The sequence below is a fragment of the Flavobacterium amniphilum genome (genome assembly GCF_023634845.1).
Classification (GTDB): Bacteria; Bacteroidota; Bacteroidia; order Flavobacteriales; family Flavobacteriaceae; genus Flavobacterium; species Flavobacterium amniphilum.
The window spans coordinates 115,343-173,013 of the sequence record NZ_JAMLJL010000009.1 but is presented as its reverse complement, the minus strand read 5'-3'; the positions used below and the strand labels follow the sequence as shown (position 1 = coordinate 173,013).

Below are 57,671 nucleotides of genomic sequence, written 5' to 3'. Positions count from 1 at the left end.
TAAGTGTAGTATTTTAGAATGATTTGTGATGCAAAAATAATTTTTTATTTGTAATGAATCCAAATAAAGATAGATTATTTTTAATGGTAGTGCAAATGCATTTCACCAATACGGGCACGTAGTTTCTTAAAGTAATCAAAGGCTTTAACCAATCGTGTTCCGTACCATGAAAACATTTCACCATCAACAAAAACAGTTTTGGCATGATGGGTATGCCTGCCTAATTCAAAAGCATGCTCGTCCTTAAACGGAAATGGCTCCGAAGAAAGAAAAATAATATCCGGATCACCCTGAATACGCATTTTCTGCACCACTACTTCCGGATATCTGCCTTCATACTTCTCATTATTGGCATAAATATTTTCAAATTTATTTAATTCCAAAAGTTCATTGATAAAGGTATTACCTCCGGCTACCATATAAGGATTTGCCCAAATAAAATAAGCTACTTTCTGTGATTCGAAATTTTTGATGAAATTCAAGAAATCTTTGTGGGCAAAGTTAATTTTATCAAGCCACTTCATCGCTTCTGTCCGCTTATTGAACAACTGTCCGAAATCAAATATCATCTGGTTATTATCCTCAACAGTATAGATATCAGTAACCCAAACCGGACAAACACCTTGCAGGGAATCGACAATCTCCTTTGTATTTTCTTCTTTATTACAAATAATGATATCAGGCTCTAAAGCTTTGATTTTATCAATATGTATTTTTTTAGTACCGCCAACAATCTTTTTTGTTGATTTAAAATGAAAAGGATGTACACAGAATTTAGTAATACCGACAATACTTTCCTCCAACCCTAAATCATACAACAATTCTGTTTGTGAAGGTACTAATGAAACAATTCTTTTAGGAGCGGTTTCAAAAACATGTTGGTTTCCCAACTGATCTTTAAAAATAGTTTCTGCCAAAATTTATAATTATTTTTTCAAAATGAGTTCCATTTCCTGTTGGAGTTTCAGTGCTTCTTCTCTTGCTTTATCAGCAAAATCCAAACCACTTGAAGCATAAATAACAGCACGGGAAGAATTAATCAGTAATCCTACATTTTCATTCATTCCATATTGGCACACTTCTGACAAACTTCCGCCTTGTGCTCCAACTCCCGGAACCAACAAAAAACTGTCCGGAACAATTTTACGTATTTCCGTGAAATATTCTGCTTTAGTTGCACCAACCACATACATTAGGTTTTGTGCATTTTTCCACTTTTTGGAAGTTTCCAAAACCACTTTATACAATTCCTTCCCTTCAACATTTTGCGTCTGGAAATCAAAAGCACCTTCGTTTGAGGTTAATGCCAGCATAATGGTATGTTTATTTTCAAAAGCCAGAAACGGTTCAACCGAATCTTTCCCCATATAAGGTGCTACAGTAACCGAGTCAAATTCTAAATCTTCAAAAAAAGCTTTCGCATACATGGAAGATGTATTCCCGATATCACCTCTTTTAGCATCGGCAATTGTAAAAATATCAGGATGGTTTTGATTAATATACTGAATGGTTTTCTGCAATGATTGCCATCCTTTCAATCCATATGCTTCATAAAAAGCAATATTTGGCTTATAGGAAACACATAAATTATGTGTCGCATCAATGATAGCCTTATTGAATTCAAAGATTGGATCTTCAGTTTCTAATAAATGCTTTGGAATCTTTTTTAAATCGACATCCAGACCAATACATAAAAATGATTTTTTAGCCTGAATTTGTGAGTGAAGTTGTTGTGTTGTCATTTTTTTAAGTTGTGTTGCAAAAGTACGAAGTTGTCACCCAATTCTCAAAATTATATAACAATACAGAAAAATCCTGTAACAAAAAGCTTAAGGACTAATCAGAACTTTGTAAGGTAAACACAACAAATTAGAAACATTAAAATAATCATATTATGGAAACGACTTTAAAAAAACTGATACTTGGGTTGAGTTTATTAAGTGTTGGATTTGTTTATGCACAGCATGAAGACATGACCAATATGTTTAAAATTGGTGCAAATGCAGGAGTTGCACTTCCTTCATCAAATGCATCCATGTCCGCAGGTGTCGACTTTGCCTACCAGAATTTAATTACTCCGGGATTCGGTTTAGGTCTAGCCACCGGATACAAACAATATTTTGGCAAAGACAATGACGGATTGGAAAACAATGATTTTGGGGTAATCCCTGTTGCAGGTATGATCAGGATTTACTCAAAAGAAGCGGGATTATTCTTCGGAAGTGACGTTGGGTACGGATTTATTACCGGATTGGAAAAAGTAGCCGATAATTCAGACGTGGAAAGACCGGATGGAGGACTTTACATTAAACCCGAAATAGGCTGGCACAACTGGCATTGGAACATTTCGTTGCAATACACCAAAGTATTTACCGGAAGTAAAGGTGAGATAGGTTCACAAAATTATGACACCGGCAGTTTAGGACTTGGAGTCACCTACAATTTCCCGCTCGGAAAATAAGTTCTTCCAATAAAAAAATTTCAAGCCCTGAATTATCAGGGCTTTTAAAATAAAAATCATATGCAGAAGAATCGTGTTTCAATTAAATTTTTAAATTTACGTATGAAATTACCTGCATCAAATCCTACAGCCCAGTTAGCATACAATCTTATATCGTTAATTGCCATCATCTCGATCCTTTATATCATGAAGCCTTTTTTGGTACCATTATTAATATCGGTTATATTGAGTGTGATGGTTTTTCCAATTGTCAATTTCCTTGAGCAAAAATTACGTTTCAATCGCATTTTTTCAGCATTGACAGTTTTATTGATACTTGGTTTTATAATCGGTACTTTGATTTGGCTGATCAGTGCACAGATTTCAAATTTTGTAGGGAAAAGTGATTTATATACGACTAAATTAACCGAATTATACAACGAAACACTGACTTATTTCGAAAACAATTTCGGCTTAAACAAAAGCAGGTTAGTAGACCAGAATGAAATCAAGTTTGAAACACTGATCCGTAATAATTTTTCAAAAATCGGGGACTTTTTAAGTTCTTCAACGGGTATTTTGAGTGATTTATTCTTAATCCCGATTTACATTTTCTTTCTCTTATTATACCGAAAATTTTTCGTTGAATTTATCCATAAAGCTTTCCCGGAGAAAAATAACAAATTCCTGAATATCATCCTGGATAAGATTTATGATGTACAAAAAAGTTATCTTCTGGGATTATTTACAGTAATGCTTATTGTGGGAGTTTTAAACAGTGTGGGATTGCTTTTACTTGGAATTGAAAATGCAATTTTCTTCGGGTTTCTGGCAGCACTTTTATTGTTGATTCCCTACATAGGAATTATCATCGGGTCGCTTTTACCGGCACTGGTTGCTTTGGCTACTAAAGATTCGGCTTGGTATTCACTTGGTGTGATTGGTATATTTGGATTTGTACAGTTTTTGGAAGGAAACTTCATCACCCCGAAAATAACCGGTTCAAAAGTAAGTGTCAATGCTTTTATATCGATAGTTTCCTTAGTATTGTTCTCAATGCTTTGGGGAACAGCCGGAATGATTCTGGCGTTACCGATTACAGCCTCTTTGAAAATTATTTTTGACCACACACCAAACCTAAGACCTTACGGTTTCCTTATAGGCGAACCCTCAGAAGAACATTTAAAAAGCAAAGCCAAAATAAGGCTCGAGCATTGGGAAGAAATCAGGGAACAAAAAGAATCAGAAGAAACAACATAAATCAAAATGACAAGTATTTTACTGGAATATAAAACCCTTAATCAGACGCTGGAAGAAATCCAACATTTCTTTATAGCCAAATTCCCGTTGATCATCATAGCAATCATACTGCTGGTTATTGGGTATTTTGCCATAAAAAAATTAAAGAAAATTGCTTTTGATTACATCGATAAAAAATCGGAAGATTCATTAGCCAGCGACTTTCTGGTAAACCTGATTGCATTTATCCTTACGGTTATCCTGGTGATTATCTGCTTAAGTATATTGGGTTGGGGTCATGTGACCGACAGAATATTGGCAGGAGCCGGAATTACTACTTTCATCATTGGTTTTGCACTTAAAGACATAGGTGAAAATTTTCTGGCCGGAATTTTAATGGCCTTCCGCAGACCGTTCAAAGTAGGTGATTTAATCGAAATTGAAAGTGTAAGAGGCCGTGTAACCGAAATGTCACTTCGGGAAACCATCATTAAAACATCTGACGGAAAAGAAGTCTTTATTCCGAATGCCATGTTGGTTAAAAATTTATTGGTTAACCATACGTACGATAATTTGCTGCGTTCCGAATTTTCCATCAGCATCGAAAATAACGAGGACACCGAAAAGGCAATTAAAGTTATCGAAGATATCCTGAAGGGTTTTGAGAAGGTCGAAAAAAGTCCGTCACCAAGGGTTGTCATTGATGAAATCAATTCAGGTTCAATTATTGTCAGGGCACAGTTTTGGTTCAAAACCGAAAATGTAAATGCATCAGCTTCCCGCTTGCGCAGTGATATCATGCTGAGAGTTTTTAAAACATTATTACAAAAAGGTCATAATATTGCCTCTGAGTCGATACAGTTAAAATCAATTAACGAACAAAACCAATAGCTATGAAAGCATTCTTAAAGTTTGACTTCAATATTTTGACCAGGAAAATTCTGGAGGAAAAACTGTCAGAATTGGACATAAAATTCAACATCACAGGTTTTGGTGAAGTCGAATTTCTTACTGCTGTTTCTGATGAAAAACTGGAAGAAATCTCTTCAATTTTCAGTGAATTTGGTATCGAAATCATCGAAAACCAGAAAACGGTTTTGGTACAAAAAATTAAAGATGCTATTATCGAAATGGTTTTCAGTGAAAATGCACCATCAGTAAAAGCTTCAGCCTATCTGGCAGACAAATTGAATCACAGTTACGGATATTTATCCAATTTATTCAGCGAAGTAACGTATACTTCCATTGAGAATTATATAATCATCCAAAAAACTGAATACGCCAAGCAGCTCATTGTAAACGACAAACTGACTCTCACCGAAATTGCCTATAAACTCAATTATTCCAGTGTCGCACATTTGAGTACACAATTCAAAAACACAACAGGAATCACACCTTCACAATTTCAGCGTATTATTGCCAAAAGAAGGGAAATAGCCAATACCAAATAGCACAATATGGAAAAAGAATATATCCACATTATCCTTGCCGATGATGATGAAGACGACAGATTATTTTTCACCGATGCTTTTTCGGAATTGAAAATAAGCACTAAAGTACAAACTTTTAATGACGGTGTCGAATTAATGGATTATCTGAACCAGGAAGATGCTATTCTTCCGGAAGTTCTTTTTTTGGACTTAAACATGCCCCGCAAAAACGGTCTGGAGGCTTTACATGAAATTAAGTCCAATCCAAAATTTGACAATATAGCCATCGCTATCTATTCAACCTCTTCATCAGAAGAACATATCGAAGAAACGTTTGTTAGCGGTGCTAATATTTACATTAAGAAACCTTCCGATTTCAACACCTTAAAAAAGGTACTTTCTGATGTGGTAACAATCAATTGGCAATACCATACTTCGGGTTTAAACAAGGATAATTTCTTATTGCGGATGTAATCATGGACTTTATAAAAATCTATAGACCCCCGTTATTTCTGAAGGTGATATTCGTTATCTCCATCGCCATTATTTTTTTCATAGCGGGTATCAGCCTCAAGCATATTCATTCGCTTTCAAATTCAGCGAAATGGGTCAATCATACCTATAGAACTGCCATCGAATTAGAGCACTTATATGCCGACATTAAAGATATAGAAGTCGCCAAAAGAGATTATCTGTTAACCAAAGACCAAACGATAAAATTTGCCATCAATATCTACAAAAAAGACGTTCAAAAATCACTTGATAAAGTAAAAAAACTCACTGAAGAAAATCCGGAACAGCGAAAAAACACCGAAATACTTGAAAAACTGGTCATCGCCAAATATGAGAATGTAAACCATGCTTTCAAAATTGTGGAATCCGGCACTCATACCGATAACTTTTCCGATGAATTGCTTTCCGGTAAAAAAGCAATTTATGACATCAAGGTGCAGGTAAACAAAATGGTAAAACTTGAAGAAAAGCTACTCGACATCAGAAAAGCCAACTATGAAGACAACCAAAACATAACACCAGTCATCATTTATCTTTTATTGTTATTTATTCTTGGATTATTATCACTGGCTTATTTCAAGATGAATGCTGATCTGAACAACATCAAACAGAATAACGACGAATTAATCGTTGCAAACGAATCATCCAATCTGGCTGAAATAGTGGGGAATTATGGAACCTGGTTTTTAAATCTGGAAACTTATGAATATATTTTTTCAGACAACGAATACCGTTTATTTGGCTATGAACCTAAAAGCTTCAAAGCCACGCGGGAAGATTTCCTTAAACATGTTCATCCTGAAGACATTAATGGTGTAAAAGAAACTTCATACAAAATGATCCATCAGGAGATATTAGCTCCTTTCATGTACCGTGTCATAAGAAAAGACGGAACTTTACGTCACTTCAAGGCAATAGGCAGAGTCGTTGAAAACAAATCCGGCGAGCACATTTTAATTGGCACCACAACTGATATTACCGATGAAATTACTGCCGGTCAGGAGTTAGAAGAAAGAAACCGAATTCTGGAAGCAAACAACAAGGAATTACAAGCGTTCAATTATGTGGCAAGTCATGATTTACAGGAACCGCTGCGTAAAATAGAAACATTTATTTCAAGACTAATTGAGAAAGAATACGGAGCAATTTCGGAAGCCGGGCAGCAATATTTAAACCGTATTAAAGTTTCAGCTGGAAGAATGCGCGTACTTATTGATGATTTATTACAATTTTCAAGAACAACAAGAGCCGAAAGTGTATTTGAAAAAACAGACTTGAATACACTTCTTGAAAATTCAAAAACTGAATTAAACCAATTCATTGAAGATACCAAAGCAACAATTAAGTATGACAAACTTCCGGTTTTAAATGCAATTCCGTTCCAAATGCAACAACTGTTCACTAATTTAATTCATAATTCATTAAAATACAGTAAGGAAAATGTTGCTCCGTTTATCGAAATCAGACAAACTGAAATTATTGCCGAAAATGAAGCCATCTTGAACCTTTCAGTCAAGGACAAATATCATAAAATCACTTTTGAAGATAACGGCATCGGTTTTGACCAGCAATATGCCGAAAAAATATTTGCCTTATTCAGCCGTCTTCACGGAAAAACAGAATATGACGGAACCGGAATCGGATTGGCCATCTGTAAAAAAATTGTCGAAAACCACAAAGGCTACATCTTTGCCGAAGGAAATCCGGACAAAGGGGCTATTTTCAGCATTTACCTTCCGAAAGAATCTTAAAATCAACAACATACAATCCCGATACAATCGGGATTTTTTTTACTTAAATCACACCGTGTGAAAATTCTGTAACAGAGCGTAAAAATTCTGTAACACATACCTAAGCAATTCAAAGCATCTTTGTAATACAAACAGCAAAGATTATTCTTGACACAAATCATGAGGAAATTAAAATTGTGTAACATGTTCAAAAAATCCTGTAACATATTACTTCCGAATTCGTAGCAACTTTGTTGTATAAGTTCATAGAAATAAATCTTTCATATAGTTGCCGTAAGCAAAAAAAACAAGAACGAATTGGGGCTAAAAGCCATGATTCATTTGTACACTTTTCAATAATCATGGCTTAGTTCTTGTTTACTGTATTACTAAAATTATAAAAACAATAAATTTCAAATACCATGAAAAACGTAAACAAATGTATCGCTATCACAGCAGTTATGATCTTATCTTTATTGAATCAGGCAAATGCACAGGTTTCAACAGAACCGAGTGTAGGCTTGAAAGGTGGTGTCAATTTTTCCAATATGTATGTAAAAGATGTAGACGACAAAAATATGTTGGTGGGTCTCAACATCGGTCTTTATGGAAATATGCCTCTTAGCAGCGGTGTTTCATTCCAGCCCGAGTTTAATTTTACAACCAAAGGTTCAGAAGTAACATACAATAACATTTTTGACAGCGGAACCCGTAAATTCACTTTAAGCTATCTGGAAGTTCCGATGCTGATTAAAGCGAATATCACACCAAATTTCAATTTACATTTTGGTCCATACCTTGCTTTTTTGGTGGACTCCAAAATAAAAAACGTATCATCAGACGGTTCAGCTACTTTTACTGATTTGGATGAAGATGATTTCAACAGGTTTGATGCCGGTTTATCTGGTGGAGTCGGATTTGACTTCAAAGACATCGGTATCGGATTACGATATAACTACGGACTAACGACCGTTGGAAAAGAACAACAAATAGGCGGAACAGCATATAATGCATTGGATGCTAAAAACAGTAACGCCAACTTATATATTGCATTCAAATTTTAAAATTAAAACAAAACAGTCATGCAAAACTTATTATATATGGCAGCGGTGGTATTGGTAATACTATGGGCCTTAGGATTTTTTGTATATAGCGCAGGTAGTTTAATACACCTCTTATTAATCATTGCAGTTATTGCTATTTTACTGAGACTGATTAAAGGAAAAACAATTTAAAGTATAACCCATAAATTTAAAAATCATGAAAACAAGTCACATCGTTTTAGGACTACTGGGTGCAGCGGCTGCCGGTGCTGCTTTAGGAATTTTATTAGCTCCCGATAAAGGAAGTGAAACCCGAAAAAAAATTGCTTCCAAGGGAAATGAATTAAAAAACAACCTAAAAAGTTCTTTGGAAAACTTAGCCAATAAAGCCTCTGAACAGGTATCTAAGTTTACCAATCAGGCAGAAGAAGTAATTGATGAAGCAAAAGTCAATCTGAGCAACATCAAGGACATTAATAAAACAATCATTTAAAATGCATTAAGATGAACACAATGGCAACAAACAAGAAATTACTGATTAGTAAAACTGAAAACTTTACTAAAACAAGTATTGATTTATTGAAATTGAATATGGTAGAAAAAACTGCCGATATTGTTTCTTCAGTAACATCAAAATTGGTAATCCTTTTGATTGTTGCCATGTTCATCTTTTTTCTGAACATTGGCCTAAGTTTATGGATCAGTGAAATTTTACAATCTTCGTATTTAGGATTTCTGATTGTTTCCGGGTTTTATCTAATTATTTCTGTTGCTGTTTATTTGTATCAATGGCAATGGCTGAAAAATCCGATAAGCGACAGAATCGTAACGAAACTTCTCAAAAATGTCAATCTTGATGAAGAATTAAATCCTGAACACTATGAATAACTTATCATCCACAGAAAAACTGAACAACCTTATTGCTGTATTGGAAGTGAAGCAACGGATGGAATACGCTGAACTTAAGGATCAGTTTGAAGTAACCATTGAAAGCATGAAACCCGAAAGCATTGTAAGTAATGTTTTGTCTGCCTTCATGTCTCCGTCTCCATCAGTAAAAACAGGGTTAGCCGGTACTTTGTTAGGTTTAACAACAGAACTGATATCAAATAAACTTATCAATGGGAAATCCAATAATCTTTTTAAGAAACTCGCCGGATTCGGCATTCAATATATAGCCAATAAATTTTCAGTAAAAAAATAAGCCTCTAAATTGAGGCTTATTTTTTTATTATTTCCAAACGGTTTATTTTACCAGCTTTACTTCAACTCTTCTGTTAAGTGCTTTACCCACTTTTGTTTTATTTGTGGAAATCGGTTTAGCTTCTCCATATCCTTTAGAAGACAATCGGGATGCATCGATCCCTTTTTCAACCAAATAACTCATTACGGCAACTGCCCTGCTCTCTGAAAGTTTTAGATTTATATCTGCAGCACCATCACTGTCAGTATGTCCTTCTATCGAGAATTTTGCAGCCGGATATTCTTTCAGAATGACTACCATGGCTTGTAAAACAGGATATGTTCTTTGCTGGAATGTTGATTTGTTCACATCAAACAAAATAGTTTTAGCGTAATCATTCAGCTTTCTCACTACATCTTCTCCAATTTCAGGACAACCAAAATTAGAAATGGTACCTTTCACTGTTGGACATCTGTCATCTTTATCAAAAACTCCGTCTCCGTCACTATCCTTATACGGACAGCCTTCGTTATCTTTTGCACCGGGAACGGCCGGGCATTTATCCAGATTATCCAGAACGCCGTCATTATCAGAATCACCCCAAGGACAACCGTTATTTTCCCTTGCACCGGCCTGGTTTGGACATTTATCAACAGAATCCATTAATCCGTCTTTATCAGAATCCTTATCAGCTACTTTAGGAGTCACAGGTGTCACTGGTACTTCTTTCGGTTTATCAATTTTTCCGGCACCTTTGTAAATTGGAATTTTCAATCCGGCATGAATATCAAATCCTTTTGATTCGTCTGAAATTAAATTGGTTATCACCGAACCGGAACCTACAAAAAGAGGACCTGCCCTAAAACCGACCCCGGCTTGAAAACCACGGTAATCCATATAATTCAATGGTAAGTAAAACCCGAAAAATTTAGTTTCGTATCTTGGTGTAACCGAAACCGTATTAGCAAAAGCTGAGGCATTCAATTTTTTCTTATCAATCAAATTGAGATCTCCATTGACATTCACATAAAACTTACGGTACAAATTCCAGTCAAGATTAGCATGGAGTGCCGTCGGAAGGGTTACTTTTTTTGAATCTTTAGCTTCTGTTACAGTATAATTATTATCCAGAAACTCTCCCATAGAATCCGCACCTTCGTATTGGGCTTCGGTTACGGTTTGATTTAAATCATATGTTTTTTGGACGTTATCATCATACATGATTGAACCTATATCGGTTACCGATAATCCCAAACGCAATTTATATTCATTGGCCGTAAAATTTTTAAAATCGGGGCGGTATTCGTACACAAATCCAATATCACCTCCTATTCCACTTGATTTTGAATCGAAATCCAATTCATTGAAACTTTTTGAGAAATCTGAATTCCCTCCATAAATTAAAGTTCCTGTTGTTGCAATCGTATTCAGCGGAGGAACACCATTATAATCATAATTCACCGTCACATTATTTCCCTGTGAATACGTATTGGCAATTCCCTGGAGGTATTTCAACGTAAAACCTCCTTTCAGAAAATGTTTTCCTTTATTCATAAAAACTCCGGCATAGGACAATCCAAATTCTCCCCATGAATTTCCGGTCATATTGAAGTTACCGGCATCTAAGTTAAAATCCTGATTTGAATTGAAATCATCTGTTAACTGATTAAACACTTCACCATTGATATCATGAATATTTACAACAGCTCTTGCTCTGGTAACCAAAGCCAATGAATGTTTCGGTTTAATATTGAACATGACGGAAGGCCCCATTAAATCGGCATTCAGAATAAAATTATTGGAATCAGAGCGGAATTGTTTGGCCTGGGTTTCTAAATTATAGTTGCTTTTAAACAGATCGAAGACATTTATGCCGTAATAATCATTGGTTCCGGTAATACTGGCAGAAAACAAATTGATATCTGCCCTGAAATTAGAATCGGCTATAGATGCAGGATTAAACAATACAGATTGTACACCCGCATAATTATCATGATAATACCCTAAATAAGATTGTGCACTTATGTCTAGAGAACACAACAAAACTAAAATTCCTGTGAGCAGCTTTTTCATCGTTCGGTTCATTGATTGCTAAATTTGCATTAAAAATATTCCGTCCTTATTAACGTGAATTTAACAAAATTAGTATGACCAACCATAAAAAAAGCCCTGAAAAATCAGGGCTTTACTTTTAATATACTTCGCTTTCCTTAAGCTTCTCCGTGTTTGCTACCAATTGAAGTTCATCAATGAATTTCTGGATCTTTCCAGCCATCACACCGTCCATATCAAAGATATCCATCCCAATTCTATGGTCGGTTATACGACCTTGCGGATAGTTGTACGTTCTGATTTTTGCAGAACGATCACCACTGCTTACCTGTGAATTACGCTTTTTAGCATCTTCTTCCTGTTTAATGGCCAACTCTTTTTCGTATAAACGCGAACGTAATACCGTTAATGCTTTGTCTTTATTCTTATGCTGCGATTTTTCGTCCTGACACTGCGCTACCAAACCTGTAGGGATATGCGTCATACGAACAGCTGATTTTGTAGTATTTACCGATTGTCCACCCGGTCCTGAAGAACAGAAAAAATCAATACGCACATCATTCATATCAATCTGCACATCGAATTCTTCAGCTTCCGGCAACACCATAACTGTCGCTGCAGAAGTATGCACACGTCCTTGCGTTTCGGTTTGCGGTACACGTTGCACACGGTGAACACCAGCTTCAAACTTCAAAGTACCGTAAACATCTTCTCCGGTTACTTCAAAAATAATTTCTTTGAATCCGCCAGAAGTTCCTTCGTTTAAATCCACAACAGTAGTTCTCCAACCCTTGGTTTCACAGTATTTGGTATACATACGGTACAAATCCCCTGCAAAAATCGAAGCCTCATCACCACCGGTACCGGCACGGATTTCCACCATAACATTTTTAGCGTCTTCAGGATCTTTAGGAATCAACATGAATTTGATTTCTTCTTCTAATTGTGGTAGGCGCTCCTGCGCTTCATCCAACTGCATTTTGGCCATTTCCACCATCTCTGCATCTGAACCGTCAGCAATAATTTCTTTTGCTTCTTTAATATTTCCATCAAGATTGATATACTCTTCTCTTTTATCAACAAGAGCTTTCAAATCTTTATATTCTTTATTCAACTGTACATAACGCTTCTGATCGGCAATAACATCCGGCTGGATAATCAAATCCGAAACTTCATCAAAACGTTGTTTTACATATTGCAGTCTGTCTAACATAATGCTATTCTTCTATTTTGGAGTGCAAAAATACAATTTTTGTTCCAGCTTTCAAGTCTTCAGTTTCAAGTTTTTAAAACTTTTGGCTTTCAGACTGTTAAAAATTTATTTAGATTAAGTCTAAATAAATTTTGTTTTTACTTTTATTCCAACTTATATTTGCATCGTTATTTTAATTTAATCCAAATAAGATGAATAAAAAATTCTTAACATCTTCTCTTGTCTTGTTGCTTGGACTGTCCCTACAAGCACAGGAAAAAAACCAAGCGAAGAAAGATTCAATTAAGGGCCTAAATGAAGTTTCAGTGAATGGTAGTACCAATAAATTCTCAACAGTAAAAACTTCAAGTTCTTTAAGACTAAAGACAGAGATTGCAAAAATCCCACAAAACATACAGGTTGTAACCGGTGAAGCTCTAAAAAATCAGGGTATCAACAATATGATGGAAAATGTAACCCGAAATGTAAGTGGTGCACAAATGATTGAGCATTGGGGCCATTTTGCCAGAATCAACATGAGAGGATTCAAACTACCCGCTTTCCGCAACGGTATGAATGTAGAAATGCCATGGGGTCCACTTTCAGAAGACTTATCAATGGTTGAAAGTATTGAGTTTGTTAAAGGTCCGTCTGGATTTATGATGTCTGCCGGCGAGCCTGGAGGGTTTTATAATGTTGTCACTAAAAAACCAACAAAAAAATCAATTAATGAAATTTCGTTTACAGGCGGTAACTTCAATGCTTTAAGAGGATCTCTCGATTCAGGAGGAGCATTAACACCGGATGGAAAATTACAATACAGAATCAACGGTATGTATCAAACTGCCGAAACAAACCGCGAGTTTGAAAAAAACAGCAGATACAGCATTGTTCCCTCAATCAGATATGAATTTTCAGACAACACTTCATTAACTACTGAATTCACATATCAGCAAGCCAAACAGATGATTGGTGCTGCTTATGTTTTTGCACCTGCTTCAAGTGGTTTTGGAAGTTTATCCAGAAATTTTACAAATATCGACCAGGGATTCCCTACAACAGATATTGAGGAATTAAGTTTGTTAACAAACTTCAGCCATAAATTCAGTGATAAATGGTCTATTGAAGCACAATATATGTATATGCGTCTTGATCAGGTAGGTGCCAGTACATGGGTAAACACTTTGGCAGATAACGGAGATATGACTCGCTATGTAAACATTTGGGATGCCTTGAACAGAAACGAATTGGCTCAGATTTATACTAACGGTGAATTCACAACAGGCTCATTGACACATAAAATCATGGGAGGTTTTGATACCAGAAACTTAAGCTATTATGCTGATTGGGGTCAAGCTGCTTTAATTGATAACCCAATGACTCCCTTTAATATTTTTAACCCAGTATACGGAAATGCTGTTTTCCCTACATTTGACCGATCAAAGTCAGTTAAAGAAAGAGGAGCTGCAAATCACCAAGGTGTTAACTATTATTCATTTTACGCACAGGATGAAATCTGGGCATTGGACAATAAGTTGAGAGTAACTCTTGCCAGCCGTTTTTCTGAAGGTAATGTGTTTGCTTATAAACAAAACAGCAAAAAAGCACGTTTTACACCAAGATTCGGTGTGAGTTACGACATCATACCTAATCTAACTTTTTATGGTCTTTATGATCAATCATTTATGCCTCAGACTGGTTTAAGCTCTAATCTAACTCCTTTCAAACCGGAAGTTGCAACAGATATCGAAGCCGGTTTAAAGAAATCATGGTTCAAAGACAGGCTTAAAACAACATTAACAGCCTTCCAAATCACTAAAGAAAACATTGTCGTAGGCGACTTCTCTAATCCTAGCTCTCCTATCAGTATACAATTAGGCGAAGTCAGATCAAAAGGAATCGAGTTTGATATGCAGGGACAAATCACTCCTGAATTAAATATTATTTTAAACTACGCCAACACTGATGTAGAAATAACAAAAGACATTGTACAGAGTAGAGTGGGTACAAAAGTTGCCGGTCATTCAAAACACATGACAAACGGTTGGTTAAACTATAGCTTCAGAAACACATCTTTCTTAAAAGGTCTTGGTGCATCTATCGGATACCAATACCAGGTTGGCCGTTCTTCATGGGATTGGGGTGCAAATAATGACTCTAATTTACCTGATTATTTCAGATTGGACGGTGGCCTTACATGGAAAAACAATCATATCACCATTGCAGCTAACGTAAACAACATTTTAAATAAATATTTGTATTCCGGTGCCGCAACTATAGACAGCTCAACACCTCCAAATCAAATTGTTTACTGGCAAAGTGAACCAGGAATCAACGGAAGGTTAACTGTTAGCTATAAATTTTAAACGAAGTCCATTTGTTTTATTTTTTGTTTGAATAACTCCCCATTCGTTTGGGGAGTTTTTTACCTTAATAACATGAAAAAAAGCTCCATAAAGAAAAGCATTAAAAAAATTCACCTTTGGTTAGGATTGACCATAGGTCTTTTTGTATTTATAATCTCCATAACTGGCGCGCTTTATGCTTTTCAGGCAGAAATAACGGACTCTCTCAGAGATGATGCTATTTACCACCAGGAGAAAAACACCAGCACAAAAGCTGTATTACCTTTAAAAGTCCTGGAAAAGAAAGTAAATGACCATACCAAAGAAAAATATCCTGTTCATTGGGTAAACGTTCCGGTTGATAAAAGTTTAAGCTATATTTTTTACTATTATGAACACAATCCTAAAGCTTGGAATTACTTTGATGAATATGTAATCTACAAATCGGTATATGTAAATCCTTACAATGGAGAAGTACTGGCTGTTTACGATGAAACCAGTGATTTCTTCAACATTGTAAAATCAATCCATTACAGTTTTCTTTTCAGAGCAGAATGGGGAGCTTACATTTGTGGTATTCCAACCTTGATTTTCATCTTTATGTTAATTTCAGGGATTATTCTTTGGTGGCCAAAAAACAAAGCAGCCAGAAAACAACGCTTTTGGTTCAACTGGAAAAATGTAAAAAACTGGAAACGAAAAAACTACGATCTACATAATATCCTTGGTTTTTACGCTTCATTTTTGGCATTGATTGTCGCAATTACGGGTTTATACTATTCGTTTTTCTTCATTCAGGCGGCTATTTATTTTGCATTTTCAGGAGGGAGTACTGCCTATCCTGATTTTTCACATATCAAAACGAAAGCGCCAATCGAATTAAGAACGGATACTACTCTGGATAAAATCGGTAAAAAAGTGGAAGAGCTTTACCCTGACGCTTATGGCTATTCATTGGATTTTGGACATCCACACATTGACGACCATGAACATCCGAATTATTCAGTATTCGTAAAACAATTATCGTATTCTTACCACGTTAACCACAGTCTTATTTTTGATGAAAATACCGGAGAATTATTACACGTACATGACCACAAAGACAAAAATTTAGGAGAAAAGGCAATTGCAGCTAATTATGACACCCACATCGGTGCTATTTTAGGACTGCCCGGAAAAATTTTAGCCTTTATATTAAGTCTGGTTTGTGCTTCATTACCCATTACCGGATTTTTAATCTGGAGAGGACGGAAAAATAAAAAATGACATAAGCCATGAGATGCAACTATATACTAATCAAAGAAACCGAGAACGGTCAACTGGTCTACCTGAAAAATCAAGGACAATACCAACTGACCTATAAAAACTTAAACTTTAGTTTAAGTGATATCGAATTGAATACACTATATAGTTACTTAAAAAACATCGATGCGGCTTATTGGGAAAAGGAATATGAAAATTCAATTTATGACCGGAAAATCCCTATCCCTACCACACAGAAAAACTTCATTATCCTGCTGAATGAATTTGAACTGATAGAACTTCAATTCATATTGAGTAATGCATTGGAGAAAATTTCAAACCGGGGTGCCATTGTCAAATTACCAATATTCTGGAATTAGGAATTTACCATAAATAAAAAAGCGGCCTTAAATGACCGCTTTTTTATTATCTTGATTTGAAATATTCTTCTAAATGTTCACAGTTAGAAAGATCATTGTAAAATTCAGGATATCGGGAGCGTAGCTTTTTGAAATCATTCGGATAATTACTCTTTGCAAAATCTATCATCCTCAAACACAGTGCTTTAAATTTATCTGTTTTAGCGTTTTCATAGGCTAATCGGTAATATTGCTGTGCCAAATTACTGTTGCGGTAATCTGTTTCATCAATATAAGATTCATTATAGACTTCTTCTTCACGATAATCTGAAGTGGACTCATACCGCCTCATCATCCAGGAATGACCATATTGCGACATATTTACGTAACAATTGGCTATTATGAAATAATAGTAATCCCTGTCTTTTGTTTTGGGATTATTGGCTAACTTCAAATACTTGATTAAATGCTGTGTAACCGAAAGTTTTGTCACCAAATACTTTTCGGTATGCGGAATGAAGTTTTCCGTGTGCTTAAAATCATAAAAGGGATTTTCTTCAAAACTATAATATTCACCATATTCATCTCTTTCCCAGGCATTGTAATTATCGTTCCAATACTTCTCTCCTATCGAACGGAATGCAAGTTCGGCAGCTATTAATCTGTTTTCACGGATATATTTGGTTCCCAACAAATCTGTTAATTGGTCTTTATCTTTCAACAATTGTGAATAGATAATTTTTTGAAATATATCGCGGGATGTTTTATTCTGATTCAGTTTATTGATTACAATCTGCATTTCTTTAGCACTGTACACAAAATCCAGATAATCGAAATACTTATAAAAATATTTCAGGTTACCGGAACTTTTCAAACGGTTTCCTTGCCATTCCACACCAGATGAAGCATCATAATCCAAATAATATTCCGAAATAGAATTACCAAAAGAAATCAAAGCCATACCATCAGCAATATTACCTCTGAATTCCAATTCCCTTCCTAATGAAAACAGAAAACGTTCATCACTTTTATACTTTAAAATAATTGGTTTGATTTCGTCCTTAACAATAGCTTTTCCAAAACCCTGATCCGATATGACACATAAAGCCTTTATTTTCTCAACTTGCTGAAAAATCTTTTCTTTAGAATGTTTTTTTTCAAATTCATGAATCCTGTTCAGGCATTCTGCATAGTTTCTTGTCATAAACAAGAGTTGAATCTGTGATGCATTCCATAAAACAGGATTTTCAACTTTTGACAAATCAGCTGAATTCACAAAATCCAAGACCATTTTAGCATACAAACGGTCTTTTTCGGAACGGTTGCGCAAGGTATTGGTTGACTCAACAACTTCTTCTCCCTCATACCAGTTATCAGCAGAGTCTATTGAAGGTAGGTAATTGGTATAATAAGGCGTAAAGATCCAATCTTCAATTTTATTGATTTCACGCAACAATAAAAAGTCTAGTATTCTGGACTTATGGCTATTATCGTAAATCTTCTTTAAAGATTCTAAGTTCGGACTGATTTTCTGTACCGATGCATATGCATGAACATTGGCAATCTCCTGTTTGCTTTTAGCTTTGGCCAAAGCTTTTTGCAAATTAAAATCATTATGGAAATAATAATAAACCGCATACTTTTTTTCTGGAGAATACGCCATTATATTTGCGACATCGATGCTTTTGTCGTCTTTAGTAAAAGAATTGAAAAACAAACTCCAATAGTATAAATAATCTTTTTTTCCGTTTTTAAAATACATATCAAACAATGAGGACATCGACTCACCATTGCCTATATAATAGCTCGTCCTGATTGCCAGAAAAGCATATTTACGCTTCAGATATTCGTTTTTTTCATCGATAACGGCTTGCTTCAATTTTTTTAAAAAAGCGAGTTGATGTAAATTTTTCTCCGGTGTGTCTCTTTCCCATTCATCTTCATAAAAAAGCGAATTGACAGCCTCACATTTTTTAGCCATCTTTAGATAATTGATCACATTGTTCATTTTATTCTGATACAGAAAATGTACAAATCCGTTTTTAGAATCGGTATTAATATCCGTAAATGTTAAGCTTCCCATACATTCATCGATTTCATCCAATGTCACTTTCTTTCCGGTAAAATAATACCAGTCATATATATTGGAATCAAAAGAATTATCATACTCAAAATTAAATCCGAATAATTGGGAATCATAATAAAAAGGCTTAAAATCATTATAACCAAAGTATTCAGGCAAAAATAATGAATACCTTACATCTTCGCCATAAGGAGAATATCCGCAGGCAAATGTTTTACTGATACTACTTAGTAAAACCGCTGTAAAAACCAGAAATCTCTTCATGAGTATATTGCTTAAAAGTATTTTCATCCAAATCAAATAAACTGATGGTCGCCGTCTTATCCAAATCGACGTATTTTTTAATGAGTTCAATAGCCAGATTGATATCCGATGCCTTGACATCTTCACACTTAATCTGATCACCGGCTTTCAAATATGTTTCACCATAATTAAAACTGGTATCTCTCTCAATTTGATACCAAAGCGGTTGTGTATTTTTGGCAAATGTCTTAACATCATTTGTACTAAATTCAAGCAGTTCTGCAAAACGATTATTCTGATACAATTGCGTCCAGTAAAATACAGGCAACGCCACATCGATATGAACCGGATACGACTTTCGTTCGTTCAGGTATTTCTTCAATTCTTCAATATCAAGAATTGAGTTTTTATCTTTTTTTGTTAGTGGTTTTATCAGATTGTAACACATCAAAGTTACCTTATCCACTGGTGGAACACCCATAATATCAGGGTACTTATAAGGATACAACCGGAGTGTACAACTAATCTCTTTACCGGAAAGTGATTTGATTTTCTTCAACAGATAGAAATACTTGTCCTTGGTTGATTTTGTCCAGTCACAGTCAATTTGGATTTCGTCATAATTAAAGACCTTCCGATCTTCCCCGTACTCATTTTTACTGTATTTTTCAATCAGGTAAACTATATTATCAGCTAATTGATCGAGTGTCTTTTCATCATTATATTGAAAAATACCGTTTTTAATAAAAATAGTCGGGACCACTTTTACCGAATCCATTCTTCCAACTTCATATTCATCAATCCTGCTTTTTTCAAAAGGAAAATTCCCTCTCGCTTCAGTATAATCAACTTCAAATAGTTTGACATATAATTTCCTGACTTTAAGATCATTCAAATGCTTGGCATCATCCTCATTAATTGAGCTATTGCCTTTCCAATAATAGAATGCGCGTTCAACATGTTCGACATTAGAATCGTTGCTGCACGAAAGAAGGAATAATGAACTTATTATTCCCAAAAAAATACGTTTCATAGAATGAAAGAAATTAAGTGAAGTTTTATGCATTAAATCTATCAAAAATTATGCCTTATTTAACAAGAAAATCCATTTATTTCTAAATGGATTTTAATTATTATTTTGTTCTGGTTTACCTGTATTACGATAGCCTTTTTTCCATGACATAATCGTCCATGACATACCCTCTTCCAATATCGATTACTTCTTCATAAGCCAACTCAAAACCTTTGGCTTTATAAAACTCCTGAGCATTATTGTATTTATTTACATTTAGGAAAAGATGTGAATCACTACCTTCTTTTGCTCTGTTTTCGACTTCATTCAGAAGTAATTTACCTATTCCTTTCCCTTGTGTCTGCGGCAAAACATAAATTTTATGTAATTTGGTTTTACCGGTGTTTTTACAATTTAATTCATAGGAAGCAAAACCAAGAAAGGTTTCATCTTCTTTGATCAATAAAAAAACATGACCATTGTCCATTTGTTCTTCCAAAGCCGGGATTGCATAAAAGTTTCCCAACATATAATCCAATTGTTCTTTGGATAGGATTTCACCATAAGTATCCGGCCATATTTTATAAGCCAATTCCTGTATAATCTGTAATTGATTTTTTGTCGCCTGTATTATTTGCATCTGAAATTTATTCCGTTTATTTTTATCAAAATTAAATATATTTTTTTTATTTATTCCCTATCCTGTTACCATATACTCGATAGATTTACAGCTCAGCATACTATGATTAACATTATCAATCAATTATTCGAAATTGAACGAAAAGCCAAAGACCAGAATATTGCCATTTTCGAACGTAATTTCGACCGCATAAAAAACGAACTTGACACATTGGGTTTCATCATTAACGACCCGATTGGAAAAATATATGATCCCAGAGATACATCAATCGAGGCAAATATAGTAGGAAACTCATCTTCCCCTAAGGTTGTAAAAGTCATGAAACCCGCTATTTTCCAAAAGGACGGCGAAGGAATTCTTCTTATTCAAAAAGGTATCATAATTGCAGAATAAAATGGAGAATATCAATTTCGGAATAGATTTAGGAACAACAAATTCAGGGATTTGTAAATTTGAAGACGGCAAAGTTGTCATCTTTAAAAACCCTGTGGGATTCAGTGAAACGTTACCTTCTGCCGTTTCTTTCAGAAAAGGAAGAATCAGCATCGGATCCAAAGCAAGGGAATTCATGGGAACCGCACATGCTGATGTTTTCACTTCGTTTAAACGTAAAATGGGAACCGACCACTTGTATTCGGTTACGGAGAATAATGAAACCAAAACCCCAATTGAACTTTCAGCTCTTATATTAAAAGAATTAACCAGCTTCATTACTGATGAAAAACCGCAGTCGGTCGTAATTACCATCCCCGCTTCTTTTGATACGGTTCAATCCAATGCAACCAAAAAATCAGGACACATAGCCGGTTTTCAGGAAGTTGTTTTGCTTCAGGAGCCAATTGCAGCCTGCCTTGCGTATGCCAATAATCAGGAGCAGGACAACACAGAAGAGAAAAATTGGTTAGTATACGATTTTGGAGGCGGAACATTTGATGTGGCTTTGGTAAAAATCAATGAAAGGGAACTGAAAGTTATCGATCATGAAGGGAATAACTTCCTTGGCGGTGTCGACTTAGATCATTTGATTATCGAAAATTTATTGGCTCCCAAAGTTCAGGAAATACTTCAGGAAACCGATTTGTTTAAAAAAATGATGTCCAAAACCAATGACGTCTATAACCGATTGTATTTTGAACTTCTGTACAAAGCCGAAGAAATCAAAAAAGAACTTTCAATTAAAGAAACCATCACAACCGAAATAGAACTGAATGACGGTGATGATTATCTTGAAATTACGATCAACAGAAATGAATTCAATTCGGTGATTCATCATAAAGTAGAAGAATCAATCCATTTAATTCAAAAACTGCTGGATGAAAATTCCAAGAGCAGTAACGACATTGAAAGAATCATATTGGTGGGCGGCACAACTTACATCCCGTATGTAAGGGAAAGACTGAAAGAAACGTTCAATATCCTTATTGATAATTCAATTGATCCAACAACTGCCGTAATGGTTGGCGCTGCCTATTATGCAGGTAGCAAATCAAAAGAAACGACATTACAGGAATTACAAAATATTACAAATAATGCTCCGAATATTCAAAAGCCAACTGACATCCAATTGGTTTATGAAGCTAATACGCAGGACAGCGAAGAACTGCTGGTTGGTATTTCCAATACAAATTCGGAGATGTTCTACAGGATCATACGAAAAGACGGAGGCTTTGACACAGGTATCATTCCGTTCAAATCAAAATTCACTGAATTCGTAAAAGTACTGCAGAGACAACGTAATTTTTTCACTGTGACTGTGTACGATTCAGGCCAGAATATTGTTTTTGAAAACAACAGTATTGTTATCAATCACGGTGTATATAATGTTTCGGGACAACCTTTACCGAATGACATTTGCCTGGAAGTCGACGATACTTTCGGAAATACGTATCTGGAAAAAATATTCACCAAAAATGACATCTTACCGCTCACAAAAGTGGTGTATAAAACGACATCCAAAAACTTTATAAAAGAAAGCGATGATAAAATGGTCATCAATATTACCGAAGGTAAATCAGGAACTTTACCCGGCAGTAACATGACTATCGGTTATATTGAAATCAGCAGCAAAGACCTACCTTTCAATCTATTAAAAGGAATGGATATTGAAATTAAATTTTCCATGAGTGAATCCAGGGATTTGAGTGTTTCGGTTTACATCAGTTCCATCGATTATGAAATAAACGAAGTCTTTAACCCGCATTCCAAAAACATCAACAAAAATAAATTCCAGAAAGACATCGATCTGGTTATTCATGAAATAGATGATGAATTGATTTTTGCAGAACATGATGAAGATAATTTTGCTTTTTATGGCCAACTGAAAAAAATAAAGGATGAACTCCTCGAGATTAGTATTGCGTTAATTGAGGTGGAAGAAGACGAATCAACTGAAAGGATATTCCAATTGGACGAAAGAAAAAGAAGAGCGCTCCAAACCTATGACGGATTAGTCAGATACAAAAGTGTCATCGAAGAAATTGAAGAATACAGACTCTCAAAAAGGGAATTGGAATTACTCTTGGATGAAGCTTCACCAAGACAAGTTGATCAATTCCAGAAAATCATTAAAGATGAGAAAAGCATTCTGGAATCCAATGAAAAATCGATCATTAAAAGAAAGACTAAAGAACTTGATATGCTCCATAGAGACATTTACTACAAAAAGGATGACTCGTATGTAGGCGTTTATTACCATTACAAATATTTATCTCCGGGAGAATACTCTGACCAACGAAAATTAAACCAGTTGATTGAGGCTGGAGACAAAGCAGTTGAAAATGAAAACTATAAAGAAGTCAAACACATTGTACAGGCGATGTATGATTTATTAAAGGTCAAACCAAAAGATACCTTTGAAGATAAAGACGGAAGTCTTGGTATAAAATAAAGCACTGATCAGTGCTTTATTTTTTTGCTATGTAGTTAACAAATTTTACAACAAGGACAATTGGAAGAATAAGTAATTTAAACATCCAAGGCTCAAAATCGTCTATTGTTGTAGCCAAAATAATCCCAATGGCTATAACAGCGCCTATCGTGAGTATTATTGGTAAAATAGAACTATCACTATCATTATAATGCGACTGATCATCGATCCAAGATTGTCCCACATCCTTATTATCACTCAAAACTTTTATTGTATCTTCATAATAGGCATCAAAATATGAAATAGCCACTAATATTTTCCCTTGGGTAACTTTATTAGAAGCTGACGTTTTTTGATGTCTTGCAATAGTGTTATTTATTTCCAGAATCTCCTGATCAAAATAATAGGAATCAAGTTCTGATTGCAGTTTGTAATATTGCGGACTGAATGCATAGTTTCCTGTCTTTTGAAAAAAGGAATATTTTAAAGGCGTGGGAAGAATATTTAAAATCAGCCTGTTTTTGTTCGAAAGCATTTCTTTCGCTTTTTCAAAAGCATCAAGACTGATGATGGGATCATAAAACTGAAAAAAATCTTTCAGTTTAGACCATTTACTTTGCTGAATACCACTATAAATAAACGCACTCACCGACTCAGAAAACAATTCGGCAAATTCATATAAAATCTCATCATTTTCTTCATTAAAATCTTCGGAAGGAAACCCTGTAAAGCTTTCGAAGTCATTCTTTAAAATCGCCTTCACATTATCGTTTTCAAAAAGAAAGTTAAACTGGGAACCATAGTTTCTGAAGAAAGACAACAGATTTTCAACATCTGTCATTCCAACTTCCGAATTCAGTTTATTTTCAACTTTTAAAACTTTTTCAGCTTTAATGAGATCCTGAACATTAGCGGTATCAAAATCAGGCATATTTTTTTGGATTACACCCAAAAGTTCAATCTTAAACACTATTCTTATTTTTTTCTGAAAATTCTATATATAATTATTGCTGCAACAACTCCCGCTCCGCCTGTATAAAATGCAATGGCAGCCAAAATTCCGAGAGCAGCCAGAAACAAAGCTATAAAAACTCCCACTACAACAATAAAAATCTGCAATAAAAAACTCCTTAAACCCAGATTTTTCAGGAAAATCCTAACAGGTGCCGTTTTTGCCTTTTCAGCATCAGCGGCTTTTTCTTCCTCTTTATCACCGGCAATTTTATTTCTGAAAATAACATAAAGAATGATTTCTGTAACCACTATCACATAGAACCAGAAATTCTCAATCTTAGTATACAGATAATGGTAACCCCAAATCAACAAGGGAAAATAAATCAAGACCATGGTCCACTCGGCAGCAGCACCGGGATCAAAATCCAATGCCTTTGAAATCGCATTCCGTATTTTTCCGGATGCTTTTTTCTCACTGGTAATCCACTTTTGGGCTATTCTTCTGTTTTTAGCCAAAATTCCTGCCCTAACCTCATCTTCATCCTCGAAGGCAGCAAGTGCAAAAAGAACTTTTCCCAAATAGATTCTATATTCAAAATCCACATGTTGATGATCGACAACAAAAGAATTGATTCTCATTACCTCATCTGCAAAATAGAAGGCATCAATATCTGAAAGTAAGCTGTAATAATCTTCATCGATACCGAATTTATATTCATTGATTAAGGTTGTATACTTCTCCTTAAAAGGAATAACCTCCATAACCAATTCGTTCTTTTGGGTCAACGATTCTTTGAATTGCTCCCAGTTATCAAAACTGATTATTGGTTCATAATGTACAACGAGCTTTCTTAAATTCTTCCAGTTTCCTTCAACAATGTTCTTTTGGATAAATTTCCAGATTGTTATAGCGAATACTTCCGAAAATTCTTCACATAAAGTCATTACTGACTCGCTAATCTGTCTGTATTTTTGGTTTTGTGCCGGATTGAAACTTATTTCGTATAAGCCGTGTTCATCGTCAGAAAACGAAAACTGCTTAAACTCATCCGTTTTACCGTTCAATATGGATTGAATGTGACGATTTGACAATAGTATATCGAATTTTGAACCATGACGCTTGAAAAAGGAAATCACATTATCGATTTCCTTTGTCTGGATTGCGTCGTTAATTTTACTTTCGGCTTTTAAAACCTTTTCCGCTTTAATTAAATCATTGGAATTGTTGGGATCAAAACCGGATATACTATTCTCCACTAACTGGAGGACTCTCAAATCAATCACTTTATATTTTGGAAGTTTATTTTTTCAGTCTTTTTTGTTCTCTGGCCAATAGGGTATTTTTAAGCAACATTGCAATAGTCATCGGTCCAACACCACCCGGAACCGGAGTAATATGCGATGCTTTTTTGGACACATTTTCGAAATCAACATCTCCGGTAATGATGTATCCTTTTGGATTTGTTTCATCGGCAACACGTGTAATTCCCACATCGATAATTACTACATCATCTTTTACCATTTCGGCTTTTAAGTAATTTGGAACTCCCAATGCCGTAATAATGATATCAGCCTGTGAAGTAATCTGGTTGATGTTTTTAGTATGACTGTGCGTTAAGGTAACGGTTGAATTTCCGGGAAAACCTTTTCTTCCCATCAAAATACTCATAGGACGCCCCACGATATGGCTACGACCAATAACCACAGTGTGTTTCCCTTTGGTTTCCACATTGTATCTTTCCAATAATTCAAGGATTCCGAAAGGAGTTGCGGGGATGAATGTACTCATATCCAAAGCCATCTTTCCGAAGTTTTCCGGATGGAAACCATCCACATCTTTACTTGGATCGATAGCCATCAATACTTTTTGGGTATCGATTTGATCAGGAAGCGGCAATTGCACGATAAAACCGTCGATGGTATCATTCTGATTCAGTTCTTCGATTTTTTTAAGTAATTCGGTTTCAGAAGTGGTACTAGGCATTTTAACCAAAGTCGATTCGAAGCCAACACGCTCGCAGGCTTTTACTTTACTTCCAACATAGGTTAAACTTGCACCGTCATTTCCAACAATCACGGCAGCTAAATGAGGGACTTTTTCCCCATTGGCTTTCATTTGCCCTACTGCGGCTGTGATTTCATTTTTAATGTCTTCCGAAACTTTTTTCCCGTCTAAAATTTGCATTGTTTTTTGTGTTTAAAGTTTAAAGCTTTAAAGTTTAAAGTTGTGTTGTTGATTACTTTATCCTTTAAAATTAGTATAAAAAAAAGGCGCGTATGTACGCACCTTTGTTCTTTTTATCGCATGCCCGGCATTCCTTTCATGCCGCCCATCATTTTCATCAGGTTCTTACCTCCTGCTCCCTGCATCATCTTCATCATTTTGCTCATTTGGTCGAATTGTTTCATCAACTGGTTGACTTCTTCAATTTTACGGCCTGAACCTTTTGCGATACGTGCTTTACGTTTCACATCGATGATTGACGGTTTGCTTCTTTCGGCTGGGGTCATGGAGAAGATAATTGCTTCCACGTGTTTGAAAGCATCATCCGGGATATCCACATCTTTCAATGCTTTTCCGGCACCCGGGATCATCCCTACTAAATCTTTCATGTTACCCATTTTCTTAACTTGTTGGATTTGCGTTAAGAAGTCATCAAAACCGAATTCGTTTTTAGCAATCTTCTTTTGAAGTTTACGTGCTTCTTCTTCGTCGTATTGTGCCTGTGCACGTTCAACAAGGGAAACCACGTCACCCATACCTAAGATACGGTCGGCCATACGGTCTGGATAGAACACATCGATTGCGTCCATTTTTTCACCCGTACCGATGAATTTGATTGGTTTATTTACTACAGATTTAATCGAAATTGCGGCTCCACCACGGGTATCACCATCTAATTTTGTTAAGATAACCCCGTCGAAATCTAAACGGTCGTTGAATGCTTTTGCTGTGTTCACGGCATCCTGACCTGTCATTGAATCGACAACGAATAGTGTTTCGTTTGGCTGGATTGCTTTGTGAACGTTAGCGATTTCGGTCATCATTTCCTCATCGATCGCTAAACGGCCGGCTGTATCGACGATAACTACATTGAATCCGTTTGCTTTTGCGTGTTTGATTGCGTTTTGTGCAATGTCGACAGCGTTTTTATTTTCAGGTTCTGAATATACCTCAACACCGATTTGCTCTCCAACCACGTGTAACTGGTTGATCGCCGCCGGACGGTAAATATCACAGGCAACCAATAATGGTTTTTTGTTCTTTTTGTCTTTAAGGAAGTTAGCCAACTTACCAGAGAAAGTTGTTTTACCTGAACCTTGTAAACCCGACATCAAGATAATGGAAGGATTTCCTGAAAGATTGACTTCAGTAATACCACCACCCATTAATTCTGTTAGTTCGTCTTTTACGATTTTGATTAATAACTGTCCCGGCTGTAAGGTTGTTAATACATCCTCTCCCATTGCTTTTTCTTTTACACGGGTTGTAAAATCTTTGGCAATTTTAAAGTTAACATCGGCTTCAAGTAAAGCACGACGCACCTCTTTAAGGGTATCGGCAACGTTTACTTCGGTGATTTTACCGTGACCTTTTAATATATGGAACGCTTTATCTAGTTTCTCGGATAAATTATTGAACATAATTCTTCTTTTTTATGAAGTTGCAAAGATAGATTAAAGTTTCAAAGTAACAAAGTGATTAGTAACTAGTAATTAGTGATTAGCACCGTTAAAAGAGTACTTAGTACTTTCTTTAGAGTGACTAGTACATAGTCCTTAGTCCTTAGTGCTGCCTAGATAAAGCTTAGTGCCAATTAAATAGTTATCGGTACCACTTGACTTCGACAGGCTCAGCCACCAAATATCTATCGGTACCACTTGACTTCGACAGGCTCAGCCACCAAATATCTATCAGTACCACTTGACTTCGACAGGCTCAGCCACCGAATATCTATCAGTACCACCTAAAAACTCTCGGTACCACTTAAATAATCATCTGTACCAGTTAAAGAGTCCTTAGTACCAAATCCTTAGCTCTTAGTACCACATAAAGAGCATTTAATAGATAGTTTTAGTATTTAAAATTATTTTTCAGAATACACATCGGTTATTGTTTATAATATTCTTCATAAGATCAACTACTATGGACTAATTACTCTTCACTAATTACTCTTCACTAATTACTCCACTTTCACCGCTTTCTTATTCTCGTCGATGGCTACGAAGGTGAATTCGCCGGTGATGGCTTTTTCGCGCGAATTACTGTACATTTCTTCGATGAAGATATCAACTCTAACTTTGAGGCTCGTGGTTCCGAGATAGGTTACTTTACCAATGAGTTCGATGATGGTTCCGTGCGGGATGGGACGCTTGAAATCGATACGGTCGCTACTCACGGTTACCATTTTTTGACGGCTGTAACGGGTTGCAGTGATAAAAGCGACTTCATCCATGAATTGCATGGCGGTTCCTCCGAATAAGGTGTCGTAATGATTAGTGGTGTTAGGAAAAACGGCTTTGAATACTCTTGTGATTGAATCGTTGATTTTTTCTTCCTGTGTTTTCATATTTCTGTTATTATATTTTAAAAAATTAATACAGAAAGTGGATAAAACAGCATGGGCTCCATTCGGGATGAATGAAGACAATGGTGGCTCAAGCACTTTCGTGATGCTTAAACAAAACCAATTCTATGTATCTGACTTATCTTTTAAAAAGAAACACAGTTGCACGACAGTTCAGGAGTTGCACCTGATTCCATATGGAAGGAAACTTCCGGAGTTGGTTTTATTATTTAATGGGGCAAAGATAAGTTTTTATAGTAATTAGTGACTAGTAATTAGTGATTAGTAATTAGTGATTAGCTTTTTGGATTACTTAGTAAGATTAAGGTGATTAGGGACTCTTTACTAGTTACTAGTTACTTTTAAAAAGCAAAAGCCCTTTCTGTTCAGAAAGGGCTTTTGCTTTTTAAAACTACATTCTTTCAGGAACGTTGATTCCTAAGAGACTGAATGCGTTTTTGATGGTTTCGCCGACTTTTTTCGACAATTGGACTCTGAACACTTTTTTATCTGTGTCCTCTTCTCCTAATATTGAAACCGACTGGTAGAATGAGTTGTATTCTTTTACCAAATCGTATGTATAGTTGGCGATTAATGCCGGGCTGTGGTTGTGTGCCGCGTTTTGGATTACTTCAGGGAATTGGGCAATTTGCTTTACTAATTCCTTTTCTTTTTCATGAAGTGAATTTGCTGGTACAGTTTTGTTTGTATCGAAATCGGCTTTACGTAAAATCGACTGGATACGCGCATAGGTATATTGAATGAACGGACCGGTATTACCGTTGAAATCAACCGATTCTTTAGGGTCAAACATCATGGTTTTCTTTGGATCTACCTTCAACATATAATATTTCAAGGCACCCAGACCGATTGTGTTGTACAATACTGCTTTTTCGTCATCAGAATACCCTTCGAGTTTTCCTAATTCTTCTGAAATGGATTGTGCTGTCGTGTTCATTTCAGCCATTAAATCATCGGCATCTACTACAGTTCCTTCACGTGATTTCATTTTTCCGGATGGCAGTTCCACCATTCCGTAAGACAAGTGGAATAAATCGGCTGCCCAATCAAATCCAAGTTTCTTAAGGATCAGGAACAACACTTTAAAGTGGTAATCCTGTTCGTTACCTACGGTATATACCATACCACCCACATCAGGATTATCCTTTACACGTTGGATAGCTGTACCGATATCCTGGGTCATATACACGGCAGTGCCATCTGAACGCAAAACGATTTTACGGTCAAGACCATCTGAAGTGAGGTCGATCCAAACCGAACCGTCGGGATCTTTTTCGAAGATACCCTTCTCAAGTCCGAACTGCACAACTTCCTTACCTAATAAATAGGTATTGCTTTCATAATAATACGAGTCAAAATCGACTCCAAGGTTTTTATATGTAACTCCGAAACCGTCGTATACCCATTGGTTCATTTTCTTCCAAAGTGCAACAACTTCTTCGTCGCCCGCTTCCCATTTACGGAGCATTTCCTGCGCTTCAAGGATAGAAGGCGCCAGTTTTTTAGCCTCTTCTTCGGTTTTACCTTCTTCCATTAAGGCTTTGATTTCGGCTTTGTATGCTTTATCAAATTCCACATAGAAGTTACCCACTAATTTATCACCTTTCAATCCGGTTGATTCAGGCGTTTGGCCTTCTCCATATTTCTGCCATGCCAGCATTGACTTACAGATATGGATTCCACGGTCGTTGATGATTTGTGTTTTATATACTTTTTTACCCGAAGCTTTGATGATTTCAGCTACCGAGTATCCCAATAAATTGTTACGAATGTGTCCTAAGTGAAGTGGTTTGTTTGTATTAGGCGAAGAATATTCGACCATAATAGCTTTTTCACTTGCTGTAGGATTTACAAAACCGAAAGTTTCTTCTGTTCTGATCCCGTTAAAGAAATTGATATAGTAAGCATCGGCGATTACGATATTCAGGAACCCCTGTACCACGTTGAATTTTTCAACTTCCTTTACATTTTCAACCAGATAATTACCAATTTTAGTTCCTATCTCTACCGGATTACCTTTTACCAGTTTCAGGATTGGAAAAACCACCATGGTTATGTCACCTTCAAATTCCCTGCGGGTAGCCTGATATTCTACTTTATCAAGTGAAACAGCAAACAGGGCCTGTAGGGCTTCCTGGATTTTTGGCGTAAGAATTTGTGTCAGTGTCATAATTAATGATTTTTAAAGGCGCAAAGATACTATTTTAAAAGAATTTTTCAGTAAATTTATGGTAGTACATTTTTAACCAAAATAAAGCATTTATGTATTAAAAATCTGCATAAAAGAACCCTAAAACGTAGTTTATCGATAATTTTTCGCTGTCAGTTATTAAAAGAATATTTTTGCGCACCCATGAAAAAACATATGAAAAGAAAACTACTTATCACGCTGTTTTTACTCAACAGCTTTTTTATTTTCTCCCAGTCAATTACCGTTAACACAACGACTTATAGTGACTTTGCATTAGTTAACAATGTATTGGTCAACAGTCCGTGTGTGAACATACAGAATGTTAGTTCGAGTACCGGGACAAACTTTGGATCGACAAACGGAATTGGTTATTTCCAAAATACCAATCCGGCCTTTCCCTTTACGAACGGAGTTCTGTTAACGACAGGAAATGTAAGCAATGCACCCGGTCCCAACACTTCTGTTTTGAATGACGGAAGCCCAGCATGGCCCGGAGATGCTAATTTAGAAGCTGTTTTAGCGGCATCAGGAATCAATATGAGTTCGCGCAATGCCACAATATTGGAATTTGACTTCACCACCTACTCTAATTATTTCAATTTTCAATTTGTATTTGCTTCGGAAGAATACGGTACTTACCAATGTCAATCGACAGACGGTTTTGCTTTCTTACTAACCGATTCGGGTGGAGTTACCGAAAACCTGGCGGTTATACCGAGTACGACGATACCTATTTCGGTACAAACCATTAGGGACAACATATACAATTCAGCCTGTTCATCACAAAACACAAGCTACTTCGGCGCTTTTAACGGTGGTTCCGGAGCTGCATCATCACCAACCAATTTTAACGGTCAGACCGTTTTGATGAATGCCACGAAAAATAATTTAGTACCGGGACAAACGTATCACATCAAGATTGTAATTGCTGATGGAATCGACACACTTTCCGATTCAGCAATATTCTTAGGAGGAAGCAGTTTTGATTTCAGTCAGGATGTTCTTGGGCCGGATATCACAAATTTATGTAACAATAACGGAGTTAATGAAAGTTACACGATTACTTCAGGATTAGATCCAAACTTCTTCGATTTTGTTTGGAAAGATGTGAACGGTAACCCAATCCCGGGAGAAACCGGTCCTGATTTAACCGTAAACCAGCCCGGCACTTACCAATTAACTTATTACATTCAGGCCACAAACTGTGAAGTGGCTACCAATGATATAGTGATTAGTTACCAATCGGCGATTAGCGTTCCCGATCCGGTAGATTTATTTAAATGTAATAATGGTTCAGCCAACTATACTTTTGACTTAGCTTATAATACGCCACTTGTAAACCCTAACGGGCAATACCAGTTAAGTTACCATGAAGCATTGGCGGATGCAACAGGAAATACCAATCCGTTAACAACAAACCATACTGTAGCTTCAGGAAGTTTACCGAAACAGATCTGGATAAGGGTAGTAGATCCGGCAACAGGATGTTATACTATCAAAACTTTTTTCCTTCGTTTGACAACTTCACCGGTAGCCAATAATCCAGGCGATGTAACCCAATGTGAAACTACAGCGGGATCAGGAGTTGCTTCTTTCGATTTAAACCCACTGACCAATACTGTTTTAGGAGGTCAGTCATCATCGATTTACAATGTAACTTATCATACCTCACAGGCAGATGCTGATAATGATGTCAATCCGATTGATTTGTCTTCACCATTGATTACAGCCAATACACCTATCTTTATCAGGATTGAAAACAACACTGACCAAGCTTGCTTTAGTACAATAAGCATTAACTTAATTGTAAAAGCAAGACCGGTTTTAGACAACATTCAGAATCAATTTGTATGTGTTCAATATATTTTGCCTCCGTTGACAAATCCCGGAACGTATTATTCAGGACCTAACCAAACCGGGCCCGTTCTTGCACCGGGAACAGCCATCACGGTAACCAGCACCATTTACATTTACCATGAAACCGGAGGAACACCAAGTTGTCCATCGGAAAGAAGTTTTGACGTATTTGTTGTTGGCATTCAGGATATCACCCCGGCCGATGTAACCAGCTGTGATAATTATGTCGTACAAGCTTATGCTTATCCCGGTATGCGCTATTTCAGACAGCCAGGCGGACCAACTACTCCAGGAAACATCGAAGTTTTTCCGGGTGATACGATATCAACTTTAGGAACTACAACACTTTATGTTTATTTCACCTTTTCAGACCCAACGTGTTCTCCTATTGCCAGTGATTTTGACATTACAATTTACCAGACTCCAACAATCAGTAATACATTCAATAATATTTTTGATTGCGTTCAGGTGAATTCATTACCAACTATCAACACGAATGTAGGTACGGCCAACTATTACACGTATGATGCAGGAACAGGAATCTATACACCATTAACGTTTCCGATTACAACCACAACAGAAGTACATGCTTTTGCCGACAATAATATTTGCCGTTCTGCAATATCGATTTTCACGGTTTATATTGGAAGTTTGAACCTTCCCAATGTAAATCTTTGTACAGGACCATACCAGTTAACTGCACCACCGGTTGGAGAATACCGCGATGCACCTAATGGCGGAGGGAATATCATCACAACACCAGTAGATATTAACCAAAATACAACTGTTTATCATTATGTTCCGGGTCAAAGCTGTACCAATGATGATTTCTTTACTGTCACATTCCATCAGCCGGCATTAACAACACAAGCTCCGGTGGCAGCATGTGAAACGTATCTTTTACCGACAAATCCTGATGGTGGAAGGTATTTTGTACAACAGGGAGGACCGGCGACATCCGGAAATATTGAACTATTCCCCGGTGATGCCATTACTTCTACCAATACCATATGGATTTACAAAGAATCTACAATGGCACTGACACCTGTATGTTATAATGAAATACCATGGACGATTACCATTAACCACAGACCCATCATTGATTCAAGAGGGCGACAGGAAGTATGTTACAGCTATACCCTTACTCCGTTAGCAAATGGTGCATATTACGATGACCCGAACGGACAAAACCTGATAACCGACTTTGTAATTGATGCTTCAGATTTGAATGCTAATGACGATTTAGTCAACTTGGTAAAAACCATATACATCTATGCTGCAAATCCGAATGATCCGAATTGTTTCAGTGAAAATTCATTTGAAATAGACTTTGACAGTTTCAGGGCTCCGGTATTCCAAAATCAGGTACATTGTGACAGCTACACATTGCCTGCATTACCAGCTAACAATTACTATTACGATGCACCGATGGATCCAAATCCGTCTAACCCTCATCCAGGAAACCTTATTCCGGCAGGAACTGTTTACACCTCTGCGAATGTGGTTACACCGCTTTATATTTATACCGAAACCAATGTGCGTTTCAGCTGTAGAGATGAGAGTACCTTTACAATCACAATTAACGACACTCCGGTTTTAGACCCTTCATTACCGGCGGCATTTAATTACTGTGACAGCTTTACACTTCCGGCACTGACTGCTGGACAGTATTACAACCAATCTATCAGCAATCCAAACGGAAGGGTTGTAATTCCTATCACGACGTATGATATAAACAATCTTCCTCCTGCATCGGTATTTGTGTATGCTGATACTGGAACTACACCAAATTGCTTTGTGGAAAGAGAAATTCCGATTAATTTATACAATGTTACCGAATTACCGGATGTACCGAATACCTGCAACAGTTATCAGTTAAATCCAGGCAGTTTACGTGCAGGCGAAAATTACTATGACAGTAACGGTAATTTATTAGCGTCCAATGCTATTATCAATACACCGGGCGCCAATACCATTTACATTAGAGGAAACTCACCTTTCGCACCAACATGTCAGGACCAAAGCGACTTTATTGTAAACATTGTTGCAGAACCTGTGGCAAATCCGGCAATTGTCAGTCCAAAGTGTGATGATTTCGGGAATAATGACGGAATTTACAGCTTTGATTTAATCACCGAAATACAAAGTCAGGTTTTGGGAGCACAAACTCCGGCAACTGATTTCATTTTCAGCTATTTCACTTCTGCAGCTGATGCTAACGCGGGAATAAATGCGATTGCAAATCCTTTGGCATATCAAAATGACACTCCATACAATGATACGATTTGGGTACGAATCAGTAACACAACTTCGAACAATCCTTGTTTTGATATCGTTAGTGTGAATCTAATAGTAAACCCACTGCCAAATCCTGTTTTGGATTCTGAATATTTCGTTTGCCAGGATTATGAAACCGGAACATTACTGAACAGTGTTGTCTTAAATACAGGTTTGAGTTCGGGATATACTTTTGTATGGACATACAACGGAGCGCCCTTTGGAAACAATTCTGGGGCAGTTACCACCAATCAGGCCGGAGACTATTCGGTAACGGTTACCAATACTACCACCAATTGCTCCAGAACCATAACAACAAAAGTGACATTATACGCACCATATCTGGAAATCATTTACAGCGATGCTTTTGAAAATCCGACTTTCATTGAAGTAAACGTATTGGGTGTAGGTTCCGGAAATTATGAATATTCACTGGATAACGGCCCGTATCAGGACAGCAACATTTTTTACAATGTATCACCTGGTGAGCACACTGTTTCCGTAAGGGATAAAAACGGACATTGTTCCCCGGCTCCGCTAACAGCCACCATTATCAATTATCCTAAATTCTTTACTCCAAACAGTGACGGATACCATGAAACCTGGAATATTCCAAACCTGTTTTCAACAAACCCGGATGCTGCCATCAGTATTTTTGACCGCTACGGAAAATTCATCAAAAGAATAACACCTTCTACTCCTGGATGGGACGGAACTTATAACGGAGAACCACTTCCATCAACCGATTATTGGTTCACTGTCGAATTTAACGAAAAAGGAATGAATAAAACTTTCCGTTCCCATTTTACATTAAAACGATAATCAACCTTCGGGAAACCCTTATAAAATGAGCCTTTTTGAAAGAGGCTCATTTTTTTTATAAAAATCTGTAACAAAAAATACAACTTACATACTACTATGTAAACAATAGTTAAATAAAAAAAATAGTACTTTGTTTTGCATAGTTCTAAATTATTTATACATTTGTCCCAGAAATCATCATCAATCAATTTTTAAAATCATGAAATTAAAAGCGTTTATTATTTGCTTATTGGTTCAGATAACCAGTCTGCAAGCCCAAACATCCACAGCTCCAACCCTTCCGACTGCAAAAGGGAATGTAGAAGGAAAGGTTATAGACAAGAAAAACGGCGAGCCACTCTCATATGCTTCCGTTACCATAAAAGAAGATGGAAAGGTATTAACCGGAAGTATGACAAAAGACAACGGAACTTTCTCCATAGACAATTTACCTCTTAAATCTCTTTCGGTAGAAGTTGTTTTTATGGGTTACAAAAAATATGAAACAACCATAACACTGGACAGCGACAACAAATCGGCTAACCTGAAAAGTATTTTTCTTGAAGAAGAAGCCAAAATGCTTAACGAAGTAAGTATTGTTAAGGAGAAATCATCTGTAGAACAGAAAATTGACCGGAAAGTAATTACTGTCGGAAAAGATTTAATTTCAGCCGGAGCAACTGCTGCAGATATCATGAACAACATTCCTTCTGTATCGGTTGACCAACAAAACAATACAGTTAGTCTTAGAGGTAATGACAATGTGAAAATTTTCATCAACGGAAAGCCGTCTAATCTGACTGCATATCAGGCATTACAGCAAATCCCTACAACTTCAATCAAACAAATTGAATTAATTACAAATCCATCTGCAAAATACAATCCGGAAGGAATGAGCGGAATCATCAACATTGTGTTGAACAAGAATGCCCAAATGGGTTTTAACGGAAATCTGAACACTGGTGTTACTTTTGGAAAAACTCCTAAATTCAATGGTTCAATCGACTTAAACTATAGAGTGAATAAATTCAATTTCTATACGAATTACTCTTTAAATCATGGAAAACAAATCGTCAACGGAATCATCAATTGGCGTAACTATGACAATGTTGATAATTACAATGCTTTGTTTAACATCCGTGAATTCAACAAAAATCATTTTACAAAAACAGGCGTTGATTTTTACATGAACGACAAAAACACCTTATCATTTTATACGATTCAGTCATTTGGGAACCCATTTATGGTTTTCGGTAACAAAATCGATTACGTAACAGGAACAAATACAGATGTAACCCAAATTCAGTCGGCAAAAGGAAATGACAAAGACCAAACGTACAATGTAGCCTACAAACACAAGTTTGAAAAAGCTGACAGAACATTGGACATCGAAGTAAACTACAATGTATCAGAAAGTCCTGAAGACAGTGAATTCAGAGATGAAAACAACAATTTAACAAAAACAAACTATGTAACCAGAGATGGTAAAAATTTGATCGCCAATGTTGACTATTCAAGTCCGTTATCAGAAACTTCAAAAATCGAATTAGGATTTGAAAGCAGAATTGACGGAACAAAAAACAAATTTGACATCAATAACACATACGATTCTGATTTTGAATTCAACAGAAATATCCAGTCTGCTTACGGTAATTACAACACCCAAATTGGCAAATGGAATTATCAGTTAGGTTTACGTTTTGAAAGTTATGATGTAAACGGAACATTCAAAAAAGCTGGTCAGGACGACGATACTTTTAAAGATTACATCTTTACTGTTTATCCATCAGCATTTGTAACGTATACTCCATCTGAAAAAAACACATTCAACTTCAATTACTCAAGAAGAGTTGACAGACCAAACATGCAGCAGGTAAACGAAATCAGACAATGGAGCGGGCCAACAGTTGAGCAAATTGGTAATTCGGATTTAAGACCTCAGTTTACCAATTCGATTGAAGCAAATTATACCCGAAAAGTAAAAATCGGTTCAATCACATCAGGAGCTTTCTTCCGATATATCAAAGATGACATTTCACAGGTTTTGACCACAAATCCGTATGATGAAACCAAAAGCCTTTTGACTTTTACCAATTTTGACCACAACACAGAATATGGTGTAGAAGTTTCAGGAAACCTGGATTTCAACAAATGGTGGAACATGAACTTTGGAGTTGACAGCTACTTTAAAAACAACAAAGGAATCATTGAAGACCGAAATGGTGATTTAGTAGACAAAGAAATCAATGCGGTTTTATTCAACTCAAGAATGAACCATACCTTTAAAGTTACAAAAGATTTCAGATTAATCTGGTTCACTATGTACAGAGGCGGAGCAAGACATTTACAATTTACAAATAAAAGCATGTGGAAAACCGATTTAGGAGCCCGTTTGAATATCTTAAAAGGAAAAGGAACGGTAAGCGTACGTTACAATGACGTTTTCGACATCATGAGAGAGCGTTTCCACAGTGAAGATCCTGCGAAAATCAATGGTAAATTCCGTTGGGAAAATCAGACTTTAAACGTAAACTTCAGCTACAATTTCGGAAACGGAAAAGAAAAAGCATTACAACGTAAACAAAGAGAACAAAACGATTCGCAGGGAGGCGGTATGTTCTAAGATATTGGGTTTGGTTAATTTTGTTGATTGTCCCCGGGAGAAAATCTCCCGGGGATTTTCTTTTGTTTGTTAAACATTTCTTAAAACTGTAACAAACCGGAGTACGATGAGTCTACTAGATTGTAAATTTGCTTGCATCTTTACTTTCCAAAACATAAAGAAACAATCATCAATCGCATCCAAACTTATTTTTAAGATGAAATTAAAACTTTTTATCATTTGCTTATTGACGCAATTCGTTAATATGCAAGCACAAACTTCTGCTCCTGCCACCGGAAATCTTTTGCCCGGCAGCATTAACGGAAAAGTAATCGAAAAGAAAACCGGTGAACCCATTCCTTACGCGACTATTTCGGTAAAGGATGAAGGAAAAGTTATTTCCGGAGGAATCACAAAGGACAACGGTAGTTTTACAGTAAGTAATCTTCCGTTGAAAGAACTGACTGTTGAAGTACAATACATCGGCTTCAAAAAATATGTAAGCTCTTTTACACTTTCAGACGGCGACAAAGCTATTGCCTTAAAAACCATCGCCTTAGAAGAAGAAGCAACCCAATTAAACGAAGTTGCTGTCGTAAAAGAGCGTTCAACAATCGAACAGAAAATTGACCGTAAAGTAGTTAATGTCGGAAAAGATCTTGTAGCTTCAGGAACTACTGCTTCTGAAATGCTTAACAACATTCCTACTTTAAGTATTGATGCGCAAACCAAAGAGATTTCATTACGCGGTAACAGCAACGTAAGAGTATTAATCGACGGAAAACCTTCTAATATTGAAGTTGGACAATTACTGCAACAAATCCCTTCTTCCTCTATTAAACAGGTAGAATTGATTACAAATCCTTCTGCGAAATACAATCCTGAAGGAATGAGTGGTATCATCAATATCATATTGCATAAAAATGCCAATAACGGGTTCAACGGAAGTATCAATACAGGAGTTACTTTCGGTATAACTCCTAAAACCAATTCAGCTTTAAACCTAAATTATAAAGTAGGAAAAGTAAATTTATACAGCAACTATGGCTACAACCACGGTATCAATGCCAATCACGGTTTTGTAAATTCTTCAAATCCAGGCAGAGAAAGTGAACAGGATTTCAGATTCAGAAACAGAAACAATTCACATCTTTTAAAACTGGGATTTGATTATTATATTAATGATAAAAATACTTTTTCGGCTTATACAAATCAAAACCTGACCCATCTTGACGGCCAAAGCAGAACTGATGTTGACTATCTAAATAATGCCAACCGCGATTCCAATCAGCTGGCAAGAAATGAAAACAAAAACAACAATCAAACTTATGACTTGGTATTCAAGCATGATTTTGACAAAAAAGGTGAAAACATTGAATTTCAGGCAAACTTTTCAAATACCAACAACAAAGAAAACAGTGACTACTTAGATACTGAATTTGATCCTACTGAAACGACACCAAGTAATAACAACATAGAAACTGAAACCAATTATACCCAATTCAATATTGATTATACAAATCCAATTTCTGAAAGTGTAAAACTGGAAATCGGTTTCGAATCAAGATTACAAGGTACAGAAAGTAATTTTGACAATTCAAGACCGGAATCAGCCTATTTAGCCGAAAACAATTTTGACTTCAAAAGAAACATCCATGCTTTATACACAAATTATAGTAAAAAATGGGGTAAATGGAGTGCGCAGCTTGGTGCGAGAGCCGAAATTTACAATTTAGATGCCGATTTTGAAACAATCTCAACTGAGCCAACTGAAAATGACCAGCAAAAGGTAAGTGATGACATTTTTACCATATATCCTTCGGCTTTCATTAATTATACACCTAATGAAAAAAACTCATTCAATTTTAATTATTCCAGAAGAGTTGACAGACCGAGTATAGGCCAGATCAATCCTATCCGTGAATGGACAACCCCTACTATTGAATCAAGAGGTAATCCAGGTTTGGTTCCACAATTTACCAATTCATTTGAAGCTAACTATACGCGCACAATGAAAGTTGGAACAGTTACAGCAGGAGTTTTTTACAGAAGAATCAACGACGAAATTTCAAGGGTAACTTATATTGATCCGAATAATGAAATCAGAAGAATTTTATCATGGGACAATTTCAAAGACAACAATGCTTATGGTATTGAGGCTTCCGCCAATTTAAAGTTCGCAAAATGGTGGGGAGCAAACATTAGTGCCGATTCATATTTCAAAACCGTAAGAGGTATTGTTCAAAACGGTATTACAGAAGAATATGAGAAAAAAGAAATTGATGTTACAACTTTCAACGCCAGAATGAACAATACATTCACTGCATCTAAAAATTTACGTTTCCAGTTATTCGGAATGTTCAGAGGACGTGATATTAGTTTACAAGGAGAAAGAAAATCAATGTACAAGGCTGATATTGGAGCTACTTACAACATCTTGAAAGGAAAAGGAACGATAACACTTCGTTACAATGACATTTTTGAAAATATGCGTTTTGCTTTCGACGGAAAAATACCTTACAGACAATACGGAGCATTCTATTGGGAAAGCCAAACGTTTTACGCAGGTATCAACTACAACTTCGGTGGTGGAAAAAACAGAGCGTTACAACGTAAACAACGTGACCAAAACGAAACACAAGGTGGCGGTGGCGGACTATTCTAATTGTTAGCCAACAAAAGTAATCAAATAAAAACCCCGATTTTCATCGGGGTTTTTATTATTTAAATAGGTACGCTTTTTTAATAGAGTCAAGCTTTGGAAACTTCTTCATGAATTCTTTCCGCTTAACAGCCAAAGTATCATACACTTTCATCGTTTCATTTCCATATCCGGAATACAGTTTTTCAACCACTTCCATGCCTTTGGTCACTTTACCTAAAGTTGGAAATCCTTTTACCCTGTTAAAGGCAACCGTATCCAAACGTTTGTTATCTTTCAGATTGATGAACAAATGATTTCCTCTGGAATCCGGTCCGGAACGTGCATAACTGATTGTTCCTTTAACATTACTTCCTTTAACCGGTTCATCTTTTACTTTATAGCGGTCCCAGTTATTAGCCGTTGCAGTAGAATCCATATGCCCAAACTGAACAACAAAATTAGGAACAACACGATAAAAAACCACATTGTCGTAAAAACCATGGGTGATTTGCTGATAAACCCTGTCCACCGCTTCCGGTGATAGGTCTCTTGTAAACTCGATTTCAAAATTCCCCTGTGAGGTTTCAAAACGAGTCTGGAATTTTTCAGGTGCCTTCTCCTCCATCCATTTGGAATTAAAAGCAGGTTTACCGCAGCTTAACGCAAATACAGAAGCTATTACAATGGCTTTTTTCATCAATTACCATTTGATGATGGCACTCGCCCAAGTGAAACCTGAACCAAAAGCTGCCAATACAACTGTATCTCCTTCTTTGATTTTTCCTTGTTCCCAAGCTTCGGTCAAAGCAATTGGAATAGAGGCAGCTGTTGTGTTACCGTATTCCATGATATTGTTATACACCTGGTCATCTGTCAATTGGAACTTCTGCTGGATAAACTGTGAAATTCTCAAATTCGCCTGATGCGGAATCAACATGTCAATATCAGAAACCTGAAGATTGTTTGCCTGTAATCCTTCCATGATTACTTCACTGAAACGGACCACGGCATTTTTGAATACAAACTGACCGTTCATATACGGATAGTAACTTTCGTCATTAGGATCGTTATCTTTTAAAATATCCAATACCCAACGTTTTCCCATACCCGGTGCAATCAATGCCAATTCTTCAGCATATTGTCCTTCCGAATGTAAGTGTGTAGATAAAATTCCTTTGGTTGTATCTTCTTCTCTTGATAAAATCGCAGCTCCTGCACCGTCTCCGAAAATAACCGATACACCGCGTCCTCTTGTTGTGAAATCCAATCCTCTTGAGTGAACTTCAGAACCGATTACCAAAATATTTTTATACATTCCGGTTTTGATGTACTGATCCGCAATTGAAATCGCATACACAAATCCCGAACATTGGTTACGTACGTCAAGCGCACCTACCGTTTTCAAACCTAAATCCCTTTGTACCAAAACACCCGGCCCAGGAAAATAATAATCCGGACTCAAAGTCGCGAAAATGACAAAATCAATATCGTCTTTGGAAATTCCTGCTCTCTGTATGGCGACTTCAGCCGCTTTAACACCCATTGAAGTGGTAGTGTCTTCCGCAGTATTTACGTGTCTTCTTCTCTTTATACCGGTACGTTCTTGGATCCATTCATCATTAGTTTCCATTATTTTGGACAAATCATCGTTTGTCACCACATTATCCGGAACGTAATAACCCAATCCCGTTATCTTTGAATGATACATGCTTTTTATTTATTAATTAAAAATTGTCTGCAAATTTACGTTTAATGCAAAAATTAACAATACAAAATACACAAAATTTCCGAATTGACAATTGGAATACTATTATATTTGAAACACGATAGACAAAAGCACATGGAATACCTTATTATTTGCATCACATCCCTGATTGGTGCAGGATTAACACTCTTCTCGGGTTTCGGACTGGGCACACTTCTTTTACCGGTTTTCGGATTGTTTTTCCCGATTGAGGTTGCAGTTGTATTGACCGCTTTAGTTCATTTCATGAATAATGCCTTCAAATTTTTTCTATTTGGTAAAAATGCGGATAAAAACATGCTCCTAAAATTTGGTTTGCCCGCCATTGCTTTTTCTTTCCTTGGTGCTTATACCTTAAGCTTACTGACACACACCGGAACACTATATTCATACCAACTGAACGGACAGTTTTTTGAGATCAAACCATTGAAACTTATCATTGGGTTACTCTTGATTGTTTTTGCCTTATTTGATTTTATCCCGAAACTCAAAAACCTGGAATTTGATAAAAAGTATTTAAGTCTTGGCGGGATGTTAAGTGGCTTTTTCGGTGGTCTTTCAGGTCATCAGGGCGCTTTACGGAGTGCTTTTTTAATCAGAGCCGGTCTATCCAAAGAAGTATTTATCGCTACCGGGGTTGTTATAGCCTGTATGGTTGATATTTCCCGTCTGGCCATTTATATTCCGAAAATCATCAGCAACGAAGTGGAGCTTGATTTCACACTGGTCGGACTCGCGGCACTTTCAGCTTTTACCGGTGTATACTTCGGAAACAAATTATTGCAAAAAACAACTATTTCCACATTACAGAACATTGTCTGTGTAACTTTATTACTCTTCGGGACACTAATGCTCTTAGGAATTATATAAAATTTTGTTAAGCTGTCCCGAAAGGATGCCTACTTGACATACTTTTATGCAAATGATTAATCAACATATGAGAAAACTACTTTTTTCGGCTTGCCTATTAATTGTGAGCCATTCAGGTTTTTCACAGGAAAACTTAACCTATCAGAAACCATCGGCTTCCATTCTTGCCTTAGCCGATTACGAAAGAGCTCCGTCTGTAAACATGGACACCAAAAAGCAATACATGCTCCTTTCTTACCGGAATACTTACAAAACTCTTGATGACTTAAATCAGGACGAAATGCGTTTGGGAGGATTGCGCATCAATCCGGTGACGAACATATCCAGTACGCTGACTTACATCAACAATCTGAAGATCAGAAAAATAAAAGACAAAGCAGAAACGCAGGTTAACGGCTTACCGCAAAACCCTAAGATCGCCTACCTGAACTGGTCTCCTGACGAAACCAAAATAGCCTTCACCAACACCACGGCAACCGGTGTGGAATTATGGGTTTTGGATGTGGCTACCGCAACCGCTAAAAAACTGACTGATGCCACTTTAAATGCCAACACAGGTTCTCCTTTCAACTGGTACCGTGACAGCAAAAGCATACTGATCAAGCAATTGGTAAAAAACAGAACTGCATTAAACGACGGCAAAAAAGATTTACCTAAAGGGCCTACTGTTTCCATGTCGGACGGAAAGGTTTCCCAAAACAGAACGTTTCAGGATTTATTGAAAAACCCAACCGATGAAGCCAATTTTGAAAATCTGGTAACTGCCGAATATTACAAAGTTGATTTAAACGGAAATGCTTCTTTATTTAAAAAAGCCGATTTATATGTGGGCGAATCATTTTCACCTGACGGAAATTATTTACTGACCAATGTCATAAAAAAACCATTTTCCTACATCGTTCCTTTTACCCGTTTTCCCATCACTACGGAAGTGTATGACTTAAATGGAAACCTCATCAAACTAATCAATGAATCTCCGTTAACAGAAGTAATGCCTAAAGGCTTCATGGCGGTTAAAAAAGGTAAACGTTCTATTGCATGGCGTACCGATGAACCGGCAACTTTATCTTTCGTGGAAGCACTTGACGGTGGTGATCCTGCTAATAAAGCCGACTTCAGGGATGAATTATTCACTTGGACAGCGCCTTTCAACGCTAATCCGGTTTCGTTGTTGAAAACGCCACAACGTTTCAGTGGGGTTACCTGGGGAAACAGTACAACAGCAGTCGCATATGATAACTGGTACGATACCCGTAATGTAAAAACCTATTTATTCAATCCATCAAAACCGGGAGAAGCACCAAAAGTGATTTCCGACCGTAACCAACAGGATATTTATTCGGATCCGGGGAATTTTGAAACCAAAAAGAACGACTACGGACGTTTTGTATTGGCCATCGAAAATGATAACTTATACCTGTTAGGTGATGGTTTCACCAAAGACGGACAATTCCCGTTCGTTGACGAATTCAACCTGACTTCTTTAAAAACAAAACGTTTATACCAAAGCACTTACAAAGACAAAAAAGAAGACATCTTATCGATCGAGGATTTCAAAAAAGGAGAGGTTTTAGTATCGATCCAATCGAAAACCGAATTCCCGAACTACTATTTCAGAAACATCAAATCGAAAGATAAAATCACTCCGGTTACAGCTTTTAAAAACCCATTCGAAAGTATTAAAAACGTATACAAGGAAGTAATCAAATACAAACGTAAAGACGGTGTTGAACTTTCAGGAACATTATACTTACCGGCTGATTATGACAGAACGGCCAAAAAAGAAAAGTTACCATTATTGATCTGGGCGTATCCGGAAGAATTCAAAGACAAGAGTTCGGCAGGGCAAAACAACAAAAACCCGAACGAATTCACGTTCCCTAACTATGGATCATTCGTGTACTGGGTAACCAAAGGGTATGCAGTATTGGATGATGCTTCGTTCCCAATCATCGGGGAAGGAAAAACGGAACCAAATGACACTTTCATGCCGCAGTTAGTGGCTAATGCAGAAGCTGCAATCGATGCAGTGGATAACTTAGGTTATATCAACCGTAAAAAAGTAGCGGTGGGAGGTCATTCATACGGTGCCTTCATGACAGCCAACTTATTAACACACTCTAATCTATTTGCCTGCGGTATTGCCCGAAGCGGTGCATACAACAGAACACTGACTCCGTTCGGATTCCAGAGCGAACAGCGCAATTACTGGGAAGTTCCTAATATTTACAACGGAATGTCGCCTTTCATGACCGCTGAGAAAATGAAAACACCAATGCTTTTGGTTCATGGTGAGGCTGATAACAACCCGGGAACGTTTACCCTGCAAACCGAACGCTACTTTCAGGCGTTAAAAGGTTTGGGAGCGCCGGTTAGAATGGTCATCTTACCTAAAGAATCACATGGTTATGCTGCCAAAGAAAACATCTTCCATTTGTTATGGGAACAGGAACAGTTTTTAGACAAGTACCTTAAGAACTAAAAAAAGCCCCGGATGGGGCTTTTTTTAGTTCTTAAAGTGATTAGTGACTAGTAATTAGTAAAGAGCACTTAGTCCTTAGTGGTTTCATTTTTAAAATATATCGGCTCCACAATAAAGAATATTGGCTCCACAAGCAGCAATATTAACTCCACAATAGATAACATTGCCTCCACAAGCAGCAATATTGATTCCACAAGAGACAACATTCACTCCACAAGCAGCAATATTGATTCCACAAGAGACAACATTCACTCCACAATAGACAACATTCGCTCCACAAGCAGCAATATTAGCTCCACAAGAGACAACATTCACTCCACAAACAGCAATATTGATTCCACAAATTCAAACCATAAAAAAAAGCTCCAAACAAATGGACTCCTTTACAACTATCTTATAAATCTCTTTTAAGCACACTAAGGACTAAGCGCTAAGGACTTCTTTACTAATCACTTTTCTCCATAAAAAAAGCCCCAAACAATGGGGCTATTATTATTTTCCTATAGATTTCCTTCAAAGCACACTAAGGACTATGTACTAAAGACTCTTTACTAATTACTAATCACAACCTCTTCACTTCCAAGGCTACATCCAACTGCAATTCCAATTCTCTGTCATGCTGGAAAAACAACGGACGTCCGTTAAAAGCTCCCTTGATCAGATAGTGGTTTCCTTTGAAATAACATTGCTTCACCGTCACTTTCAGCGGGCCTTCTTCGACCACTTTCAATTGGTGCGGATACACTAAAACCGTTTCCGATTTTCCGTCTTTGTTCATCACGAGTTCATTTACTTCCCCGAAAAGAGAAGCAATGTATTTAGATCCCGGGTTTTTATAGATTTCCATCGACGGTGCTTTAACCAGCAACTGACCGTCTTTCATGATCATGGTTTCATCTGAAAAAGAAAGCGCGTCGGTACTGTCATGCGTGGCCACAATAACCGTAATCCCACGGCTTTTCAGATAGGCAAACAAATTACGGCGCAAGGCATTTTTACGGAAGTTATCGATATGACTGAAAGGTTCATCCAGCAACAATACTTCGGGCTCAAGTGCCAATACCCTTGCCAATGCCACACGCTGCTGCTGTCCGCCACTTAATAAATTCACTTTGGTACGGGAATATTCGGCCATTTCGACCAAATCAAGCAATTCCTCGATGCGGAGTCTTTTGATGGCATTGAATGAATTCGACAAATATTTCCCCACACTTTCCCCAGCCGTTTCATACGGCATCAATCCGAAATCCTGAGCCATGAAACGCATGTACGGCATTCCCGGCACCAGATTATATTTCGGTCCGGTCACTAATTTTTCCTGCCATGAAATTTTTCCTTCATCCAGATCATGCAACCCGTAAATCAATTTCAGCAACGTACTTTTTCCACAACCGCTTTCCCCCAGAAGCGCAATATTCTGCCCTTTCTGGATATTGAAACTGATGTTGTGCAAAATGGTTTTCTCGGTGTATCCGAAAGATATATTTTCTACTTGAAGCATATTCAGAATTTAGAATGCAAAGCTACAAAGTTCAACAAACAAAAAAGCCGTTCTAATGAACAGCTTTTTCAACAATTTATACTTTTTTTATTGTCCGGCTTCTTTTTTGGCATCCTGAACCATTTTTTCATTGGCAGTAATGGCAAATTCCACACGGCGGTTCTCGGCACGGCCTGCATCACTCTCGTTTGAAGCGATAGGATCTGCCTCTCCCATTCCGGTGATATTGAAACGGGTTGATTTCAATCCTTTAGCCACTAAATAACCTCTTACCGCATTAGCTCTTTGCTCTGATAAGCTTAGATTATAATTATCTGCTCCTTTGCTGTCCGTATATCCGTAGATTTTGATATCGGTATCAGGATACTCCTTAAAAACCGGAATCAACCTATCCAGATTGGCTTTTGCTTTAGGAGTTAAAGTCGCTTTGTTGAAATCAAAATTCACCGAGTTTTCACCCAATGTCAGTTTGATTCCTTCCCCCACTCTTTCTACTTTGGCACCCGGTAGCGATTCACTGATGCTTCTTGCCTGTCTGTCCATTTTGTTACCGATGACTCCACCAACAACTCCACCGACAACACCGCCTAAAACAGCACCTAAAGCTCCTTTACCGCCTTTACCTAAATTATTTCCCAGGATTCCCCCAAGAACAGCTCCACTCACGGCACCAATAGCGGCACCTTTTTGGGTATTGTTAGCGTTTTTAATGGAATTACAGCTTGACAAGGCCGATCCTAAAAGGAAACTTGCCACAATTCCGTATATGATAGACTTTTTCATGATCGTATTATTTATTTTTTTTGAATTGGTATACTATTTCGGTCATCTTACCCGCTATGTCCACTTTATCCACCAGTTGGAAGGACTCCAGCGATTGGTTTCTAAGCATCAATATATAACCTTCTCTTACTTTACGGGCTTTATCACCGGCATTCAGCATTTTTAACACAAACTGTTGTTCTTTATTGACATACCATTTGATATCAGAGTTAAATTGCAGACAATTTGCCTGTGTCAGTTCCATCTTTCCGGAATCATTGTTCGGGATAAAATCCCAGCGGCTGCCTTCAAAACATTTGGTATCTGCAATTTGAAAAGCATTCACTTTCAACACATTTTCACCCGGGTAATTAACATCTGTCAAAATCCAGCTGCCTTTCAGGGCAGTTTGTGCACGTCGGTCTACAGTAGTAGTGGTTGCCGCATCTTTAACTTTACAACCAAACAGGGATAACATAAGGCTTAAAAGTAAAATCAGTTTTTTCATGATCGAATATATTTGAATTTTATAGTACAAATTTACAACACTCAGCCGAAGTTCTATTATATTATTTTTCTTATTAATTATAAAATCACAATCGGTCAATTTGTCATTAAAGGAAGAATTGGTATTTCTTTTGAAAGAATAGGAAAATATTAAAAGACTAATAAATTTACTAATAAAAATTTAAATACTATGACAACAGGAAAAATTAATGTTTCGGTTGAAAACATCTTTCCCTTAATCAAAAAGTTCTTATACAGTGACCACGAAATCTTCTTACGCGAATTAGTTTCCAATGCGACTGACGCGACACTGAAACTGAAACACCTAACGAACATCGGGGATGCAAAAGTGGAATACGGAAATCCTGTCATTGAAGTAAAAATCGACAAGGAGAACAAAAAACTGCACATCATCGACCAAGGTTTGGGTATGACAGCGGAAGAAGTGGAGAAATACATCAACCAGGTAGCTTTCTCGGGTGCTGAGGAATTCCTTGAAAAGTACAAGGACTCTGCCAAAGATTCAGGTATCATCGGTCACTTCGGATTAGGATTCTACTCGGCTTTTATGGTGGCTTCCAAAGTGGAAATCATTACCAAATCATACAAAGACGAACCGGCAGCACACTGGACCTGCGACGGTAGCCCGGAATTTACTTTGGAACCGCACAGCAAAACAGAAAGAGGTACCGAAATCATCCTGCACATTGCCGATGATTCCCTGGAATTCCTTGAAAACTTCAAAATCAGTGAATTATTAAGCAAATACAATAAATTCATGCCGGTGCCGATTAAATTCGGAACCAGAACAGAAACACTTCCTGTACCGGAAGGTGCTGCTGAAGATGTAAAACCGGAAACCGTTGAAGTAGATAACATCATCAATAACCCGAATCCGGCCTGGACAAAACAACCATCTGATTTGAGTGATGAAGACTACAAGAACTTCTACCGTGAAATGTACCCGATGCAGTTTGACGAACCGCTGTTCAACATTCACCTGAATGTAGACTATCCGTTCAACCTGACCGGTATTTTATATTTCCCGAAACTGGGTGACAACATACAGATCCAAAAGGATAAAATCCAATTGTACCAAAACCAGGTATTCGTAACCGACAACGTAGAAGGTATCGTTCCTGAATTCCTGATGATGCTGAAAGGTGTGGTGGATTCACCGGATATCCCGTTAAACGTATCCCGATCTTACTTACAGGCCGACGGAAATGTGAAGAAGATTTCCAATTACATTACCAAAAAAGTATCGGATAAACTGAAATCCCTGTTCACTGAAAACCGTGAGGATTTTGAAGCCAAATGGAATGATATCAAAATCGTACTGGAATACGGAATGCTTTCGGAGCCCAAATTCTATGAAAAAGCCGGTGCTTTTACACTTTATCCGACTACTGACGGCAAATACTTCACTTTGGAAGAATTGAAAGAAGCCCTTCAGGCAGCACAAACTGATAAAAACGGGAAGTTAGTCGTATTGTATGCTTCAAACAAAGAAGCACAACACAGCTACATTGATATTGCTACCGAAAAAGGATATCAGGTACTTTTACTGGACTCTCCTATCGTTTCCCACTTGATCCAGAAACTGGAAGCCGACAATGAAAACCTGACATTTGCACGTGTGGATGCCGATCATATCGACAAGTTAATCCAGAAAGAAGATACACAAATCTCTAAACTTTCAGACGAACAGAAAGAGACTTTAAAAGGAATCATTGAAAACAGTGTTCCCAAAGAAAACTATACGGTTCAACTGGAGGCAATGGACAGCACTTCGGCACCGTTCATGATCACGCAGCCGGAATTCATGCGCCGTATGAAAGAAATGAGTGCAACAGGCGGCGGTGGAATGTTCGGTATGGGGAATTTCCCGGATATGTTTAACTTAGTGGTGAATACCAATTCTGATTTGGCCGACACTATCTTAAACGCCGAAAGCGAAGACGTAAAATCAGGACTGATCAAACAGGCATTGGATTTAGCGAAACTATCCCAGGGCTTATTGAAAGGGGAAGAACTGACTTCATTCGTGAAACGCGGTTTCGAAACTTTGAAATAATAATCCGAAATACAAAAACAAAACCTGCAGGGAATTCGCTGCAGGTTTTTTTATGCTTAACACTATCTGATTTTCAGGGTTACCGTCCCCGAAAAAGTCCTGCCGTCCGAAGGCCATATTCCCGGCCCGGGATAAAACTGCGGGCGCTTGGTAAAATACTGCCTGTCAAAAATATTACTGGCATTTAATTGTACTTTTATCCAGTCTTTCAATACCAGTGTAAGTCCCAAATCGGTTAAATGATAAGACGGAACAATACCAACGGCTCCTGTGGCTGACGGTGTGGTTGTATTCAGCGGATCAGCATAGTTTTTTGACGTAAAACTATGCAACACCGAAAAACTTACCATACTGTATTTAAATGTCAGTCCGTTACGGGTAATACAGGACGGTACACTTTCCACTTCATTACCGTCTATCGAAACATTGTTATTTCCTGACCGTACCGTGGCATTTCTGTATTGGGCATCCATAAAAGAAGTAGACGTAAACAACGACACCATTGTTCTCCTTCCGGTTAGAAAATCCTTCTGTAAAAACAATTCAACTCCGTTTGTACGCGAATCCCCTATATTGGTCCTGTAAATAATCAGATTCCCGTTACTGTCTGTTTGGGCCAATGTACCCATTCGGTTGTTATAGCGGAGATGAAACAGACTGACATCCCAGCGCAAAAAATTCTTCTTTCCCCTGTACCCAATCTCAGCGGTATACCCTTTGGCATCTTTTAACTCTTTATCGGCTACTTCATAAGTCGAAGCGGGAATAATATCTTTAAAAATAACCGGACGGTAAGACGTGGAACAACCGGTATACAAATTGGCATTCTTATTAACCGTATATTGGGCATTCAACCCGAACAACGGAAAATTGTGTTTTATGGTATTGGGAAGGTTCTCATCCGGATAGTAAACAATTTCTCCGGTCATCTTCGTTTTTCCTATCTCCATCCGGGCTCCGGTATTAAAGGATAACTTACGGCTTACATTCCATTGGTGCTCCGCAAACAGCGCCACATTCTGTGTCTTAAAATGGAGGTTCCTGCCCCAGCCCGGCGTAACAAGGGTCAAATCATATCCGGTTCCGGTAGTGCCCTTTCCTAACTGTCTTCTGTGCAAATCATTGTTCATGTATTGAACACCGGCCGAAAAAGCATTTCTCCTTTTTCCTGACACATAAGAATGCAGCAACCGCAATTCATTGGTATAACTGTTGAAACGGTCAATATCCACCTGACGGTTGGCATATTGCAGCGTTACCGGATCAATGGCATCTTCAACCGTAGCGGGTTTATCAAACATAACACTACTGCGGGTCCCCAAAACAGCCGAAGAGGTAAACTGCAGCCTGGTATCCTTCGAAATCTCCCAATTGGCGGTCAGGGAAGGAATATGAATGTCCGGACTGTAGTAATTTCTCGAACGGGTTGCTTTCCTCGGATTGGAATGAAACATAGCATCGGTCAAAGGTCCCGGCAGATGTGCTCTATACATCGAGTGTGTCCACTCCAGCTTCACATTGATATTTTTGGAGAAGTCATAAAACAAACTCACGGCTTCCGAATCATATTTCGAATCGCCATTATCCCTGTACCCTGAAATTTGCTTTTTATTGGCCCAGACCATGTACCTGAAATTGCCTTTCCTTCCCGAAACACTGTTGAAAGCACTTACGAGTCCGTTCGAGCCTCCCGTATTGATACTCTCAAAGGAAAAAACACCCAGAGTATCCGGTTTTTTGGCCACATAATTCAGCATTCCGCCAAATTGCGCCCCGTACTGCAATGCTCCAGTTCCCCTCACCATTTCAATACATTCAACAGCTTCCATCGGGATGTTATAGTGACTGGCCGGATAACCGTACATATCGGAATTGGTGATGATACCATCTTTCCTGATATTCATTTCCCAACTCCTGTGTGCATCCAGACCACGCGTGGAGATGTTCACCTGGTTTCCGGTTCCGTCCATGTCGTATACAAACACACCGGGCACTTTGGCAAAAATCTGTCTCCCCTGTTTCTCGGTCAGTGAGACGTTTTTATTGGCCATTTCGATTACTTCGTTTTTCTTGCCCGAATAAATAAAAGTTCCTGCTATCGAATCAAGCCGTCTGATATCCTGCACGGCATAACCGCCTTTTATCGCGACCGAATTAAGATGTTTGGTTTTAGTACTGTCAGAATGTGACTGTGATAAACCGATTAAAGGCAGGAACGCAACAAGAAAAACTAATATTCTTTTCATTTTATTTTAAATACAACAAATAACTAATACTGAAGGTAACTTTTAGGCTGCACAAATTCTCTTTTGGCCAATATCTTACCATTTTCATCATAAAATTTCCATTTTCCGGCTTGCTGTCCCATATAATACGCTCCTTTTTCTTTTTTCTTTCCGTTTTCATAATAAAGGATCCAACTGCCATTTGGCAGGTCTTTCTCAAAACTTCCTTCTGAAGCTGTCTTGCCGTTCTCAAAATAAAAAACATACTCTCCCTGCTTTTCCCCATCCATATAACGGGCCACTTCTTTTACATTTCCGTTTGCATAAAACGAATTCCACAAGCCGGTTTTCATTCCGCCTTTGTAAAATTGTTCGGCCAGTACTTTTCCGTTTTCATCAAAAATATACCAGGCTCCGGTTTTGGCATCACGCTCAAAAACACCTTTTTCTTTAATCGTTCCGTTTTGATGGTACGTAACTGCTTCTCCTTGCTGCATATCGTTTTCATAGTGTACCTCAAAAAGCAATTCCCCGCTTTCATACCACTTTTTCCAGTGTCCTGTTTTAGTGTATTCCTTATGGTATTCTTCCCGGAACGGTTTGCCATTCGGATAATATTCGACCGCCTTTCCGTACAATATACCATCATCAAAGTTCTTTTCAGACTGCAGGGTTCCGTCTTCATAATAACTCTTGAACACACCGCTTTCCTTGTTTCTTTCATAATTCCCTTCGGTACATTTCACACCATTGGCATACCACGAAATATAAGGACCATGCAGCATATCGTTTACATACATTCCTTCCGATGCTTTTTTCCCGTTGGGATGAAAGGTAACCCTGATCCCGTCAGTTTTATGAAATTCGGATAAGCTTCTCTCGCTTAAACCGGTTTCGGCTTCAACCAGGAGCATACTGCTTTTTTGGGCATTCATCCCTAAACTACTGATTAAGAAGACCGAAAATAGTATTTTTTTAATTGGTATCATACTGTAAATATTTATAATTCAAAAAAACAGAACCGTAAGGCTGCATATACCCACGGCTCTGCTTTCAGGAAATAACGTTTTATAATTTTGAAGTGATTACGGTATGGAAGGTTTCCTTATTTCCTTCATAACTAAGGGAAACAATATACATGCCCGGACTTAATTTATCATTGATGTTCCAGGCTATACTTTGTTTACCCATAGCCAGATTCCCTTTGAATATCGTCGCCAGCTTTTTGCCTGACATATCGGTCAGTTCAACCCTTACATCATCTGATGAAACAGGTAGCTCAAATGATATGGCTGCCTGTGACTGGGCCGGATTAGGGAATACTTTCAGCTTTTCTTTTTCTGCCGTTTCAAATTCTTTGGTACTGAGTGCCTGATTGTACACAACTGCTTTTTCAGTTGACCACGAACTCCACTTCAGGTTTTCGTCACGGTAACGGACTCTGTAATAATACGTTTGCCCCGTTGTCAGGCCATAAGTGGAAGCATTCAGTTTAGATATGTTCAGGCTGGCGTTTTTATTGATCGGCGTGTAATTTGGCGCTCTGGTATCGTCATAAATATTATACTTATCCTGCTCCTTGTTGATTAACGGATTAGTATAATTCCCTGAAGTCGCTGTAACCTGGAAATGACAGGTTTGGGCGGCATCTGTTCCTATCATCGGGGAAGCTACAAGTGTTGTCTGGTTTTCGATACCGGTAGCCGTTGGTGTAGCCGGCTTGGGTTGGTTTAAATTCAAATGGAATTCATCAATCAGTTCGTTCACAACCGGACGGTTACTGTTCCCGAAGCTATAAGTCTTGGCATTGAAGGATTTGTTGTCCACATCGATATCAACCAATGTCCAGGAAAACACATCACGGCTGACTTTAATTTCGGGATAATCGGTCTGGTTGCCGTACATACCCCAACGGTCAAGTGCCGAACCTGCCCCACCCGACAACTCCAGGTACATGTCATGGGTACCGCTGGTAATATCGGTCACACCTCTTTCGTAATTATGCGAATGACCATAAGCCAGTAACGCATTTTTAGGGTATTGCTTCAATTTAGGCAATATGCTGTTCTGTACAAAAACTTCATTGCCATCAGGCCATATTTCACTGTGACCCGGATGGTGTAAAAAGGAGAATACGAAATCAATATCGGTATTGGTATTGGATTCCTGTAAACGGCCATCAATCCAGTTGATCTGGTCGCTTAATTTATAGCCTGAATTTCCGTTAACGGCCAGAATCTGGGTATTCCCGTAGATATAATTGTAAAACTTCTCATTATAGGAATGGCCTACAGGATAACCATTAGTCAATTCTTCATACTTCATGTACTTGTAAAAGTTGGAAGAATCGCCTTCGTGGTTCCCGATACTGATCATCGACGGAATGGAAGCTGTCAATGGGGCAAATGGTGTGAAATATTCGTCGGTATACTGACTGATGACAGATCCGGTAGTCACAACATCACCACAATTTAAAATCAAATCTACCGAGTTATGGAAATTGGCGCCGTATAATTCGACCAACTTGCTTTTAATCTGCAATACGTTCTGGGTGGTTTTCGCCACATCGGTACGGTTATCACCCAACAATACCATGCGGATATGCTGACCCGGTGTGCTTCGCAAGGCAGGTGTTCTGAAAACATTCACTGCCGAAGCCGTTGTTCCGTTATAACACTGGTAAAAATATTCAGTATCCGGCTGTAAGCCTGTTAATTTAACAGTGTGCCAATAGTAACTGGCTGTTGAATTGATTCTTTCCCAGGTTCCGGTAATGCTTTGGTTCAGATTCGTACTGCTGGTGCCAAATTTCACTACCGGGTTTTGTGCCGTATTGGTGGAATGCCACGAAACATAGACCGAATTAGGCGTTGCGGTCTGCAAATACGGATTCATACCGCCTGCCACCGGTGCCGGTGTATGACCGTAACCACCAATCGTTGCGACCTCAGCAGCGGTCAAAGGTCTGTTGAATACGCCAATCGAAGCGACATCCATCTGATTGTCTTCGCCATTATCATCGGCCAATAATAACAATAACGGATCTAAAGCATACCGCCCGTTCAATGAGTTAGGCTGTCCCGGATTCCATAACTGGCCGTCGATATACATTTTGATTTCAGAACCTACATCGGCTGTAAGCACTAACCGGTACCATTCATTGGGCAAAACCGCCGAATTGGAGTACGTCAGGGCTGAAACCCCAATCTTCCCTGACGGATTAATAAATAAATCCCCATCATTGGAATTGCCCTGATTGGTTTGCATAAAGCTGTAATATTGTCCGGTGGAAGGGATCTTAAAGTCGATCATCACCGAATATTTATTGGCATAACTCTGCCCGTAATTCGGAACATTATGGGTACATTTCAGATAATTCCCAAGGGTCTTGCGGAGGGCTAAGTTGTTTGCCGAAGGTCCCGCAACCTGAGTAAAGGTTCCCTGTGGGGTAAGATTGGTTCCCACCTGCGCCTGCATCAAATTGGCACTGTTTTCAAAATCCCAGTATCCGGTCAGGATTCCCGCCCAATTCCCCGGTACAAAAGTGGTTTGGCCCATTACTACCCCTGAACCCAGTAATAGTAATGCAACAATTGTTTTTTTCATTTCAGTCAGTTTTAGTTCGTTTGCCTGCAAATATTTGTATTTTATTTTAACACAATATTTCCTATACAATATAATAAACCAAACATAACTTTTTAGATACATTCCAATTGGTTTTCAACAACTTACAAACAATGTTGTTAATTTTGAGGTAACGTTGGGTTTGGGTTGAAACCTTTATTCCCAGCACTTCACATTTGAGAACTGTGTTATTTTACTGAATTTGATTTTCTGGATGACACTCAACACACCCGAAAGCTAACTTACTGATTATTAAATAAAACAATTAATCAAGTCCTTTTCATTTTATTTAGTGTATATTTACACTATCTGAATAATTGATGGTTAATCTTTCTGGTTATTTTGGTCTTTA

Annotated in this window: 45 protein-coding genes (1 of these 45 cut by a window edge); 23 read left to right on the top strand and 22 right to left on the bottom strand. The window is 37.5% G+C overall.

Annotated elements, in window-relative coordinates; translation table 11 throughout:
• The 3 genes from NAT51_RS12080 to pyrF all read right to left on the bottom strand — a co-directional run.
• Position 1 carries a 1-nt sliver of an imelysin family protein gene (locus tag NAT51_RS12080; RefSeq protein ID WP_250599185.1) on the bottom strand. The gene continues 1,169 nt to the left of window position 1, outside the view, so just 1 of its 1,170 coding nucleotides falls inside the window; its start codon straddles the left edge of the window (only 1 of its three bases is visible, at position 1); its stop codon lies beyond the left edge, outside the window.
• Positions 2–80: 79 nt separating this feature from the next.
• A complete protein-coding gene (locus NAT51_RS12075) occupies positions 81–917 on the bottom strand; it encodes an ABC transporter substrate-binding protein (RefSeq protein ID WP_250599184.1) in 837 nt (278 codons plus the stop codon).
• A gap of 9 nt (positions 918–926) precedes the next feature.
• Positions 927–1,742: an orotidine-5'-phosphate decarboxylase gene (gene pyrF, locus NAT51_RS12070; RefSeq protein WP_250599183.1), complete on the bottom strand. Its 816-nt coding sequence runs from the start codon at positions 1,740–1,742 to the stop codon at positions 927–929.
• 152 nt (positions 1,743–1,894) lie between these two features.
• On the opposite strand from pyrF, the gene NAT51_RS12065 reads away from it, so the two are divergent.
• The 11 genes from NAT51_RS12065 to NAT51_RS12015 all read left to right on the top strand — a co-directional run bounded on the left by NAT51_RS12065 (position 1,895) and on the right by NAT51_RS12015 (position 9,599).
• Positions 1,895–2,461 (top strand): hypothetical protein, encoded by a 567-nt coding sequence (locus NAT51_RS12065; RefSeq protein ID WP_250599182.1) that lies wholly within the window; start codon positions 1,895–1,897, stop codon positions 2,459–2,461.
• 60 nt (positions 2,462–2,521) lie between these two features.
• Positions 2,522–3,700, top strand: coding sequence for an AI-2E family transporter (locus tag NAT51_RS12060; protein ID WP_250599181.1), 1,179 nt, complete (start codon positions 2,522–2,524; stop codon positions 3,698–3,700).
• 6 nt (positions 3,701–3,706) lie between these two features.
• Positions 3,707–4,570 carry a mechanosensitive ion channel family protein gene (locus NAT51_RS12055; protein WP_250599180.1) on the top strand — a complete coding sequence of 288 codons (864 nt, stop codon included), beginning with the start codon at positions 3,707–3,709 and terminating at the stop codon, positions 4,568–4,570.
• 2 nt (positions 4,571–4,572) lie between these two features.
• Positions 4,573–5,130 carry a helix-turn-helix domain-containing protein gene (locus tag NAT51_RS12050; protein ID WP_250599179.1) on the top strand — a complete coding sequence of 186 codons (558 nt, stop codon included), beginning with the start codon at positions 4,573–4,575 and terminating at the stop codon, positions 5,128–5,130.
• Positions 5,131–5,136: 6 nt separating this feature from the next.
• A complete protein-coding gene (locus tag NAT51_RS12045; RefSeq protein ID WP_250599178.1) occupies positions 5,137–5,583 on the top strand; it encodes a response regulator in 447 nt (148 codons plus the stop codon).
• 2 nt (positions 5,584–5,585) lie between these two features.
• Positions 5,586–7,373, top strand: coding sequence for an ATP-binding protein (locus NAT51_RS12040; protein ID WP_250599177.1), 1,788 nt, complete (start codon positions 5,586–5,588; stop codon positions 7,371–7,373).
• 401 nt (positions 7,374–7,774) lie between these two features.
• On the top strand, positions 7,775–8,416 hold the full coding sequence (locus NAT51_RS12035; protein ID WP_250599176.1) for a porin family protein: 642 nt from the start codon (positions 7,775–7,777) through the stop codon (positions 8,414–8,416).
• 18 nt (positions 8,417–8,434) lie between these two features.
• Positions 8,435–8,587: a lmo0937 family membrane protein gene (locus NAT51_RS12030; RefSeq protein WP_250599175.1), complete on the top strand. Its 153-nt coding sequence runs from the start codon at positions 8,435–8,437 to the stop codon at positions 8,585–8,587.
• A 25-nt stretch (positions 8,588–8,612) separates the two neighbouring features.
• Positions 8,613–8,888: a YtxH domain-containing protein gene (locus NAT51_RS12025; RefSeq protein WP_250599174.1), complete on the top strand. Its 276-nt coding sequence runs from the start codon at positions 8,613–8,615 to the stop codon at positions 8,886–8,888.
• 11 nt (positions 8,889–8,899) lie between these two features.
• Positions 8,900–9,283, top strand: a complete 384-nt coding sequence (locus NAT51_RS12020; RefSeq protein WP_250599173.1) for a phage holin family protein — start codon at positions 8,900–8,902, stop codon at positions 9,281–9,283.
• Positions 9,276–9,599, top strand: coding sequence for a hypothetical protein (locus tag NAT51_RS12015; protein ID WP_250599172.1), 324 nt, complete (start codon positions 9,276–9,278; stop codon positions 9,597–9,599). The genes NAT51_RS12020 and NAT51_RS12015 overlap by 8 nt, the downstream gene beginning before the upstream one ends.
• Before the next feature lie 42 nt (positions 9,600–9,641).
• Here NAT51_RS12015 and NAT51_RS12010 read toward each other — a convergent pair whose 3' ends face one another.
• Positions 9,642–11,651, bottom strand: coding sequence for a DUF5723 family protein (locus tag NAT51_RS12010; RefSeq protein WP_250599171.1), 2,010 nt, complete (start codon positions 11,649–11,651; stop codon positions 9,642–9,644).
• A gap of 118 nt (positions 11,652–11,769) precedes the next feature.
• Positions 11,770–12,843 (bottom strand): peptide chain release factor 1, encoded by a 1,074-nt coding sequence (prfA, locus tag NAT51_RS12005; protein ID WP_250599170.1) that lies wholly within the window; start codon positions 12,841–12,843, stop codon positions 11,770–11,772.
• Between the two features lie 191 nt (positions 12,844–13,034).
• Here prfA and NAT51_RS12000 point away from each other — a divergent pair, with 191 nt between their 5' ends.
• The 3 genes from NAT51_RS12000 (at position 13,035) to NAT51_RS11990 (ending at position 16,789) form a co-directional block, all read left to right on the top strand.
• A complete protein-coding gene (locus NAT51_RS12000; protein ID WP_250599169.1) occupies positions 13,035–15,188 on the top strand; it encodes a TonB-dependent siderophore receptor in 2,154 nt (717 codons plus the stop codon).
• Between the two features lie 72 nt (positions 15,189–15,260).
• Complete coding sequence (locus tag NAT51_RS11995) at positions 15,261–16,433, top strand: PepSY-associated TM helix domain-containing protein (protein ID WP_250599168.1); 1,173 nt, start codon at positions 15,261–15,263, stop codon at positions 16,431–16,433.
• Between the two features lie 8 nt (positions 16,434–16,441).
• On the top strand, positions 16,442–16,789 hold the full coding sequence (locus NAT51_RS11990; RefSeq protein ID WP_250599167.1) for a DUF6686 family protein: 348 nt from the start codon (positions 16,442–16,444) through the stop codon (positions 16,787–16,789).
• A 46-nt stretch (positions 16,790–16,835) separates the two neighbouring features.
• Here NAT51_RS11990 and NAT51_RS11985 read toward each other — a convergent pair whose 3' ends face one another.
• The 3 genes from NAT51_RS11985 to NAT51_RS11975 all read right to left on the bottom strand — a co-directional run bounded on the left by NAT51_RS11985 (position 16,836) and on the right by NAT51_RS11975 (position 20,746).
• Complete coding sequence (locus NAT51_RS11985; RefSeq protein ID WP_250599166.1) at positions 16,836–19,115, bottom strand: hypothetical protein; 2,280 nt, start codon at positions 19,113–19,115, stop codon at positions 16,836–16,838.
• On the bottom strand, positions 19,075–20,127 hold the full coding sequence (locus NAT51_RS11980; RefSeq protein WP_250599165.1) for a hypothetical protein: 1,053 nt from the start codon (positions 20,125–20,127) through the stop codon (positions 19,075–19,077). Before NAT51_RS11980 ends, NAT51_RS11985 begins: the two co-directional genes overlap by 41 nt.
• Positions 20,128–20,251: 124 nt before the next feature.
• Complete coding sequence (locus NAT51_RS11975; RefSeq protein WP_250599164.1) at positions 20,252–20,746, bottom strand: GNAT family N-acetyltransferase; 495 nt, start codon at positions 20,744–20,746, stop codon at positions 20,252–20,254.
• 102 nt (positions 20,747–20,848) lie between these two features.
• Here NAT51_RS11975 and NAT51_RS11970 point away from each other — a divergent pair, with 102 nt between their 5' ends.
• Both NAT51_RS11970 and NAT51_RS11965 read left to right on the top strand, forming a co-directional pair.
• Positions 20,849–21,139 carry a hypothetical protein gene (locus NAT51_RS11970; protein WP_250599163.1) on the top strand — a complete coding sequence of 97 codons (291 nt, stop codon included), beginning with the start codon at positions 20,849–20,851 and terminating at the stop codon, positions 21,137–21,139.
• Position 21,140: 1 nt separating this feature from the next.
• Positions 21,141–23,633: an Hsp70 family protein gene (locus NAT51_RS11965; RefSeq protein WP_250599162.1), complete on the top strand. Its 2,493-nt coding sequence runs from the start codon at positions 21,141–21,143 to the stop codon at positions 23,631–23,633.
• Between the two features lie 16 nt (positions 23,634–23,649).
• Here NAT51_RS11965 and NAT51_RS11960 read toward each other — a convergent pair whose 3' ends face one another.
• From NAT51_RS11960 to NAT51_RS11940, 5 genes are all read right to left on the bottom strand, one after another.
• Positions 23,650–24,582, bottom strand: a complete 933-nt coding sequence (locus NAT51_RS11960; RefSeq protein ID WP_250599161.1) for a hypothetical protein — start codon at positions 24,580–24,582, stop codon at positions 23,650–23,652.
• A 5-nt stretch (positions 24,583–24,587) separates the two neighbouring features.
• A complete protein-coding gene (locus tag NAT51_RS11955) occupies positions 24,588–25,841 on the bottom strand; it encodes a hypothetical protein (protein WP_250599160.1) in 1,254 nt (417 codons plus the stop codon).
• A 25-nt stretch (positions 25,842–25,866) separates the two neighbouring features.
• Positions 25,867–26,751, bottom strand: coding sequence for a bifunctional 5,10-methylenetetrahydrofolate dehydrogenase/5,10-methenyltetrahydrofolate cyclohydrolase (locus NAT51_RS11950; RefSeq protein WP_250599159.1), 885 nt, complete (start codon positions 26,749–26,751; stop codon positions 25,867–25,869).
• Between the two features lie 113 nt (positions 26,752–26,864).
• Positions 26,865–28,211, bottom strand: a complete 1,347-nt coding sequence (gene ffh / locus NAT51_RS11945) for a signal recognition particle protein (protein ID WP_250599158.1) — start codon at positions 28,209–28,211, stop codon at positions 26,865–26,867.
• Between the two features lie 539 nt (positions 28,212–28,750).
• Positions 28,751–29,137, bottom strand: coding sequence for an acyl-CoA thioesterase (locus NAT51_RS11940; protein WP_250599157.1), 387 nt, complete (start codon positions 29,135–29,137; stop codon positions 28,751–28,753).
• Between the two features lie 37 nt (positions 29,138–29,174).
• Between NAT51_RS11940 and NAT51_RS11935 the strand changes: the two genes are divergently transcribed.
• Entirely contained in the window at positions 29,175–29,399 is a 225-nt protein-coding gene (locus NAT51_RS11935) for a hypothetical protein (protein WP_250599156.1), read from the top strand.
• Between the two features lie 147 nt (positions 29,400–29,546).
• On the opposite strand, the gene argS is transcribed toward NAT51_RS11935, so the two are convergent.
• The gene (gene argS / locus NAT51_RS11930) at positions 29,547–31,325 is read right to left on the bottom strand and encodes an arginine--tRNA ligase (RefSeq protein ID WP_250599155.1); all 1,779 of its coding nucleotides are present in this window, start codon (positions 31,323–31,325) and stop codon (positions 29,547–29,549) included.
• Positions 31,326–31,520: 195 nt separating this feature from the next.
• On the opposite strand from argS, the gene NAT51_RS11925 reads away from it, so the two are divergent.
• The 3 genes from NAT51_RS11925 to NAT51_RS11915 all read left to right on the top strand — a co-directional run bounded on the left by NAT51_RS11925 (position 31,521) and on the right by NAT51_RS11915 (position 41,548).
• A complete protein-coding gene (locus NAT51_RS11925) occupies positions 31,521–36,302 on the top strand; it encodes a T9SS type B sorting domain-containing protein (RefSeq protein ID WP_250599154.1) in 4,782 nt (1,593 codons plus the stop codon).
• 199 nt (positions 36,303–36,501) lie between these two features.
• Positions 36,502–38,904 carry a TonB-dependent receptor domain-containing protein gene (locus NAT51_RS11920; RefSeq protein ID WP_250599153.1) on the top strand — a complete coding sequence of 801 codons (2,403 nt, stop codon included), beginning with the start codon at positions 36,502–36,504 and terminating at the stop codon, positions 38,902–38,904.
• Between the two features lie 196 nt (positions 38,905–39,100).
• Positions 39,101–41,548, top strand: coding sequence for a TonB-dependent receptor domain-containing protein (locus NAT51_RS11915; RefSeq protein ID WP_250599152.1), 2,448 nt, complete (start codon positions 39,101–39,103; stop codon positions 41,546–41,548).
• A 55-nt stretch (positions 41,549–41,603) separates the two neighbouring features.
• Here the strand turns inward: NAT51_RS11915 and NAT51_RS11910 are convergent, their stop codons facing one another.
• Entirely contained in the window at positions 41,604–42,224 is a 621-nt protein-coding gene (locus NAT51_RS11910) for a peptidylprolyl isomerase (RefSeq protein ID WP_250599151.1), read from the bottom strand.
• A 3-nt stretch (positions 42,225–42,227) separates the two neighbouring features.
• Positions 42,228–43,235: a 3-oxoacyl-ACP synthase III family protein gene (locus tag NAT51_RS11905; RefSeq protein WP_250599150.1), complete on the bottom strand. Its 1,008-nt coding sequence runs from the start codon at positions 43,233–43,235 to the stop codon at positions 42,228–42,230.
• 132 nt (positions 43,236–43,367) lie between these two features.
• On the opposite strand from NAT51_RS11905, the gene NAT51_RS11900 reads away from it, so the two are divergent.
• Together NAT51_RS11900 and NAT51_RS11895 are read left to right on the top strand one after the other, a co-directional pair.
• The gene (locus tag NAT51_RS11900) at positions 43,368–44,141 is read left to right on the top strand and encodes a sulfite exporter TauE/SafE family protein (protein WP_250599149.1); all 774 of its coding nucleotides are present in this window, start codon (positions 43,368–43,370) and stop codon (positions 44,139–44,141) included.
• Between the two features lie 67 nt (positions 44,142–44,208).
• Entirely contained in the window at positions 44,209–46,623 is a 2,415-nt protein-coding gene (locus tag NAT51_RS11895) for a S9 family peptidase (RefSeq protein ID WP_250599148.1), read from the top strand.
• Between the two features lie 562 nt (positions 46,624–47,185).
• On the opposite strand, the gene NAT51_RS11890 is transcribed toward NAT51_RS11895, so the two are convergent.
• The 3 genes from NAT51_RS11890 to NAT51_RS11880 form a co-directional block, all read right to left on the bottom strand.
• On the bottom strand, positions 47,186–48,124 hold the full coding sequence (locus NAT51_RS11890) for an ABC transporter ATP-binding protein (protein ID WP_250599147.1): 939 nt from the start codon (positions 48,122–48,124) through the stop codon (positions 47,186–47,188).
• Between the two features lie 87 nt (positions 48,125–48,211).
• Positions 48,212–48,907: an OmpA family protein gene (locus tag NAT51_RS11885; RefSeq protein WP_250599146.1), complete on the bottom strand. Its 696-nt coding sequence runs from the start codon at positions 48,905–48,907 to the stop codon at positions 48,212–48,214.
• A gap of 7 nt (positions 48,908–48,914) precedes the next feature.
• Positions 48,915–49,394, bottom strand: coding sequence for a lipocalin family protein (locus NAT51_RS11880; protein WP_250599145.1), 480 nt, complete (start codon positions 49,392–49,394; stop codon positions 48,915–48,917).
• 189 nt (positions 49,395–49,583) lie between these two features.
• Between NAT51_RS11880 and htpG the strand changes: the two genes are divergently transcribed.
• Positions 49,584–51,470 (top strand): molecular chaperone HtpG, encoded by a 1,887-nt coding sequence (htpG, locus tag NAT51_RS11875; protein WP_250599144.1) that lies wholly within the window; start codon positions 49,584–49,586, stop codon positions 51,468–51,470.
• 62 nt (positions 51,471–51,532) lie between these two features.
• Here htpG and NAT51_RS11870 read toward each other — a convergent pair whose 3' ends face one another.
• The 3 genes from NAT51_RS11870 to NAT51_RS11860 all read right to left on the bottom strand — a co-directional run bounded on the left by NAT51_RS11870 (position 51,533) and on the right by NAT51_RS11860 (position 57,301).
• Positions 51,533–53,716, bottom strand: a complete 2,184-nt coding sequence (locus NAT51_RS11870) for a TonB-dependent receptor family protein (RefSeq protein WP_250599143.1) — start codon at positions 53,714–53,716, stop codon at positions 51,533–51,535.
• A gap of 23 nt (positions 53,717–53,739) precedes the next feature.
• Positions 53,740–54,684 (bottom strand): toxin-antitoxin system YwqK family antitoxin, encoded by a 945-nt coding sequence (locus tag NAT51_RS11865; protein WP_250599142.1) that lies wholly within the window; start codon positions 54,682–54,684, stop codon positions 53,740–53,742.
• Positions 54,685–54,763: 79 nt separating this feature from the next.
• The gene (locus NAT51_RS11860; RefSeq protein ID WP_250599141.1) at positions 54,764–57,301 is read right to left on the bottom strand and encodes a fibronectin type III domain-containing protein; all 2,538 of its coding nucleotides are present in this window, start codon (positions 57,299–57,301) and stop codon (positions 54,764–54,766) included.
• Between the last annotated feature and the right edge of the window lie 370 nt (positions 57,302–57,671).

What these genes read in the sequence shown, in the direction of transcription:
- pyrF (WP_250599183.1), bottom strand. Translation starts at nt 1,742, where the DNA reads ATGACAACACAACAACTTCACTCACAAATTCAGGCTAAAAAATCATTT.
- NAT51_RS12065 (WP_250599182.1), top strand. Translation starts at nt 1,895, where the DNA reads ATGGAAACGACTTTAAAAAAACTGATACTTGGGTTGAGTTTATTAAGT.
- NAT51_RS12060 (WP_250599181.1), top strand. Translation starts at nt 2,522, where the DNA reads ATGCAGAAGAATCGTGTTTCAATTAAATTTTTAAATTTACGTATGAAA.
- NAT51_RS12055 (WP_250599180.1), top strand. Translation starts at nt 3,707, where the DNA reads ATGACAAGTATTTTACTGGAATATAAAACCCTTAATCAGACGCTGGAA.
- NAT51_RS12050 (WP_250599179.1), top strand. Translation starts at nt 4,573, where the DNA reads ATGAAAGCATTCTTAAAGTTTGACTTCAATATTTTGACCAGGAAAATT.
- NAT51_RS12045 (WP_250599178.1), top strand. Translation starts at nt 5,137, where the DNA reads ATGGAAAAAGAATATATCCACATTATCCTTGCCGATGATGATGAAGAC.
- NAT51_RS12040 (WP_250599177.1), top strand. Translation starts at nt 5,586, where the DNA reads ATGGACTTTATAAAAATCTATAGACCCCCGTTATTTCTGAAGGTGATA.
- NAT51_RS12035 (WP_250599176.1), top strand. Translation starts at nt 7,775, where the DNA reads ATGAAAAACGTAAACAAATGTATCGCTATCACAGCAGTTATGATCTTA.
- NAT51_RS12030 (WP_250599175.1), top strand. Translation starts at nt 8,435, where the DNA reads ATGCAAAACTTATTATATATGGCAGCGGTGGTATTGGTAATACTATGG.
- NAT51_RS12025 (WP_250599174.1), top strand. Translation starts at nt 8,613, where the DNA reads ATGAAAACAAGTCACATCGTTTTAGGACTACTGGGTGCAGCGGCTGCC.
- NAT51_RS12020 (WP_250599173.1), top strand. Translation starts at nt 8,900, where the DNA reads ATGAACACAATGGCAACAAACAAGAAATTACTGATTAGTAAAACTGAA.
- NAT51_RS12015 (WP_250599172.1), top strand. Translation starts at nt 9,276, where the DNA reads ATGAATAACTTATCATCCACAGAAAAACTGAACAACCTTATTGCTGTA.
- NAT51_RS12010 (WP_250599171.1), bottom strand. Translation starts at nt 11,651, where the DNA reads ATGAAAAAGCTGCTCACAGGAATTTTAGTTTTGTTGTGTTCTCTAGAC.
- prfA (WP_250599170.1), bottom strand. Translation starts at nt 12,843, where the DNA reads ATGTTAGACAGACTGCAATATGTAAAACAACGTTTTGATGAAGTTTCG.
- NAT51_RS12000 (WP_250599169.1), top strand. Translation starts at nt 13,035, where the DNA reads ATGAATAAAAAATTCTTAACATCTTCTCTTGTCTTGTTGCTTGGACTG.
- NAT51_RS11995 (WP_250599168.1), top strand. Translation starts at nt 15,261, where the DNA reads ATGAAAAAAAGCTCCATAAAGAAAAGCATTAAAAAAATTCACCTTTGG.
- NAT51_RS11990 (WP_250599167.1), top strand. Translation starts at nt 16,442, where the DNA reads ATGAGATGCAACTATATACTAATCAAAGAAACCGAGAACGGTCAACTG.
- NAT51_RS11985 (WP_250599166.1), bottom strand. Translation starts at nt 19,115, where the DNA reads ATGAAGAGATTTCTGGTTTTTACAGCGGTTTTACTAAGTAGTATCAGT.
- NAT51_RS11980 (WP_250599165.1), bottom strand. Translation starts at nt 20,127, where the DNA reads ATGAAACGTATTTTTTTGGGAATAATAAGTTCATTATTCCTTCTTTCG.
- NAT51_RS11975 (WP_250599164.1), bottom strand. Translation starts at nt 20,746, where the DNA reads ATGCAAATAATACAGGCGACAAAAAATCAATTACAGATTATACAGGAA.
- NAT51_RS11970 (WP_250599163.1), top strand. Translation starts at nt 20,849, where the DNA reads ATGATTAACATTATCAATCAATTATTCGAAATTGAACGAAAAGCCAAA.
- NAT51_RS11965 (WP_250599162.1), top strand. Translation starts at nt 21,141, where the DNA reads ATGGAGAATATCAATTTCGGAATAGATTTAGGAACAACAAATTCAGGG.
- NAT51_RS11950 (WP_250599159.1), bottom strand. Translation starts at nt 26,751, where the DNA reads ATGCAAATTTTAGACGGGAAAAAAGTTTCGGAAGACATTAAAAATGAA.
- ffh (WP_250599158.1), bottom strand. Translation starts at nt 28,211, where the DNA reads ATGTTCAATAATTTATCCGAGAAACTAGATAAAGCGTTCCATATATTA.
- NAT51_RS11940 (WP_250599157.1), bottom strand. Translation starts at nt 29,137, where the DNA reads ATGAAAACACAGGAAGAAAAAATCAACGATTCAATCACAAGAGTATTC.
- argS (WP_250599155.1), bottom strand. Translation starts at nt 31,325, where the DNA reads ATGACACTGACACAAATTCTTACGCCAAAAATCCAGGAAGCCCTACAG.
- NAT51_RS11925 (WP_250599154.1), top strand. Translation starts at nt 31,521, where the DNA reads ATGAAAAGAAAACTACTTATCACGCTGTTTTTACTCAACAGCTTTTTT.
- NAT51_RS11920 (WP_250599153.1), top strand. Translation starts at nt 36,502, where the DNA reads ATGAAATTAAAAGCGTTTATTATTTGCTTATTGGTTCAGATAACCAGT.
- NAT51_RS11915 (WP_250599152.1), top strand. Translation starts at nt 39,101, where the DNA reads ATGAAATTAAAACTTTTTATCATTTGCTTATTGACGCAATTCGTTAAT.
- NAT51_RS11910 (WP_250599151.1), bottom strand. Translation starts at nt 42,224, where the DNA reads ATGAAAAAAGCCATTGTAATAGCTTCTGTATTTGCGTTAAGCTGCGGT.
- NAT51_RS11905 (WP_250599150.1), bottom strand. Translation starts at nt 43,235, where the DNA reads ATGTATCATTCAAAGATAACGGGATTGGGTTATTACGTTCCGGATAAT.
- NAT51_RS11900 (WP_250599149.1), top strand. Translation starts at nt 43,368, where the DNA reads ATGGAATACCTTATTATTTGCATCACATCCCTGATTGGTGCAGGATTA.
- NAT51_RS11895 (WP_250599148.1), top strand. Translation starts at nt 44,209, where the DNA reads ATGAGAAAACTACTTTTTTCGGCTTGCCTATTAATTGTGAGCCATTCA.
- NAT51_RS11890 (WP_250599147.1), bottom strand. Translation starts at nt 48,124, where the DNA reads ATGCTTCAAGTAGAAAATATATCTTTCGGATACACCGAGAAAACCATT.
- NAT51_RS11885 (WP_250599146.1), bottom strand. Translation starts at nt 48,907, where the DNA reads ATGAAAAAGTCTATCATATACGGAATTGTGGCAAGTTTCCTTTTAGGA.
- NAT51_RS11880 (WP_250599145.1), bottom strand. Translation starts at nt 49,394, where the DNA reads ATGAAAAAACTGATTTTACTTTTAAGCCTTATGTTATCCCTGTTTGGT.
- htpG (WP_250599144.1), top strand. Translation starts at nt 49,584, where the DNA reads ATGACAACAGGAAAAATTAATGTTTCGGTTGAAAACATCTTTCCCTTA.
- NAT51_RS11870 (WP_250599143.1), bottom strand. Translation starts at nt 53,716, where the DNA reads ATGAAAAGAATATTAGTTTTTCTTGTTGCGTTCCTGCCTTTAATCGGT.
- NAT51_RS11865 (WP_250599142.1), bottom strand. Translation starts at nt 54,684, where the DNA reads ATGATACCAATTAAAAAAATACTATTTTCGGTCTTCTTAATCAGTAGT.
- NAT51_RS11860 (WP_250599141.1), bottom strand. Translation starts at nt 57,301, where the DNA reads ATGAAAAAAACAATTGTTGCATTACTATTACTGGGTTCAGGGGTAGTA.